The sequence below is a fragment of the Nocardia sp. NPDC056564 genome (assembly GCF_042793755.1).
Taxonomy (GTDB): domain Bacteria; phylum Actinomycetota; class Actinomycetes; order Mycobacteriales; family Mycobacteriaceae; genus Nocardia.
The window spans coordinates 766490-821520 of record NZ_JBHTUR010000002.1 but is presented as its reverse complement, the minus strand read 5'-3'; the positions used below and the strand labels follow the sequence as shown (position 1 = coordinate 821520).

Genomic DNA, 55031 nt, shown 5'->3' with positions numbered 1-55031 from the left:
CCGGACCGGCCATCGACTCCAACGCGTGACTACGGCCGCCAACGCGAACCGTCCTGTGCCCCGGGTAGGGGTCGTGACGCCACGCCCGGGTCATCGCTCCCACCCCTGATACAGACCTTGCTGGCCCGTCGGCGCTCGCAGCGTTGTCCGGGTTTCGACTGCCACCCCGATCTGCGTAAGTTCGTGGTCGAGGCGGGAAATTTCAACAGCCTTCGCCGACGCGCTCAGCACGACGTCAGGCACCCACCCAGACATGTAACCCATTGCGTAATCACGCTGTTCGGCCGTCAGCGACTGCCACGCACCCAGCGCCCGTCGCACGTGCGGATCAAGACCCTCGAACGGGTCAGTTGACGTCGGCGCACTCATCGCCGCACCCCCGGTCGGCGCATGGTGCGCCACAGGACGAACACACCCAGCACGAACAGCGTCCCCAGCAGTACGACGGGCTCCGTCACGGCGACGAAGCCGATCGACACAATTGCGACCGCGAGAACCAAGGTGCGGAAGCGCATCAGAACTCACCGCCCGCCGAAATCGGACTCAACAGCGCGATGACGTCGTCCTGGCGCACTCGAATTGCGCGCGTCCCTCGGACCTTGTACCCCTTCAGGACCCCTGCGGAAATCATCCGTCGAATCGTCCGGACATTGAGGTGAAGCTGAGCGGCAGCCACCTGCAAACTAAGTACAGGGCCGACGTCTCCATCAGTGTGATCTCTAGTCATTCGAAGTCCTCCCTTGGCCTGACTTGGCTGGAACAGCCTGAAACGAAGCTAAGGTCGGCTTCGGACTTCAACCCGGAAAAAAATTCCGGGGTACCCTCCGAAAGGCCCTTGTTGCAGGTACAATTGAATGATGCGCGGAATGACGGACGCTATGACTATCGGTGAACGAGTTTCCTGGTATCGCCGACGCCGCGGCATCTCCCAGAGAGTCCTTGCCGATCTTGTTGGGCGAACCGAAGACTGGCTGAACAAGATCGAGAACAATCGAATTCAACTCGATCGAATTTCGGTGATTCAGAATCTTGCGACGCAACTCGATATCACTTTGGGCGATTTGTTGGCGGAACCGAGCTTGGTCGACTCGTCGCAGGCTTCCGGCAAACCCACGGTTCCCGCATTGCGCGAAACTCTTCTGAGTTACAACCATCTAATGCCATTTGCTCAAAGCGAAATTCTCGCAACGCAGCCGATAGCCCAGCTCGAAGGGCGTTTACGGGCCGTATGGGATGCATATCAGTCAACGCGGTTCGCCTATGTAAGCGCCTCGTTGCCATCTTTGATTGCGGACCTCGATATCGCATCACGCAATCTGGCATCGCTCGACGCCGAACGCGCAACTCTGATGCTTGCTAGCGCCTATCATGCGGCCGCCACCGTCTTAGCTAAAGTCGGAGAGGTAGATCTCGCATGGGTAGCGGCGCAACGAGGTTTCGATATCGCTCAGCAAGTGAATGAACCCATGACATGGTTATCGCTCGCTAGATCCATAGCGCACGTAACAATGTCCACTGGCCGACATAAGGAAGCGGCGGTACTGGTTGGACAACTAGCATCACATGCGGGTCCCGTTACAAATAGCGCCTCACCCGAGTACTTGTCGATCTACGGCACACTCTTTCTTACGGGCGCGATGGCCGCCGCCCGTACTGACGATCGCAGCCTGACTAATGAATACCTGGATGAATCGGCAGCAGTCGCCGCCCGGCTAGGGCGCGATGCAAATTACGCATGGACGGCATTCGGTCCTACCAATGTCGAAATACATCGAGTATCGACCGCAATGGAACTCGGCGATGTCGAGACGGCGCTTCGAATCGGACCGCAAATAGACGCTTCCCCGCTGCCAACTGAGCGGCAAATCCGGCACTCTGTCGAAATGGCGCGCGCAAATAACGCACGGGGCCGGAAGGAGCAGGCGCTCAGTATCCTGCTGTCGGCGGAAGCCAGGGCGCCGGAACAGGTCCGACACCTCAGCCTGTGCAGAGATCTGGTGGTCCAGTGGGTTCGAGTTGGCAAGACCCAACCTTCCTCGACCCTCGCCGAACTTGCTTTGCGTATGAACCTGCTCTAAGCCCCCTACGATGGGTCGCATGAGCATCGTTGAACCTCCCCCGATGGCCACACCCCGAGTCGCCGCCGGCGCAGTCGTCCTTCGAGGAAGCGCGGTACTCATGGTGCGCCCCACCTACAAGGAGTACTGGGATATCCCTGGCGGCTACGTCGAGCCGGGCGAATCTCCAAAGGCAGCTTGCCAGCGAGAGATTCACGAAGAGCTTGGCCTAACTGTCGACAAACTCGAACTTGCGGCCATAGACTGGGCGCCAAACGAGAAGGAAGGCGACAAACTTCTATTTCTGTTTGCCGCTCCGGATTTGAATGGCATTGAGGTTGACGGTCTCAATTTTCCAGACCAGGAGCTGGACAAAGCTCAGTACATAGAGCTGTCCGAACTCGGCCGGTACACCGTTCCACGCCTAGCTCGACGACTCAGCGAAACAACGAACGCCTTACTAGCAGGCCGTGTTCCACTCTACCTTGAGCATGGCGACGACCCGAATACCGGTCACACGCACAACAGCAACGACAACCGTGGCTGATTAAGTTTTACCGACTGACGCTTGCGACCCGTAGGGCTGCTGAGTGGACCGCGTAACTCGCCGCGATCCCAGCCGCACGGCAGATTCCGGCGACGCAGGCGAAAAAGTAACCAGATGCCGCGAGTCCTAGTGCGATTGCTTCGTCGCTACCTGCCGCGGCGTGCTGGACCTCATTGCAGCTTGATCACTGGTTTGAACCCTACTTCGCTTAATAAGTGACTGCGGCCAACGCCACGGTGATCAACAGTAGACCGATGGCGACTAGCAGTAGTCGTGTCGCCCATCGAAGTCTCTTGTAGCGGTACCGGTGCAGACCCGACGCCCTCCACAATTCAACAAGCGCGCCCCGGAGTTGCTGCTCCGGGGATTGCTCTGCCATCGCTTGTCGGAACTCATCGAAGGTGGGCCAACGGTCACTGATACCGGCGTAGTTGTAGACAGCCGCCGCGGCGTCGCGAGGGCCATAGATCCGGTGGTCGACGCGGAATAGCGTAATCAGCGCCGTGGCCGCACAAGTGACCGATGCAGCGACCACGACGAGCGCACTGTACGCGGAAATCAGCACCGCCAGGTTGAGCCGCTGCGCGCTTTTCAGGGACAGTGCCAATGCGGTGCCAGCGACCACCAGTGCATTGGTACTCAGTACTGCCCCCGCTCGCGCGGTGACGGCGCCTCGAAGCTGATCTTCGCGCGCAAGATGCCAACGAATCGTCTCCAGTGTGTGCCCTCGTGCCCTGCCGGCAGGACCTCCCTCTATCACTACTTGATTGTCACTGGATGTGGTTCAAAGGAGGGGTGAATCGTCCGTCGGGTACCCCTGGACTGATCTCGCCAGTCTGTGGCGTTCTGCACTGGCCAGTCCTCGAGACTCATGACCTCCGCGACGCGTGGTGACACACCAATCTCATGAGACAGCACGCTCAGTGCGTCACGGTGCCCAGATGAGTCTCGGTTCGCGAGGCAGCAGCGATCAATTCCGGTGCCGCCTCATTGAGGGACAACGTCACGACGTGTTCTATTCCATACCGTGCATTCACTTCGTTGATGCGGTCTTGAACAGCTGTTCGCTGTCCATCAGGAGTCGTCGTCATATCGGCCCACCACAGCGCATCGCGGAGGGGCGTCTGTTCGTCCCGCCAATCCAGTTCGAGACCACGACGACGTGCCTCGACGCAAGCACAGGAGTGGTTCGCCACCAGCGCGCACAACCGCTCGTCGACGCCCTGAGCCTCCAAGAATCGCGCGCCGTCGACCGGATGAAATCCTGTGTGAACCAAGTCGGGCGCGTAGCCGACGTCATGGAGCCACGCGGCGGCAACGAGCAGGCCACCATCGTCAACGAGGTCAGCAGCGCGAGCAGCCTGCCGCGCGACACCTGCAACATGCGTCCATCGTCGCGGCAGCGACGATTCGAGCTTGGCACGAGCCAGCTCGGCCGCCCAGGTCACAAGATGGTCAGCCATGCATCCAAGTCTAAGGACGGATTACGCACTGTTGCTGCTACGAGTGGTTATCCGACCGATTCGGTTGACCGGCTGACCGCGACGACGCGGCACCTGCTGGATAGGTCGCACACTACGGCGCCTACTCACTCGATTGATTGGCTCTGGCGTCGGAGACGACGGTGGCATCGGAGACGACGGTGGCGTGACGAAGGACGAAAGACCTTGGGCAATAGCCTCATCGCTATTAGCTGCGGCGTGCTGGTACCGCATCGCTGCTTGGTGGGTGGAGTGACCGAGCCGTTCCATCAATCCAGCGAGTGTCGCACCCGTCGCCGCGGCCAACGTGGCACCGGTGTGGCGCAGGTCGTGCAGCGTGAGGTCCGTCTTGCCGACCTTGTCGTTTTCGTCTTCGTACTGCCAACGTCCGGCCGCCTGACAAGCTCGGTACCAATGCCGGTAGAACGTCGACGGCGCGAGATGTCCCCCACCTGCTGCCGGAAACAGCAACGCATCCATACCGGGCTCGACATGGTCACGAAGATGGTCTTCGAGAGCCGGGACAAGGTGCGGCGGCAACGTGACCGGTCGCTCGCCGGCTTCGGTCTTCGGCTTCTTCACCTTCCGGCGTGCAACACCCTTCGTCTTACTCTTCAGCCTGACGACTCCGTGGTTAATCCAAACCTTCCGGCGCACCAGATCGACGTTCTTTCGCCTGAGTTCAGTCAGCTCGCCGAAACGAAGTGCACACCACGCGGCGAGCAGCACCATCGCTTGAAACCGGTCAGGCATCGTCACCGTCAGAACCTCAAGTTCCGCGAGATCCGCCGGCCGAACCTTATGAGCTGCTTTGACCGAGGTCGCACCGCGAATCCGGCACGGGTTCGTCGTCAGCCCGGTCTTCCTCTTGTCATCGACTGCCGAGTTGAAGATGGTCGACGCCAGGCTGTACACGCGCGCACGGAGCGTCGGAGTGTCCGGGTTCAGCTTCTTGTACCACTTGTCGATGAGTTCGCGATCCTCGAACAGCTTCATCGGCACGTCACCGAGCGTCGGCAGGATGTGTTTGTCGAGCCAGTCTTGGTAGTCCTCGCGCGTACGGTCTGCGAGCTCCCGGTGTCGCATCCAGCCTTCCGCGTACTGCCGGAACGTCATTGGCTTCGCCCGCACTTCGCCATCCGGGCTCGGAGGCGACCACAGATTACGGTCGATCTCCCGACGGCGATCCGTCAACCACGCTTCAGCGTCGATCTTTGCTGCGAACGTCGATGGCGCCTTGTACTGGATTCCGTCCGGACCGAGATACGACGCTCCCCAGCGCTTAGATCGCCATTGCCGAATAGTGCCGAACCCTCGCTTGGTTCCCTTGCTGTTTCCCATGTCCACCCCTCCTGCCCTGCACTAGATTTGCACCAGACCAGAGTACAAACCTGTCCATCTGTGTCCATACCTGTCACGAACGAATTCGTCATAACAGCAGCTAAGAGGCAGTAAATTGCCGGTCAGCACTCACCGCCAGAATAGCAGCGATACTGGTTCAATCCCAGTATCGCGCACCACCGTAGTACCAGATCAGCCCCGGTTCACACCGGGGCTGATCTGCGTTTTGGGCCTCGCCCGTCGACCTGCGCACAGGAACTCCTCAGCGGACCGAGCCTGGTGATGACGGCGGGTGATCGCGCAGACTGGACAGATGGGGACGCCTGAGGTTGATGCCCGCCCGCGGTGGCAGGCGACCGGGGACTCGAAGTTTCCGGTGGCCGCGCTGGTGGAGGGGCGGTGGTGGGTGTTGCGGATGAATTGTTTTCCGGATCATGCGTTGTGGACGTTGTTCATCGATGGGGTGGTTCGGTTCGATATCGATGATCTGCCGGCGGGGTGGGGGCGGCCGCTGGAGGGGGCGGCGCCGGGGTTGGAATCCGGTGTTGCCCAGCAGGTTTTGCGGGCTGTGGCGGGGCTGCGGGCGTACGGGAGTGAGGTGGGGCGGGCGTGTGATGATCCGTTTTGTTGTGGGTGAGGGGTCAGACGTCGAGGAAGCGGACGTCCTTGGCGTTGTGGGTGATGAAGGTGCGGCGGGCTTCTACGTCTTCGCCCATGAGGATGCTGAAGAGTTCGTCGGCTGCGGCGGCGTCGTCGAGGGTTACCTGGCGTAGGACGCGGACGGCGGGGTCCATGGTGGTTTCCCAGAGCTCTTTGGGGTTCATCTCGCCGAGGCCTTTGTAGCGTTGGACGCCGTCGTCGCGGTTGATCTTCTTGCCTGCGGCCAGGCCCTCGGCGAGGAGGGTGTCGCGGTGGCGGTCGGAGTAGGCGAAGTCGGGGTCGCTGCGCTGCCATTTGAGTTTGTAGAGGGGCGGCTGGGCCAGGTAGACGTGCCCGTTCTCGATGAGGGGGCGCATGAATCGGAACAGCAGGGTCAGCAGCAGGGTGGCGATGTGCTGGCCGTCGACGTCGGCGTCGGCCATCAGGACGATCTTGTGGTAGCGCAGCTTGGCGATGTCGAACTCGTCGTGGATCCCGGTGCCGAAGGCGGTGATGATCGCTTGGACCTCGGCGTTCTTCAAAACCCGGTCGATGCGCGCCTTTTCGACGTTGATGATCTTTCCGCGCAGCGGCAGGATCGCCTGGAACATGGAGTCGCGGCCGGACTTGGCGGAGCCGCCGGCGGAATCGCCCTCGACGATGTAGATCTCGGACTTGCGCGGGTCCTTGGACCGGCAGTCGGCGAGTTTGCCGGGCAGGCCGCCGAGGTCGTTGACGCTCTTGCGGCGGACGAGCTCGCGGGCCTTGCGGGCGGCGGTGCGCGCCTGGGCGGACGAGACCGCCTTGGTGACAATGGTTTTGGCGTCGGCGGGGTGGGCCTCGAACCAGTGGGCGAGACGCTCGTTGCAGGTGCGCTGGACGAATGACCGGACCTCGGTGTTGCCCAATTTGATCTTGGTCTGGGCCTCGAACTGCGGTTCGGCGAGGCGCACGCTGACGATGGCGGTGAGGCCCTCGCGGATGTCGTCGCCGGTGAGGTTGCCGTCCTTGTCCTTCAGCAGTTTCTTGTCTCTGGCATATCTGTTGACCACCGAGGTCAAGGCCGCACGGAAGCCCTCTTCGTGGGTGCCGCCGTCGTGGGTGTTGATGGTGTTGGCGAAGCTGTGCACGGACTCGGAGTAGCCCGAGTTCCACTGCATGGCGACCTGGAGGTCGTGGCCGGGACCCGTGCCGGCGAACGAGACGATCGAGTCGTGGATCGGCTGTTTGGTCCGATTGAGATGGCGCACAAAGTCTTCCAAGCCACCCGGGTAGTGGAAGGTGCGTGTCCGGTCTTCGGCGGAATCCGGCGCCTCGACTCGCTCGTCGGTCAGGACGATGGTCAGCCCCTTGTTCAGGAACGCCATCTCCTGCATGCGTCGCGCGACGGTCTCCAGGTTGAACGTGGTCGTCTCGAAGATGTCCGGGTCCGGCCAGAATCGCGTGGTGTTGCCGGTTCGCTTCGTCGGCGCGCCGCGCACCAGTTCCTCGGGCTTGGCGCGCAGGTAGTTCTGGGTCCAGTGATAACCGTCGCGGTCGATCTCCAGTTCGACCCGGGTCGAGAGGGCGTTCACCACCGAAAGCCCGACACCGTGCAGCCCGCCGGCCACCGCGTAGGTCGCGGAATCGAACTTGCCGCCGGCATGCAGCCGGGTCATCACGACTTCGACGGTCGGTATCCCGATCTCGTGCATCGCGACCGGGATGCCGCGGCCGTCGTCGGCCACTTCGACGCCCCCGTCGGCCAGCAGCGTGACGTCGATCCGGGTGGCGTAACCGGCCATCGCCTCGTCGACGGAGTTGTCCACGATCTCCCGGACGAGGTGGTGCAGGCCACGCTCATTGGTGGAGCCGATGTACATGCTCGGCCGCTTGCGGACCGCCTCGAGCCCCTCGAGGACCGTGACCGACCCGGCGTCGTAGTCCTGCTCGGCCGTCTTCGCCCTCGGACCGGTCGAGGTGGAGTTTCTGGTAGCCACTGGTCGGTAGACCTCCCCGCTTGTCGATCTCCGACGCAGCGGCGATCGCACACAGAAGGCCCAGGGATGGTGTTGCCGAGAAGTACGGGTCCTCGCGCGTGCTGCGCGCTACGCGCCGAAGGGTTCGCCGCTAGTTACATTTCCATCATAGCCACAAGCGGTCCTTGGGTGTCCATTCAACATGGCTAGAGCTCTCGCAGATCCATCAGAACCTATTGATTCGATCCCCCCTACGCGGACTGCACTACCAGACGCCCTGAGGGCGCGCCAGGCATCAATCGAGAGGAATTCCGAAAACTGGCGACAATCGCGTTCCATGACACGTCCACTATCGGAAGGCCCGCCGAGAAGAACCCCTCCGACCACCCACGACCAACGAGACAAACCCACCCCGTCCCGCCGACCGCGAACCAGCGACAGCCGCACTCCCTCTCGGGATCTGCAGTCTCCCTAGTGCCCCTATAGCGAGTGCAGAACCCGAGAGGGAGTGCGGATCCTTGCGCGATGACGAGACGACGGACGGGCACCGGGCAGCAGAACGCCCCCGTGCCGATGTGGGCAGGGGGGCGAGGCCGGGGTTCAGGCGGGGGTTAGATCATGGCAGCCGGAGTGGCAGAGACGAGCCCTCCGTCGATGAGCAGGTCCTGACCGTTGATGTACGCACCCTCGTCCGAGGCGAGGAACGCGACCGCGGCGGCGACTTCCTCGGACGTTCCGATCCGCCCCGCGGCCACGGTGGCAACCGCGGCCGCCTGGATCTCCGCCGAGGCTTCGGCCTCGAACGCCGGCGTCGCCGTGTAACCCGGGCTCACCGAGTTGACTCGAATTCGCCTGGGCGCCAACTCCGCCGCCAACGTGCGCGCCAGATTCTGTACGGCCGCCTTGCTCGCGGAGTAGAGCGCCGCGCCGGGGCTCCCCCGATGCAGCGCGAACGACGCGTTGATCACGATCGCCCCACGATCGGCCAGCAGCGGCAGCGTCTGCTGAATCGTGAAGAACGCCGCCTTGAAGTTGATGTCGATCACCCGGTAGAACTCGTCCTCGGTCACCTCGGCGAGCTGCTGAAACGCCCCCACACCCGCATTGGCGAACACCACGTCCAGCCGGCCGAACCGCTCCTCGATCGCGGCCGCCAGCGCCCCGAGATCCGCGAGCTTCGCGGCGTCCCCGGCGACCGCGAGCACCCGATCCCCACCGTCCAACTCCTCGACCGCGGCATCGAGCCGAGCCTTGTCCCGCCCGGTGATGACCACCCGGCCACCCTCGTCGAGCAGGCGACGCGCGGTGGCCAACCCCATCCCGCTGGTCCCGCCGGTGATGAGGGCGATCTTGTCGTCGAATCGGGAACTGCTAGCACGCATCTGGGGCGACCTTTCAAGACAGTTGAACTGTTCAAAGACTTACGTACAGTTCGACTGTTTGTCAACAGTCGCGCTATCCTGGTCGCTGTGATGACGGCACACCCCGAGCGGGCGCAGATCCAGCTGGCGAATGTGCTCGCCGCCGTGGGAAACCCGCTGCGGCTGTGCATCGTTCGCGTCCTGGCCGACGGGTGCGAGCACACCTGCGGCTCGATCGTGGACGGCGTGCCCAAGTCGAACCTGACCCATCACTACCGCGTGCTGCGCGACGCCGGGATCATCTGGCAGCGCGTCTCCGGCCGCGAGACGCTGCAATCGCTGCGCCGCGAAGACCTCGACGCCCGGTTCCCCGGCCTGCTCGACTCCCTGATCGCCGCGGCCAGGACCGAAGCCGGGGAAGCGGTCCCCGCCAAGGCCTGAACAAATCAGGAAAAACCGGTAATCACGTGAATATCGCACCGGCGCAGCTGATTTCATATTTGCGCATGGAATCATTCACTTACACTCGCCAGTGTGACCATCCCCACAGAGCTGATCGGTAGCATTCCCCGTTCCCCGGAGTTGCAGGCCGCGATGGCGGCCCACGGCGCAGGCGAGATCGATGACGCGGCCTTCGCCGAGGTGCAGCAACGGGCTGTCAGTGACACCATTCGCCGGTTAGAGGAGACCGGGTCGCCGGTCGTCACTGACGGCGAGCAGAGCAAACCCAGTTTTGTCACGTATCCGATCGCCGGGTCGAGCCAGTTGGCGCCCGCCGGCGCGGTGATCCCGTTCGCCGACGGGCACCAGCGGCAGTTACCGGTGCTGACCGGCGGACCGTTCCGGTATCAGGCGCACGCGGCCGACTACCTGCGGGCGGCGCAGGCGCTGGCGACCGTGCCGGTGAAACAGGCGGTGATCGCGCCGTCGGCGATGAGCCTGCTGTACCCGAGCGAACCCATCGACGGATATTCGCGCGAAGCCTTCCTCGCGGATCTGATCAACGAGGCCGAGGCCGACATTCGCGGCTGCCTCGACGCCGGCGCGCACAGCGTGCAGCTCGACTTCACCGAGGGCAGGCTGTCGCTGAAGCTCGATCCGAGCGGCGGCGTGCTCGATCAGTTCATCGAGCTGAACAACCAGGTGCTCGAACGCTTCTCGGCCGAGGAGCGGGCGCGGATCGGGGTGCACACCTGCCCGGGCGGCGACCAGGACTCCACGCACAGCCTCGATGTCGACTACGCCGGGCTGCTGCCGAAGATGTTGCAGCTGAAGGCGGGCAACTTCTTCGTCCAGCTGGCCAGCGAGCCGGACCCGGAGAAGGTGCTCGCGATCATCGCCGAGTACCTGCCCGCGGACGCGCGCGTCTTCGTCGGCGTGATCGACCCGATCGACCCGCGGGTGGAGACGCCGGAAGAGGTGCGCGACCGGGTGCTGGCCGCCGCCAGGCACCTGCCGGTCGACCGGCTCGGCACCTGCGACGACTGTGGGTTCTCCCCGTTCGCCGACGACACGTCGACCTCGCGGGAGACCGCGTTCGCCAAGATCACCGCGCGGCTCGAAGGCACCCGGCTGGCCGCAGAGCAGTTAGGGGTCTGACCCGGGCGACCCTCTGGACGCGGTCGGTGCGGCGGAAATGTCGGTGGTCGGCATTAGGCTGAGCCGCACAGTAAACCGAGCCAGGGGGTCGCAGCGTGACGGTTAGCCGGGAGGTCGAAGCACCCGCCGCGGCGGACGGGACCGACCCCGAACTCCTCGATCTCCAGGACGACATCTCGTTCGAGCTCGAGGAGGTCAACGAGCTGCTGGCCGAGCTGATCGCGTTGCAGGCCGACCGCAAGGCCAAGGACGGGGAGATCCTGTCCTATCGGCTCGGCGTCACCGGCGAGCAACCGGAGACGCTGGCCAGGATCGGCGCGCGCTACGACCTGTCCAGGGACCGGATCCGGCAGCTGCACACCAAGGCCGTGAGCCAGCTGATCCGCAACGCCCAGCTGAGCGGGCACCGGGCGGCGAGCGCGTTCGCCGTGCGCTATCCGGTCGGCGCGCGCGACCAGCAGTTGGTCCGGACGTTGCTGGTGGAGACCTACGCGACCGACACCGATATCGCGGCGAACGAGTTGTCGTACGTGAAGTTGCGGCTGGCCGGCCACGCCGCCGAGGACGCGAAACGCATCGCGGGCTTCGTCACGCAACGGATCGCGGCCTGGCAGAAGAAGACGAACCGGCGGCTGGCCAAGCTGCGCGACGCCGAACCGCGCGCGACGAGTCAGCTGAATCCCTGGCTGGGACAGGTGGATTGGCCGGGATCGGGCGCCACCCCGGACGCGCTACCCCTCACCTCGGCCCGCACGGTCGACAGCGACGACGACGGACGCGGGCACTTCTACCTCGACAAGGTCGGCCGCGACGTCCCGTTCGACTCCGGCCTGGAAGCGCGCCTGCTGTGGATCCTCAACGCGAGCGACCTCGTCGACTCGTTCCAGGAGCAACCGGCCGCCGTCGGCTACGACCTGGACGGCACCGAACAGCTCGCCTACCCGAGCATCGCCGCCCGGCTGACCGACGGCCGGGTCGTGCTGATCGACGTGCAACCGCTCGGACACGTTGCCTTCCACGTCAATCGGGCCAAAGCCGCCGCTGCCCGCGCCTACGCACACGGCAGGGGCTGGGGCTGGCTCGTCTGGACCGGCAGCCTCCTCGGCCTCCCCGATCTCCTCGCCCGCCCGGTCGACCCGAGCAGCGCAGCGAAACTGAACGAGCTGGTCGAGCACGGACCGGCGCCCTGGTCCGCGATCCGGCAGGTGCGCGACGAAACCGGCCTCGAGCTGCTCGACTTCATCGCCCTGGTGCTGCGCAACGAATGGCGTTGGGACCGTGGCCCGTTCCGGCTCAGCGCACCACCATCGCGCCCGCGAGGAACGTGACGATCAGCATCATCGCGCAGCAGGTCACCAGCTGCCAGTGATTGATGGTCTGTTGCAGATGCTTGATCGTGTTGCGCAGCGAGGTGTCGACCCGGCTGTGGTCGTCGATCGTGCGGCGCGCCTGCGCGAGCGAGTCGGCCCGCTCCTGGGCTTCCTGCTCCGCGCGCTCCAGCCGGGCGGTCAGCTTGATCAGGTGCTTCTGCTTGTCCCGCACCGATTTCCGGGACAGGGCCAGCGTCGTGCGCTGGTTGACCAGCTCCTGACGCTGCCGGGCGATGATCATCGCCTGCGTTTTCGTGTGGTGCTCCCAGTCGGCCACGGTGGCCCAACCTCCTGTCATCACATCACGGTAGCCCCAGACGATGTCACCGCGGACCCAGCCCGCGATGAAGTCGCGCAGCTCCAGCGGCTGCTTGCGCGGCGACGCGACCGCGCTGTGCTCGGTGTCCAGCACACCGGTCACCGTCTGGTAATCGCAAGCGGGCGGGGCGAAATCGGCGACGCCGAGGGCGTGCAGATGATCGACCCAGTAGCCGGGCGGGCACAGCCACAGCACGTCCTCGATGCCCGCCTTGCGCAGCCGGTCCGTATGTTCCTGCGCGAGCGGACGTTCCAGCGCGCCGCTGCGCACCTCGATGACGAACTCGCGCTCGCCCTTGCGCCAGTAGATGTCGACCGGCAGCCCATCCACCCGTCGATCCACCTCGGCCACGTCGGCGCCGTTCGCCAGCAACCGGCCGCACACCCAGTATTTCAGTCGCCGCATATCCCATTGCGCCGCGTCACATTCCGGGCACTTACAGCCGTATCCGCCGGAGCGCCTGCGGGCCCTGCCCGCGCCGTCCGCTATACCCAGCTCGGCAAGCATCGCCTGGCGACCGCAGGCGATCTCCGCCCGCTGCTTCGTTCTCACGCCACCACTCCCCTGCCCAAACCACCGCAGGTCTGGCGACCTACGCCATAGATCAAGAGTGCGCCACGCGCGCCGACCTCGCCAGTCCCCTTTACCCCGCGCCCGGGTGCGCCACAGTGTCAGATTTCCGGCTGAACGCCTGGTGTAGGCTGCGCCACAAGGAAATTCGCCGTGGCAGGCGGCCCGGACGACACGTATATGTCGGTAGATTGACAGTAGCCGCCATCCTGTGACGTCGCCGCGCCACGCGCCGCCGTGTGCTGCCGCACGCTGCTCGGGCGTCACCGGCGCGCGATAACGTTTAGGCTACGACGGGGTGCGCCTCGGTTGGGTGCCAATTCGTAAGCAGATCTGTTCCGGACAAACCGGATCGTGCCGACCTCGCCTGCGTCGGTGCGGAACGGCCCGCCTACGCTGCTTCGATCAGATCCGGGGAGGCCGGTGCGTAGCCGGTTTCCGTAGGCCGCGTATTTCCAACTGGGCGGATAGAATCGTCCGGCCCCGCGCGAGCTGGGCCGATACGGGGAAGTGGGTACTGGATGGAGCACGGTCAAGAGACCGGCGAGTCGATCGGCGCGATGCTGTCGAGCATCGCGGCGGTTCTCCGTGAGGTCAGCGACAAACTGGACGCCGTGGCGGCTCGGGTCGACGGTGTGGACACCGTCGGCGCCGCCGGTACCGTCCCGGCTGACCACAGCATCGAGGCGCGACTGGCCAAGCTCGAGGCGTGGGCTTTCCGTGCCGGGCAGGACATTTCGGGCATCGACGGCCGGCTGGAGCAGGTCGAATCCGGTGCCGCGCCGGCGCCCGCCGCGACCGTGTCGCACGCCGCGCCGGAGACCGCCGAGCGGCCGCTACCGCGCGCCGCCTCGCGCCGCAACTCGGTGCCCGCCGAACAGGTCGTCCAGCGCGAATCCGCCTCCGCCACGACCACTCCCACCGCCAGGGAGAGCGTCGGCAGCTCGCACGACCTGGTCCAGCCCGCCCGCGACACCACCACGGCCAGGGAGAACGCCACCGCGACCAGGGAGAGCGTCTCCCGCCGCTACGATTCCACCCCGCGCGACACCGCGCCGGCCCGCGATTCCGCCGCGCACGAGGCGAACTCGGTGCCGCAGCGCGGCTTCAGCACCCCACGCGAACCCGTGCCGTACGAGCCGGCCCCGGCGCCCGCGCAGAACTTCACCGCGCCGACACCGCGCGAACCGAGCCCGGCCCAGTCGACGAACTTCACCGCGCCGACGCCGCGGGAACCGCTACCGGTCCGGCAGTCGAGCTTCACCGCGCCGCGCGAACCGGCCGCCTCCGCGTACCAGAACTTCACCGGCCCGCAGGAGAATTCGTACGAGAGCATGATGCCCTCGGCGCCGGACAGCGCCGACTACAGCCGCGGGACGAACGGCGCGAAACCGGAGACCAACGGCAGTTCGCTGACCGGAGCCCACCGCGCCGACGAGGACCTGATCCCGGTCGACAACACCCACGTCGACAAGTTGCAGGCCATGCTCGACGAGCTGAAGAAGACCGCGGCCGCCCCGCTCGGCCGGTCCGACGTCTTCGGACCGCCTGCGACAGACCTGAACTCGACCAGCTACGCACCGGAACGCAGCACCGAGGCACCGCGCGACTACCGACTGTCCAGCCCGCCGAAGTAGAGCCGATCGAGTGGCACCGGCGATGTGCGGCAGGGAAAACCGCTACACGGCCAGCCGCTCGCAGGGTCTGCCGATATGCGCGCAGGCCGGCGATGTTCGCGCACGGCACGCAGGCGACTACTTGTCCGGTTGCTCCGCGGAGTCCACGGGCCGGCTCAGGATCGTCGCGATCAGCTCGCGCAGCCAGCGATGCCCGCTGTCGGCGGTGTTGCGCGGGTGCCAGGCGAGGCCGATCGCGACCTCGGGCAGCGGGAGCGGAATCTCGAACGCACACAACCCGAGCGCGGGCAAGGCGGAACGGGTCAGCAACGCGGGTGCCGGGCAGATCAGATCGCTGCCGTGCACCGCGAACAACGCGGTGGTCAGGTTCGGCACCGTAGCGACCACCCGGCGGGTGCGCCCGTGCAGAGCGAGGCGGTCGTCGATCGGCCCGCGCGCCTGACCAGTCCGCGAAATGCTCAGGTGCGCGGCGGCCGCGAACCGGGCGACCGTCACCCGTTCGGTGACCAGTGGATGATCGGCCGCGGCGATGCCGATCATCCGGTCGCCGAGCACGCGCCGCACGGTCGTCTCCGGGTCACCGTGATCGAGTACGCCGATCTCGATGTCGACGCGCCCGTCCCGCAGGGCCGCCGTGCCTTCGAGGGTGTCGGGCAGGAAGCGCAACGTCACTCCGGGCGCCTCGGCCCGCACGGCGGCCAGCAGCGGCCCGGCCAGCTCGGTGAGCACCATGTCCCCCGCCTGCACCGCGAAGTTCCGCTTCAGCGCACCGGGATCGATCGCGCCCCGCGGCGTCAGCAGCGCGCGCCCCTGCGCCACCAGAGTGCCGACCTCGTAACGCAATTCCAGCGCGCGCGGCGTCGGCACCAGGTTGCGGCCTGCCCGCACCAGCAGCGGGTCGTCCAGTGCCTCGCGCAACTTGGCCAGCGTCCGGCTCATGGCGGGCGCCGAGGTGTGCAGTCGTTCGGCTGCCCGGGTGACGCTGTTCGTCTCCAGTAGCGCGTCCAATGCCACCAGCAGATTCATGTCCAGCGCCTCCACCTCTGGATTATCGCCAGCGGAAGCGGAGTTTGCCAGCATTTCGCTGGCGACAATCCCCCGGCGAGTCTCGGCGCTGTGGGCTGCGTTTACCAGTCGTCGACTCGAATTCGCCTATTTGCCTTGCGAACCGTGCAGCAGATCGCCGGGCATGCCGGTGCTCAGGTCGTGCGACGGCGGCACGCCGAGATCCGGCGGCCTGGGCGCGCCGAGGCTCGGGCCGGGTGCGGCGACGTCGGCGTGCTGGGTCACCGGGTGCGCCGGCGGCGCGGCATCGACGGACTCGTGCTTGGTGGTGAGCCCGCGGTAGGACTCCGGGCGAACCGTGCGGAACCATTGGGCCGCCCGGGTGCGCAACGGCAGCCGGAACTTCAGGTCCGCCAGCATGTCGTCGATGTTGCGAATGGAGAAGGGCGTGATCACGGTGCCGTGCGCGTGGTGGCCGCGGGTGCGCTCCTCGGTCCAGCGCAGCCGGGCGTCGATCTGCTCGGTCGTCTGCTCGCGCGGCGGCAGGTCGATCTGGCCGGCCAGCAGCGCGGCGGTCCAGTGTGCGCCGACCTCGGCGTTGAGCGTGCTGATCACCGACGAGTTGTAGCCGGCGAAGGTCAGATTCGGCACGTCGAGCGGCAGGATCTGCCGGTGCAGGCGGAAGTTGCCGTGCTCGTCGGTGAGCCTGCGCTGCACGTACGGGGTCAGGAACGGCACCCGCTGCTGGAATCCGGTGGCGCAGACGACGATGTCGGCCGGGATGACCTGACCGTTGGCCAGCTGCACGGCGGGCTGCTGACCGCCACCGCCACGCATCTCGGTGATGGTGGTGTCGCGCTGCACCACGATCCGGCCGTTCGCGACCTGCTCGTAGAAGTTCTCGGTGGCGAGGCTGACCGTGCTCTCGGCGATCTGCTCGAACCGGCCCTCCGGCACCAGGCCGAGCTCGCGCAGGTTCATGTGCTTGGTGGCGAGTTCCTGGATCAGGTCGAGATTGCTGATCCGGAACGAACTTCCGGGGCCGTCCAGGAAGCGGTCCATCCGGCCCGGCTCCATGTGGTGGAAGTGCGCCTCGCCGAGGCGGGTCAGCATCAGGCGCTCGTAATCGAGCACCTTGGCCAGCTTGCGCGGCATCTTCCACAGCAGGCGGCGCGCCACCACGGTGGTCGAACCCGCGACGTCGCTCACCGCCTCGGCGATGTCGCAGGCGGACTTGCCGTAACCGACGACGACCACGGACTTGCCGCGCACCGCCTCGACGTCCAGGAACTCCGACACGTGCCCCAGCTGACCGCCCGCGGCGCGGAACAGCTCGATGCCGCGGAAGTCCGGCATCGCGGGCTCGCTGAACACCCCGTTGGCGATGACCAGGTGATCGCAGGACGTGCGATGGACACCGTCCCGATCGCGAATCTCCAGCAGCCAGCCACTGTCCACCGGGTCCGCGGCGACGACCTCGGTGTTGAGCCGCAGGTGCTCGCGCAGGCCGAAGTGGTCGGCGTAGGCGGCCAGATACGCCTGCATCTGTTCGCCGTCGAGCACCTTCGGATAGTCCGAGGGCATCGGGAAGTCGGAGAAGTGATAGGTGTTCTTGGAATTCTGGGTTCGCAGCCCCGGGTACCTGCGGGTCGCACTCCACACGCCACCGACATCGGGCGAACGGTCGAAGATCTCGACCGGAAAACCCTTCTGGATCAGCACTTTCGCGCAGGCAAGACCTGCGATACCCGCACCAACGATCGCGATGCGGTTTCCGCTCGTCATGCGCAGGAGATTACGTCGCTTACGGGCCACAGCAAAGTCGGTTGCCCTAATCGGCGATTCGATTCAGCACCTGGGCGCGGGTCCAGCGCGCCGGGGCGCCGCTCGGACGCGCCGGATGGACCGGCAGCTCGAGCAGCCCGCGGATCAGGATGCTCTCCCGCCAGCGCAGTTCGCCCGCGTCGACGGCCAGGCGCAGGTCGGGGAACCGCGCGACCAGGCGGGTAAGGGCGACGCGGGCCTCCAGCCGGGCCAGGCCTGCGCCGAGGCAGTAGTGGATGCCGTGGCCGAAGGCGATGTGGTTGGCCGGGCGGCCCGGATCGAAGGTCGTGGGTTCGGTGAAATGACGTTCGTCACGATTGGCCGAGCCGAGTGCGACCAGCACGAGTTCGCCCGCGGGGATGTCGGTGCTGCCGAGGGTGATCGGGGCGCCGGTGTAGCGCAGGGTCGCGATGTTCACCGGGCCGTTGTGGCGCAGCACCTCTTCGATCAACGGCGTGACGGAGTCCGGGTCCTCGGCCAGCGCGCGGTAGCGCGGCGGGTCGGTCAGCAGGGTGAGCACGGTGTTGCCGATCAGGTTGACCGTCGTCTCGTGCCCGGCGACCAGGATCAGGAACGCCATCGAGATCAGTTCGTCGAGGCTGAGCCGGTCGCCGTCCTCGGCGGCGGTGAGCATGTGCGAGATCAGGTCGTCGCCGAGACCACGCGTGCGGCGCAAGGCCACCAGCTGGTCGAAGTACGCGACGAGGGCGTCGGTCGCGGTGCGCATGGCCGCCGGCTCCGACATCGAGACGTCGACCACGGCGGTGGACCAGTCGCGGAACTGCGCGCGGTCCTCGACGGGCACGCCGAGCAGTTCGCAGATCACGGTGATGGGCAGCGGAAAGGCGTACTGCTCCAACAGGTCCACCCGGGCGGCGCCCGCGGCGGCGATCCGATCGAGGAGTCCGTCCGCGATGGACACCACCCGCGACTCGAGCGCCGCCATCCTGGCCGGGGCGAACGCCGGGGCGACCAGTTTGCGCAGGCGCGCGTGCCGCGGCGGATCGGCGTTGAGCAGGTGGTAGCTCGACCGCCGATTGGCCGAGGTGACCCCGCTGGCGCCGGAGGCGGAATGCCGGGCCTCGGCGCCCGCGGCGGTGTTCGGATCCTTGCGGATATCGGGATGGCGCAGCACCTCCTTGGCCGCGTCGTAGCCGACGACCAGCCACGCGCGCACCCCGGTGGGCAAGCTGATCCGATGCACCGGACCGTCCGACCGCAGCCGGCGGTAAAACGGATACGGCGTGCTGAAGAATTCCGCTGGCAACTCTCTCATCGACGCCGACCTCCCCGTTTCGCGAATACCGCTACGCCCCTTCGATGGTGACACGCCCCCCACCCCGCACACCGCGAACGTCGCCACCCCCATCCGCCCGATCGCGAACGCCGATCGCCACTGCACCGCACCCGCACGCAGCCGCAGCCGCAGCCGCAGCCGCACACAGCCGCAGCCGCACGCAGCCGCAGCCGCACGCAGCCGCACGCCTTTGATTTCCCGCACCTGAAGTCGCATGCGAATTTCGGTGCGGGAAATCAAAAGGCGTGCGGCGTATCAGAAGGGGTGCGGCTGCGTCGCTCGGGGACCGGGGCGGGATGGTGCAGCGGTCGGGTTCTCGTGCGCGGCCGTGCGAGCGCGTCCTTGTCTAGGGCGCGTGGTGATCGCCGGTCGCGGGGCGCACCCGGTTGATTCGGCGCGCGCGGCCTCGGTTACCCCGCTACCCTGCGCAGATGAGTTCGATCGCGCCCGTCCTGCGGGGCGCCCGGATCGCGAACTCGTTCGCGTTCGGGTTGCAGGGGTTCTTCTTCGCCGTGGTGTTGACCCAGTTGCCGCAGCAGAAGGACAAGTTCGGGCTGTCGGACGGGTTGATCGTCGGGTCGGTGGTGCTGGTGTCGCTGCTGGCCGGCGGCGGGAGTGTGGCCGCGGAACGGTTGGCGTTGCGCTGGTCGAGCCGGGTGACGGTGCGGATCGGGCTGTCGCTGATCGCGATCACCGGGACCGCGGTGGCGTTCGCGCCGAATACGGCGGTCCTGATGACCGGGCTCAGTTGCTATGGGATCGCGGTCGGCATCGTCGACGCGAGCACCAATATGCAGGCGGTGTTCATTCAGCACGGGTACGGGAAGTTCGTGCTGTCGTCGTTCTACGCGGCGTGGAGTGCCGGGTCGATCATCGGTGCGCTGTTCGTGTCGGGGTGCGAGGCGCTGGAGGTGACGCTGCGCGAGTCGTTGCTCGGCGCGGCGGGGATCGTGCTCGTGATCGGATTGCTACTCGGGCCGCGGCTGCTGGGCCCGCAGGAGGCCGAGGCGGGCCCGGCCGAGGAGGTCGTCGAACCGCCGCCGGTCGCGTTGCGGGCGTATCTGGTGTTCGGCATCGCGATGGCGTTGGTGTTCGCGATCGACCTGGCCGTCGGCAACTGGTCCGCGTTGTATCTGACCGACGACCTGCTGGCCAGTTCGGCGACCGCGGCCCTCGCGCTGGCCGCGTATCAGGGCACGTCGCTCATCGCGCGGCTGACCGGCGATCTGTTCGTGCGCCGGTTCGGGCCGCGGCGCGTGGTGCGGACCGCGGCGGCGATCGGGGTGACCGGACTGGCGATCGTGATCGCCGCGCCCGGGCCGGTCGTGGCCATCGTCGGCTTCCTGATCGCGGGCATCGGCATGCCGGTGATCGCGCCGCTGTGCTTCAGCGAGGCCGGGCAGCTGACCAGTGGGCGCGGACTGGACGCGCTCATCGCCCGGCTGAATCTGTTCAACTACGCGGGCACGCTGGTCGGTGGCGGGGTGGTCGGCGCGGTCGCGGCCGGCTTCGGGCATCGGATCGGCTTCCTCATCCCGCTGCTGTTCGCGGCGGCGCTGATCGGGTTGGCGCGGGTGTTCCACACCCGGCCCGATGCGGACAAACATCCCACCTCTCCGGGTGATCATGCTCTACTGGATTCATGAGCAACATCCCAGTCACCGTCGACCGGGCCGGCCTGTGGGACGCCGAAGAACTCAGTGACGTTGCGGCGGCGACCTTTCCGCTCGCCTGCCCACCGGAGGCGACCGCCGACGACATCGACATCTTCATCACCGAGGCGTTATCCGGGGAACGGTTCGGCGAGTACCTCAGCGATCCGGCCGTGACCGTGCTGAAAGCCGTTGCGGGCGACGAGATCGTCGGCTACGCGATGCTCATCGCCGGCGATCCAGCGGATCCGGCCGTGGCCGCGGCGGTGGGGCTGCGGCCGGTGGTGGAGATCAACAAGATGTATGTGATGCCTGGGCATCACGGCACCGGGGTGTCGACCGCGTTGATGTACGCCTGCTTGGAGCGCGCCCGCGAGGGTGCGTTTGCCGGGGTGTGGCTCGGTGTCAACCAGGAGAACGCGCGGGCTGTGCGGTTCTACCGCAAACACGGGTTCGACACGGTCGGCACCAAGACGAACACCGTCGGTAGCCAACGCCACGATGACTATCTGATGCGGCTGGTTTTCCCGCTCACTTGACGAAGTCCACCAGCGCGCTGTGGAAACTCGGCGCGATCACGGCCATCAGGTGGTCACCGGGCACCACGTGCAGCGCCGCCTCGGGCAGCGCGTCGGCGAGCCGCTCGGGCTCGGCGGCGAACGGATCGTTGTCGCCGGCCAGCACCAGGGTCGGCACGGTGACCTCGGCCAGGCCGCTGATCGGCCGGGAATCGAGCCCGGTCGCCACCGCCTGAATCGCCTGCCGGTCCGCGTGCACCGCGTCCGCGAGGATCCGGAACATCATCGCGGTCGAGGGCGCGCCCGCGTTGTCGTCCCGCATCGCGGTCTGCAGATCGGTCAGCTCGACGACCCGGCGATCGACGCCGCCGCAGTCCAGCACGCCGGACCCCACCCCGCCGATGACCAGCCGCTCGACCCGCTCATCCGACGCGGCGACCAGCAGCGAGATGATCGCGCCCATCGAATACCCCACCTGCACAACCCGATCGAAGCCCAGTTCGTCGTACAGCGCGCGCACGTCCTTGGCCATGAACTCCCACGAGTACTGCGCCGCGTCGTGCGGCTTGGCCGAACGCCCGTGCCCGCGTGCGTCGAGCGACACCACGGTGCGCCCAGCCGCCTGCAAAGCGCCGACCACGCCGGTGCTCATCCAGTTCGCGTTGGTGTCCGCGACCACGCCGTGCTGCAACACGACCGGAACGCCCTCGCCCTCCCACACCCGATAGTTGAGTTCCAGGCCGTCCCACGTCGTGAACTTCGTCATGACCGGATCGTAATGCGCGGCCCCGGATTGACATGTTCTCCTTGTTCAGTATTTACTGAACACATCGTTCCTTGCAGAACAAACAGCACTCAGGAGCCGCCATGACCGCCGCGATCCGCACCGAAGGACTGACCAAGCGCTACGGCAGGCACATCGCCATCGCCGACCTCGACCTAGAGGTGCAGCCGGGCGAGGTGTTCGGTTTCCTCGGCCCCAACGGCGCGGGCAAGTCCACCACCATCCGCATTCTGCTCGATCTGATCCGGCCCACCGCGGGCCGCGTCGAGGTGCTCGGTGTCGAGCCCCGGGCAGGCGGGGCCGGGCTGCGCCAGCGGATCGGTTATCTGCCGGGCGAATTGGCGATCGAGGGACGCAACACCGCGCGCGACCTGTTGCGCTTCCTCGCCGATCAGCGCGGCACCGTGCCCGCCGGGCGGATCAACGAGCTGGCCGAGCTGCTCGACCTGGACCTGTCCCGCAAGGTCGGCGCGATGTCCAAGGGCAACAAGCAGAAGGTCGGCATCGTCGCCGCGTTCATGCACCGGCCCGAACTGCTGATCCTGGACGAACCCACCTCCGGCCTGGATCCGCTACTGCAGCAACGGTTCATGAATATGGTGCGCGAGGCCAAGGACAACGGGCAGACCGTGTTCATGTCCTCGCACGTGCTCAGCGAGGTGCAGCAGACCGCCGATCGCGCGGTCATCATGCGCGCCGGGGAGTTGCTCGGCACCGAGAACGTGGACGATCTGCGCCGCCGGTCGCCGCGCTCGGTCGAGCTGGTGTTCGGCGCGGACGTGTTCCCCGACGACTTCGCCCGGCTGCCCGGCGTGCGGGACCTGCACGTGGATGGAAAGACGGTGCGCTGCACCACCGAGGGCGAGGTCGACGAGCTGTTCAAGACCGCGGCCAAATACCAGCTGGTGAGCGTGCTCTCGACCGAGCCGGACCTCGAACAGATCTTCTTCAGCCGCTACCGCCGCTGACTCGAATCACTCATCCGCACAGGAGAACTCGTCATGACTCGCTCAATCTTCACCCAGACACTGAAGGAACAGCGGCGCGGGCTGATCGGCTGGTCGATCGGCATGGCCATCGTGCCGCTGATGTATCTGCCGTCCTACCAGACGCTCAAGGAGCAGGGCTCCCTCGACATCAAGCAGAACCGGATGTACGAGGCGATGGGTCTGAGCGACTTCGCCAGCGCCGCAGGCTATCTCAACTCGACGATCTTCTCCCTGATGGGCGTGTCGCTGCTGATCATCTTCGCGGTGACGTTCGCGACCAGGTCGGTGACCCAGGAGGAGAACGGCATGCTGGATCTGCTGCTCGCCCAGCCGATCGGCCGAATGAACCTGCTGGCCCAGCGGTTTGCCGCGCTCACCGTGCAGACCGCGGCGGTCACCGCCGTGCTCACGCTGAGCGTGCTGGCCGGGGCGAACGCGGGCAAGATGAACGTCCCCGCCGGGCACATCCTGGCCGCGAGCACCGGGCTCGGCCTGCTGGTCCTCGCCGTCGGCACCATCACGCTGCTGCTCGGCGCGATCACCGGAAAGCGGGCGCTGACACTGGGACTCGCGTCGCTGGTGGCGGTGGCGGGCTATCTGGCGAACAATCTCGGCGGCATGTTCGACGGCGGTGCGTGGTTGCGCAAGCTGTCGCCGTTCTACTACGCGAACGGTAGCTCGCCGCTGGTGAACGGGTGGAACGGTCTGCACCTGGCGGTCCTGATCGTGCTCGCCGCGGTGGCTTTCGTGCTCGCGCTCGGCGCGTTCGAACGCCGCGACCTCGCGGTGTGACCGACACGGCCCCCGCCCGGTTTGCCGTAATCCTTACTACCGAAGGGATACTCGGTCCATGAGTTCCACGGACGACATCGCCCCCACCCCGGAACAGCTGGCCTTCGTGGAGGATTTCGCGCTGGTCCTGGAACGCATGGGCCTGGTCCGGATGACCGGCCGCGCGGCGGGCTGGCTGCTCGTCGCCGAGCCGCCGGAACAGACCTTCGGCCAGATCGCCGACGCGCTGCAAGCGTCCAAGGGCTCCATCTCCGGCGCGCTCAAGGCGCTCGTCACCATGCGCTGGGTGGACAAGATCTCCAAGCCCGGCGACCGCAAGGACTACTACGCCATCCGCCCCGGCATCCTGCCCGAACTCACCCGCCAGCAGAGCGGCATGTACAACGACCTCACCACCATGACCTCCCGCGGCCTCGCCCTCTTCGACGACCCCAACGGCCCCGAAGCCGCCCGCGTCCGCGAAACGCACGAATTCTTCGTCTGGATGGGCAAGGAACTCCCCGCCCTGATCGACCGCTGGTACGCGGAGCGGCGCGCCTGAGTCAGGCGAGCAGCTTGGTCTTCAAGGCGGTGCGGTCGGCGTCGGTGAGCTTCAGGCCGTCGCGGACGTAGTTGTCGAAGCTGCCGTAGGTCTGGTTCGCCTGGTCGAAGGCGGCGTCGAGCCAGGGCTGCTGGACGCCGTTGATCGGGTCGTTCGGGTTGGCGTTGCGGTACTGGTTGGACAGCAGGTAGTCCTGGTTGACCGTGTCCCGGTCGACGCCGAGCAGGGTGAGCAGGACGGCGGCGGTCCAGCCGGTGCGGTCCTTGCCCGCGGTGCAGTGGAACAGGACCGCGCCATCGGTATCGATGATGTCGCGCAGCACCGAGGCGAACGCCTGATTGGCGCCGGGCGCGGTGATGAACGCGCGATAGAGGCTGTCACCGCCGGTCAGGGTGGTGGCCATGACCTCGGGCGGCGCCTGGCCGATGACGTCGTCCCAGTTCGCGGTCGCGCCGGCGGGCACCTTGTCCGGGCCGAGGGCGCGTTCGTAGACCGTGCGCAGGTCGTCGACGACGCGGACCTGGCGGCCGGTCAGTTCGGCGAGGTCGGCGGGGGTGGCGTTGTTCAGCTGGCCGGTGCGGTAGACCAGCCCGGTGCGGACCGTCTTGCCCGTGCCGGTCCGGTATCCGCCGAGGTCACGAGCATTCTGCACGCCCTGCAAGTTCAGCGAACGGTCGAACGCGAGCGTCGAGGCGGCCGGCGGTTCGGCCAGCGCGGCGCCGGTCACGGGCCCGAAGGCGACGGCCAACCCGGCGGCCAGCGCGATCGGGGTGCGAAGCGTGCGGGTCATGCGAGTGCTCCAATCATCGGTCCCCCGAGACCCCAGCAAACCAAATGAAACATCGCCGGTTCAAACCAGGGGGTTTACGCGGGGACCTCGAAGCGCGACAGCGCGAGCAGGCGCGAGATCGCCCGCAGATACTTCTTGCGGTACCCGCCGTCGAGCATCTCCGGGGAGAAGATCTGGTCCAGCTTGGCCCCGGACACGGTGACCGGGATGCTCGCGTCGTAGAGCCGGTCGGCCAGCACCACCACGCGCAACGCCACCGCCTGATCGGTGACCGGATGCACGTTCGCGATGAACACCGACGACACCCCGGCGATCAGCGCACCGAACTTCGACGGGTGCAGGGTGCTCAGATGCTTCAGCAACGCGTCGAAGTCGTCGAGCGTGGAACCCGGTGTGGCAGCGGCCCGTTCGGTCAGCACCGCCGACGAGGTCGGCTCCGGCGCGGGCGGCAGATCGCGGTGCCGATAGTCCGGGCCGTCGACCCGCACCGGCTCGAAGATCGAACCGAGCTTCTTGATCTCGCGCAGGAAATCCTGTGCGGCGAAACGACCTTCGCCCAGCTGACCCGGCAGCGTGTTGGAGGTCGCGGCGATCGACACGCCCTTCGCCGACAGCTCGGTCAGCAGCCGCGAGACCAGCATGGTGTCGCCGGGATCGTCGAGCTCGAACTCGTCGATGCACAGCACGCTGTTCGCCGACAACCGCTCCACCGCACTGGTGAAGCCAAGGGCGCCAACGAGATTGGTCACCTCGCCGAACGTGCCGAACGACTTCGGCGCGGGCGCGCTGTGGAAGATGGAGGCGAGCAGGTGGGTCTTGCCGACGCCGAACCCGCCGTCGAGGTAGAGCCCCGCCCCGGACACCTGCTTCTTCTTGCCGAACAGGCTCTTCTTGTTCACCGCCTGATGGATCTTGGCGACCTCGCCGGCGAACTGTTCGGCCTTGCGCACCGCCGCCGCCTGGCTCGGCTCCTTGGGGTCGGGAATGTAGGAGCCGAAGCTGACCTCGTCGAACATCGGCGGGGGCACCATCTGGGCGACGAGCTGGTCGGCCGGAACCTCAGGGTGGCGGTCGACGAGGCGTTCTTGCATGTGCAGAGCCTAATGACGTGGTGAGATCTACCTCCATGCAGCGTATCCACAATGCGATCCAGCTCACAGACCTGCGCCCGGACGAGCTCGCCCAGTTGTACGCGTACCCGGCCGAACTGCGCGAACCGTTCGTCCGCGCGAATTTCGTGTCCAGCATCGACGGCGGCGCGACCAGCGACGGTCAGTCCGAGGGGCTCGGCACGCCGGCCGACAAGGCCGTGTTCCTGATGCTGCGCGAGCTGGCCGATGTGGTGCTCGTCGGCGCGGGCACGGTGCGCTCGGAGAACTACGGCGGCGCCAGGACCGATCCGGAGTACCGGCGCGCGCTGCACCGGCGCGGCATCGGCGGGCACCCGGACGGCACCGCGCCGCCGATCGCCGTGGTCAGCGCCAGCGCGGCGATCGATCTGGGCGCCCGGCTGCTCACCGACACGACGGTCCCGCCGTTGATCATCACCACGACCACCGCCCCCGCCGATCGCAAGCGGCAACTGACCGACGCGGGCGCGGACGTGATCGAGGCGGGCGACGTCGCGGTGACCCCGAAGGCGCTGCTGCGCGTGCTCGGCGAACGCGGATTGCTGCGCGTGCTGTGCGAGGGCGGGCCCCATCTGTTCGGCGAACTGCTGGCCGCCGACGCGGTCGACGAGCTGTGCCTGACCACCGCTCCCCTGCTGGTCGGCGGCACGGCCCGGCGAATTTCGCTGTCCGCGCACGAGTTCCACCGCCGCATGTCCCGCGCGCATATCTTGCTCGACGACGACGGCACGATGCTGACCCGATGGGCCCGTGCATGAAACAACCGCCCGAACCTGGCAGGCTGTAGCGCATGCGCTGGACTCGGGCCGTCGTGCTGGCCGCGACACTCTCGATCATGATCGCCGGATGCGGGGCGGGACCCTCCGACCGTCCCGGCGTCGCCGTCGAGCGCCAACAGGCCGGCGGCATCGCCCCGACCTCGGTCGCCGCGCCCCCGCCGCCGGCCGCCGAACTGCCCAAGACGGATCTGGCGTGGAAGGACTGCACGACGCCGACGCTGGATCTGCTCGGCCTCGGCCCGGCCCCCGCCGGGCTGGTGCTCGACTGCGCGGAATACACCACCCCGATCGACGCGAGCGGCGGCGTGCTCGGCAACTTCCGCGCCGCGGCGATGCGGGCCCGGCTGCCGCAGACCCCCGCGGACGCCGCGCCGATGATCCTCACCTCCGGCACCGACCGCTCCTCCACCGCCACCCTCGCCGGGCTGGCCGCCGGGCCGGCGAGCGCGCTGCTGGCCGCCCGCCCGATCGTCGCGGTGGACCGGCGCGGCATCGGCAGCTCGCAGCCGATCGACTGCCTGCCGCCCGAGGTGCGCAAGGGTCTGGCCGACAACGCCCAATTCGGTCCCGGCGCAAACGATCCCGTCGAGGCGATGACCACGTTCAGCCAGGACGGCACCATCGCCTGCCGCGACTTCCTGCAGCCGTACGAGGGCGCGTTCGACGCTCAGCACGCCGCCGACGACATCGAACAGCTGCGCAGGCAGTGGCAGGTCGAGCACGTCGCGCTGCTCGGTTCGGGCAACGGCGCGAAGGTCGCGCTCAGTTACGCGCGCAGGTACAGCGACCATCTGGCCCGGCTCGTCGTCGACTCCCCCGAGGCGGTCGGCGCCGACTCGATCACCAGGGCCGAGCAGCAATTGGAAGGCGCGGAGGCGGCGCTGACCGCGTTCGCCCAGCGCTGCACTGCGGTCAACTGCTCGCTGGGCCCGGATCCGCGCGCCGCGATCACCGATCTGGTGACCCGCGCCGGTTCCGGTGGGCTGGGCGAGATCTCGGCCAACGCGCTGCTCACCGCGGTGTCCGGGTTCCTCGGCAGTCCGCGGGCCGACCAGGCCAACCGGGTCCGGGAACTGGCCGACGCGCTGTCCGCCGCCGGGCGCGGCGATCGCGGCGCGCTCGGCAACCTGATCCAGCGCGAGTCCGCGGCGGTCGGCGGCGACGGTCAATTCGTCAACCGCTGCACCGACACTCAGCAGCCGCCCACGCCGACCAAGGCGAAGGAACTGATGAGCACCTGGGGCGCGAAGTACCCGGTGTTCGGCAAGAACACGGCGATCGGGCTGATGGCCTGCGCGGCCTGGCCGGTGTCCACCGCGCCGCCGATGCCGGACAAGCTCGGCATTCCGGTGCTGGTGCTCGGCGGCGTCGCCGATCCGGTGGTCGGCAATGCCGGGCAGGCCTCGGTCTCCGGCGCGCTCGGCGCGGCCGGGGCGCGGCATGCCGGACTCACCTGGCAGGGCTGGGGCCATCCGGTGTCCACGCACTCGGCGTGTGCGCAGCGCGCCTTGGTCGACTATCTGAAGGACGCGAAGCTGCCCGCCGACGGGACCGCCTGCCCGGCCTGATCCGGCCGCCCGAATAGCGCCTCTAGCGGCGCGTCGAACAGGTCCGGGCAACCGCGAGAACGTGATCCGGTGTACCGTGCCCCAGTGTTACTTCGACAGCTCGAGCCCCGCACTGCTCGCACCACCGCCGAGGTGATCAAGTTCGCACTCTGGCCCTTCGCGGTCATGACCGTGTTGAACCGGGTGTTCATCAAGGCTGTCAACGGTTTCATCACCGACGACTTCCGGCCCGTGTACCAGGCCTCGCTCGATTTCCTCAACGGGCGACCGGTGTACACGGCCAACTTCGACTCGGTCGACCCGCACTACCTCTACTACCCCAGCGGCACGCTGCTCATCGCGCCGGTGGCGTGGGTGCACGACTACGAAAAGGCCCGCTGGCTGTTCATCCTGCTGAACGCGGCCGCGATCATCCTGGCCTGGTACCTGCTGCTGCGCCTGTTCCGGTTCACCGTGAATTCGGTGGTCGCGCCGGTGCTGCTGCTCGCCATGTTCATGTCGGAGACGGTCACCAACACGCTGGTCTTCACCAACGTGAACGGGTGCATCCTGCTGGCCGAGCTGCTGTTCCTGCATCTGCTGCTCAAACGCCGGGATCTCTGGGCGGGCGTGGCGCTCGGGTTGAGCATCGCGGTGAAACCGACGCTGGTGCCGTTGCTGCTGATCGCGCTGGTGCGCGGGCAGTGGAAGGTGTTCATCACCGCGCTCGGCGTGCCGATCGTGCTGACCGCCATCGCCTGGCCGATGTCGAAGGACCCGGAGAAGTTCTTCACCCACACCGCGCCCTACCTGTTCGAGACGCGCGACTACTTCAACAGCGCGATCGCGGGCAACGGCGAGTACTACGGGGTGGCGCCGTGGCTGATCTGGTTCATGCGGCTGGGCATGGGCGTGCTGGTCGCCATCTCGCTGTGGTTGCTGTGGCGCTACTACCGCGAGGACGAACTGTTCTTCGTCTGCACGTCCTCCGGCGTGCTGCTCACCGCGATGTTCCTGCTGCCCTCGCTGGGCCAGATGTACTACTCGATGATGCTGTTCCCGTTCCTGATGACGGTGGTGCTGCGCAATTCGGTGCTGCGCAATTGGCCGGCCTGGCTGGCGGTGTTCGGGTTCATGAGTTACGACAAATGGCTCTCGGATCGCTGGCAGCACATCGGCCGCGACCTCGAGTACCTGCGCATCACCTTCGGCTGGGGGCTGCTGCTGGTCGTCGTCTTCTGCGTGCTCGGCGATCGGTACCTGGCCGCCAAGCGGGAAGGGCGGCTCGAGTTCGGCATCGACCCGACCTGGATCAAGCCGGTCCCGGCCGCGGCCGATTCGGCCGGCTCGGCGAACGGTTCCGCGCCGACGGTGGCGAAACCGATTAGCGTGGAGTGATGAGTTCCGAAGCCGATACGTCCCTGCCCGCGCCGCGGATCCAGCTGACGCCCCAGGAATGGCGCCTCAAGCTGAACCCGGAGGAGTACGCGGTACTGCGCGAGGCCGCGACCGAACGTCCCTTCGTCGGCGAATACACCGACACCAAGACCGAGGGCGTCTACGCATGCCGGGCCTGCGGAGCCGAATTGTTCCGCAGCACCGAGAAATTCGACTCCCACTGCGGCTGGCCGTCATTCTTCGACCCGGCCGCCTCCGACGCGGTGATCCTCAAGCCCGACGACACCCTCGGCATGCGCCGAGTCGAGGTCCTGTGCGCCAACTGCCACAGCCACCTCGGCCACGTCTTCGAAGGCGAGGGCTACAACACCCCCACCGACAAGCGCTACTGCATCAACTCCATCTCGTTGCGGTTGCAGCCTGCTGAGGGTTCGGCCGGCTAGAACGGCAGGGTTCAATCGCCCGCAGGCACCGGGTGAGGATTTCGAGGTCGGGCAGGCGCTGGAACTCCTCGCGGTAACGACGCTTGAGCTCTTCCCTTGACGCGAAGTGTTCGAATCCGCTGCCGCCCTTCCACCACAACTTTCCGGGCTGGTCGCCGAACGCCGGTTCCTGCCAACGCGCGCGCAGGACACCTGGCCACAGAGCACCTCTAGCCGAGTCGAGCAGATCGTGTGGGACGGTGGGTTCTGCGGGTTCGAAGCGGTAAACGGTGCCTGTCCGATCGCCTACGTAGCGGCGGCCGCATCGACGGACGGGTCCGGCTCGACCACGGCTCCGGGCAAACTGTCAGCGACCACGTTGGCACCTTCGTGCTCATGCAGGACGACAAAGGAACCTGGGAGGTCTGCACAGCGTTTGTGCTGAGCACCACGGGCGTAGCCTGAGCCGCACGGCGGCTCGAGCAAACGAAAAGAGCCGGGCAATGTCCGAGCGCACCCCGCGCGGTCTCGTCACGAAGTACCGCTGGTGGTCGCTGCTCGCGCTCATCGCGTTAGCCGCCCTCACCTATCCGCTCTACGGTCACTCGGTTGCCGACTTCGGCCAGTCACTGGCCGATTCAGGTCGGGCGGACGGCGGGTTCCTCGGTGTGCTCGAGATCGTCGCCGCCTACGCCATTCTCCCCGCGGTCCTCGTCCTGGGGGCGATCGCCGGTGTGCTCACCGGCCTCGGCAAGCTGATCCTGGTGTTCGTCGTGGTCGGGCTCAGCGGCGCGGTGTTCGTGCTGGTGCGCCGCCGCCGGCCACGACGCGGCACCACCGATCAATCACCCCGGCGCGACCCGCACCGCGACTAGTACCGCCCGGAATCTCCATCGGCCAGAACGATATACATCGCCGAGACCAACGCGCCCGCCTTTCGCCCGGAAGGGCCGGCGATCTCGGCGCTCGACTCGGCATGTGCGCACGTTCAGCGGAGCGGCGTCCCCGAAATACGCTGCTGGACAACTGATCACGAGGAACTGGCGTAGGTGACTTCTCGACGGATGCCTACACCAGTTCTCGTGATCAATCGACCAGCAACCGCGCCGAACGCCGATTCGGACCAGCGACAAACCAAGATGCCTGTGGGTCGAGCGATCATTGTCGGTGGGCGGGTGCCGGCCTCACTGCGACGAGCATCCCGCTGATGTGACTCTGACCATATCCACCGCGTCGGCTTTACTATTGCTTTACCCTAAGAAGGCAGGCAGATTACATCGATCGAAGGATGCTCCCAATGAACGATCTGATCAAGACCCTCGCGCAGGACGCCAACTGGGACAGGTGGGTGGCCGTCAACTCCGAATCCGGAAGCAAGGACGGCTGCATCTCCAAGGCGGGTTGTATTTCCAAGGCGGGCTGCATCTCCTAGTCGCGGTCGCGGGGCCGAGCAGGCTTCCGGCTCGGCCTCGTCCGGCTCAGGACCACCATGACCGATACCGCCGCGACCCGTCCCTTGCCCGCCGCCTTCGTCGAGGCGACCCGCGACATCCCGTTCTATCGGGACTACGCGGCCGCGAACGCCTACCCGATCATCACCAAAGCCGATCTGGCCGAAACGTTTCCGGATTCCTTCATGACCCCCCGGGTCACCGAAGCGCTGACCTCCGGTGCCGCGCAATACGTCTGGTCCACCGGCACCAATCATGCCCGGATGCCGCTCATCCGGCCGCCGCTGTTCCTGCTGAAGTCCTATTACACGGTGTGGCGCGATCATCCGGAGATCGGCGACACCTTCGCCGCCGGCGCGCCCCGCGTGTCGGTCACCACGCGACTGGCCACCGATCACGTGGCCCGGGTCAACGAGGCCAAGGGCGGCGACCCGGGCGATCTCGCGCGCCGCAGGCTCGATGACCGGACCGTCTACGTCAACCGCCACCTGGATCCCGCGCTCTGGTCATCGGACGCCGTCACCACCATGCTCGCCGAGATCGCCGCCGTGCAGAACGAAACCGATTACCGCCGTTACCATCTCGATTGCTCGTCCTACCACGCCGCCCATCTGCTGCTGGCCGCGGGGCGACGATTCCCGCAGCCGGTCAGCGCGATTCACGGCTACGAGTTCACCCCGCGCAACGTGCGCCGCTTCCTCACCGAGCGGCTCGACTGCCCCGTCGTCGAACTGTTCGGCAGCACCGAGCTCGGCTATCTGTACTACGGCGATCGGCACGGCCGCTACCACCCGCACCTGGATGAGATGACGGTCGAACTCGAACCGATACCGGGCACCCGGGGCATCCACAGCCTCGTCGTCTCCAGTATCCGGAACCCGTACATGCCGTTGCTGCGCTACAACACCGGCGACTGCGTGCACACCAGCGACGGTTCGGCCGACCCGAGCGGCATCGTGCGCTTCTGCGGGCGCGAGAAGGAACTGCTGGTCACCGACACCGCGATCACCTCGCAGGCCGAACTCGACGACGTGATCGCGACGATCAGCCACGAGGTATTCGTCTATCAGCTCTCGGTGGAACACGCGTCCGCCGAACTCGCCTACACGACCTTCGACGGCGCGCCGCTCGACCGGCAGGCGTCCGCCGAACTCGCCGCCGCCACAACACGATTGACCGGCACGCCGGTCACCGTTCGGCACCGCCAGCACATACCGATCGGCAAGTCGGGCAAGTACGCCTGGCTGGTCCGCGGAAGGAGCACGCGATGAACGATCACGACGTCCTCGGCGATCTGTACGAAGAAACGGTCCGTTACGTGCGCGACCACAACCAGGTGGACGAGCCTACCGCCCGCATCCAGATACGCGAGGCGGTGCGCTATCTGATCCTGGTCTCCGCGCATCGCGAGGAACTCACCGGGCTGTTCCTGCCCGTCGAGCAGGCGATCGACGAGGTATGGCACTACCTCATCCTGCAGACCCGCGAGTACGCCGAGCTATGCGAGAACCGTTTGCCCGGTGGGCATTTCATCCATCATCGGTCCATCTCCTACGACGCCTACGGGCAGCGGCAGCCGTCCCGCGAGGCGATGATCGAACAGTTCCTGCGCTGGATTCCGTTGTACTGCGCCCGCTTCGGTGAGTTCGACGCCGAGGGCGGCCGGTGGTGGACCATGGTGCGGTTCCTGCACGAGGAAATGGGTCACAGCCTCGCCGAGATCTCCGCGCTAGCGCCCGCCGACGCGTCGAGCTGACCGGACCGCCGCGGCGATCACCAGTATCGCCAGTCCGATCTGCACGATCAGCACCGTCACCAGGCCGGCCGGTTCACCGGACGTGCGGACCACGACACCGAACACCGTCCCCAGCACAGCCGCGCCCGTCGCGATCGACACCTGCTGCGCGGTGAGCAGCACGCCACCCCCGACGCCGGCGAACCCCGGGGGCACCAGCGACAGCATGTGCGCGTTCATCGTGCCCAGCGTGATCCCCTGCCCGGTGCCGATCAACAGCATCGCCACGCACATCAGCAGGATGGACGCGCCGTGCACGCCGACCGCCATGCTCGCCAGGCCGACGCCCTGGATCGACGCGCCGAGCGCGATGGCGCCGACCCCCAGCCTGCCGCGGATGCGCGGCACCGCGAACGAGGAGAACAGGAAGCCCACCGCCATCGGCGCGGTCAGCAGGCCGGCGATCAGCGGCGCATGGCCGAGGCCCTCCTGCAAGGTCTGCGGTAGCGCGTAGAGGAATCCGCCCGCGCCCGCGAAGAAGGGCAGCATCAGTGCCAATGCCCACCGCAGCTCGGGGTCGGCGAACATCCCCGGCGGAATCACGGTGGGCTTTCCCGTTGCGGCACAGCGCCGTTGGTGCGCCACCCAGGCCAGACCGACGGCGACGGTGAGTACCGCGAGGGCGATGGTGAACGGGCCGAGAACCGTCGACATCGCCGTGGTCAGCAAGAACGCGAGCACGGTGAGCGACAGCAGTACACCGCCGCGACCGTCGATGTACTGGTCGATGTTCGGCTCGGTGTCGGGCACCAGCCGCGGCAGCAGAATCAGCCCGAGGACGCCGACCGGGATGTTGATCAGGAACAGCCACCGCCACGCGTCCGGTCCGCCGACCAGATCGAGCAGCGCGCTGCCACCGATGAGACCGACCAGTGCCGATACCCCGCTCATCGAGGAATACCAGCTGATCGCTCGGTCGCGGCGCGCCCCCGCGTGCGCGGTGACCAGCCCGAGCACCTGCGGCATCACGAACCCCGCGGCGAGGCCCTGCACCATGCGCCCGCCGACCAGCACCTCGAAAACCGGTGCCGCGGCACAGATTCCCGACGCGGCCACGAATCCCGCCGCCGCCCAGGACAGGACCCGCCGCCGCCCGAACCGGTCACCGACCCGCCCGCCGACGATCAGCAGCGAACCGAAACCCGCGAGATAAGCCACCAGCACCAGACTCAGCAGGGCGGAGCCCTGCTCGATGCCGAAGTCGCGCCGGATGCCCGGCAGCGCGACGCCGGCGATGAACGTGTCCATCATCGGAACGAACGCGCACGCCAGGATCAGCACGATCCCCGGCACGCGCAACGAAAGGTCGCTGCTGGACGAGAAGCTCCGTCGCGTGATCATCGTCGCCCGGCACGCGCCTCGGTCGCGGTCGCCACGATGTGATGGGCCGCGCCCGGGAGCTGCTCGAGCCAGGCGCACCAACCGGTCACTTGCCCGACTCTACCGCGCGGCCGGCCGGGGTCGCCGATCAGTCGGTGTGCGGCTCGCCGGGTTCGTCGGCGGGTTGGCTGTCCGGCTCTGCCGGGCGGCGTAGGTGGTCGGTGAGGGCGTGCAGTAGTCGGAAGTTCGGAATCAGTTCCAGGGCAGCGCCGTTCAGGGGCCGCCAGGCTTCGTCGACCGTGACGCCCAATCGACCGGCCTGGGCTCGTACCTCCTCGATGTCGGGCCAGGCGAGGGGCGGGCCGTCGGTGGCGATGCCGAGGGCGGAGAGGTGGACCGGGCCGAAGGTGAGGGTCTGGCCGGTGACCAGTGCCGCTGCGGCGGAGCCGAAGCAGGCTTTCAGGATGCCGTCCTGGATTGCCGGCGCCCACAGCTGCGGATCCCGATATCCGCCGCGTTGCCAGAATTCGGATTCGACGTCTGCGTCGAGCGAAAAGCGTTGCCCCGCAATGTCGGTGAGGGCGCAGCGGTAGCCGATTGGTCCGGGGCCGCGCCGGACGAAGTTGGCCGGATACACCAAGGCGTGTACATAGGCGAGGGTCGTGTCATAGCGGGCGACTCGGACGGCGCCGTCCGCACCCCTCGCCACCAGGCCGTGCGAGTAGAGCGTCAACCGCGCGTTCGGATCGATGGACCGTGACCGGCGGCGAAGCCAGAGCGGCAAACCCAGGACAAGCAGCAGCAGCGGTCCCGACAGCACGGCCGCGTCGAAGCCGATGAGGTACACCCACGCTCCGCAAACGAGAACCGTGATGGTGCCCAGGATCACGTAGCCGCGCCAAGGAATCGACGGCCCCCGCCACCGATAGGTCGCGACCGGTTCCCCGAGATCCGCTCCGGCAGCCACCGTTTCGAGCTCCGACGCCGCCTGCCGCGCGGCATCCCCACCGTTCGATTCGGGCACGACTCCTCCTCCCCGTCGTGCCAGTCGACGCTACCCCCGCGCACCGCGCGATGCGGCGGATCGACCCACCGGCTGACGCACCGGCGGTCGGTCCGCGACCACCCCTTCAGTAATGTGGATCGTTCACCGGCGAGCACTGGTGTCGGCCGGACGAGAGAACTGACTGGACATGAGCGACGAGCAACACATCCTCACTCCTGGCGAAACCTGCTGGCAGATCGCCCAGGCCGATCGGCTGGCGTGCATCATCGACGCCGCGGACTACTTCCGCCACGCCAAGTCCGCGATGTTGCAGGCACGCAAGCGGATCGTATTGATCGGCTGGGACTTCGACACCCGGATCAAGTTCGAACCGCAGGACAAGACCCTCGACGGGCCGAATCGGCTGGGCAAGTTCCTGTCCTGGCTGCCCAAACAGCGACCGGATCTCGACATCTATCTGCTGAAGTGGAATATCGGCGCGCTCGCGGCGATCGGCCGGGGGATGACGCCGATCTTCGTGGTCAATTGGATGACCGATCGACGCCTGCATTTCGAGATGGACGGCGCGCATCCGATCGGTTCGGCACACCATCAGAAGATCGTGGTGATCGACGACGCGCTCGCGTTCTGCGGTGGCATCGACATGACCGTCGACCGGTGGGACACCAGCGACCATCGCGACGACAACCACTACCGCACCGAGCCCAACGGCCACCGGTACGGGCCATGGCACGACGCGACCACCGCCGTCGACGGCGACGCGGCGAAGGCGATCGGCGAATTGGCCAGGGCCCGGTGGAAGGCGGCGACCGGACAGCAACTGGAGCCGGTCGAGGAGATCGCCGGGGACACACCATGGCCCGAAGGCCTGGCGCCGACGATGCGGTCGGTGGATGTCGGAATCGCGCGGACCTTCCCCGAACTCGCCGCCCGGGCCGAGGTCAGGGAGATCGAGGCGCTGTATCTGGCGGCGATCGCGGGTGCCACGAAGTCGCTGTACATCGAAAGCCAGTACCTGGCCTCGCGCACCCTGGCCGAGGCGATCGCGACCCGGCTGCGCGAGCCGGGCGGACCGGAGATCGTGCTGGTGCTGCCGCGGCACGCCGACGGCTGGCTCGAGCAGCAGGCGATGGACGGAGCGCGCCGCCGACTACTGCACCTGCTGTGGAAGGCCGACACCGAGAACCGGCTCGGCGTCTACTACCCCGTCACCGAGGCCGGCGCGCCGATCTACGTGCACGCCAAGGTGCTGGTGATGGACGATCGCCTGCTGCGGGTCGGTTCGTCGAACCTCAACAACCGCTCCATGGGCTTCGACACCGAATGCGATCTGGCCGTCGAGGTCACCCCCGCCACCGCGGACGGCGACCTGCTGCGCGAAACCATCCTCGGCATCCGGCGCCGGCTGATCTGCGAGCACCTCGACGCCGACCCCGCGAAGTTCGACGCCACCCTCACCGAGACGTCCTCGCTGCTGCGCACCGTCGAGGCCCTGCGCGGCGACGGCCGGACCCTGGTGCGGTTCGAGCCGGCCACCGTCGAGGACGAGGACAGCCCGCTGGCCGAGAACGAGCTGATGGATCCCGAACGAACCCCGCCGAGCCTGTGGGACTTTCCCCTGCTGAACCGGGGTATTCGCAGACTGAAGACCGCGGGTGCGGCGCGTTGAGACCCGCGCGCCAAGACCTTCGCGTCGACCGCCGAGAACGGACTCTCCCTGCGCCAGCACCCCTCGGACAGCGCAGCGGAGCAATCCACGATGAACACTGGACCGAAGGGTACGTTTCCCCGGCCCGACCCGCACGCCCCGAAATCCTAGGGCATGCCGATCGGTTGCTAGCCGAGGCGGGAGTCGGCGGGGTAGACCTGGATGTCGCGGGTGGCGAGCATCGGGATCACCTGGGCGAGGCCGATGTCGCGGAAGTGTGCGGTTTCCCGGTGGGCGGCGAAAGCGTCGGCGTCGGCGTACTTTTCGACGCTGACGAATCGCTCCGGGTTCTCCGACGAACGGAACACCTCGTATTCGAGGCAGCCCGGTTCGGTTTTGCTGGCGTCGGAGAGCAGGCGCAGGCGGCGCTCCAGTTCGTCGGCGTCTTCGGGGGTCGCCGATACGTGCGCGACTACGACAAGGTTGGTCATCGATCTGCTTTCGGTGTCGCTCAGGGCAGGGCGTTGATGAGCTTGTCCAGCTCGACGCGGGGGCCGGTGAAGAAGGGGACCTCTTCGCGGACGTGCAGGCGGGCCTCGGTGGCGCGCAGGTCGCGCATGAGGTCGACGATGCGGTGCAGTTCGGGGGCCTCGAAGGCGAGGATCCATTCGTAGTCGCCGAGGGCGAACGAGCTGACCGTGTTCGCGCGCACGTCCGGGTAGCCGCGGGCGGCCTTGCCGTGATCGACGAGCATCTTGCGCCGCTCCTCGTCGGGCAGCAGGTACCACTCGTACGAGCGGACGAACGGGTACACGCAGATGTAGTTGCCCGGGTCCTCGCCGGCCAGGAACGCGGGGACGTGGCTCTTGTTGAACTCCGCGGGCCGGTGCAGCGCCACGTTGCTCCACACCGGGGCGCTCGCCCGGCCCAGCTCGGTGGTGCGCCGGAAGTCCGCGTAGGCGGCCTGCAGGTCTTCGACCCGTTCGGCATGCGTCCAGATCATGAAGTCGGCGTCGGCGCGCATCCCCGCCACGTCGTACACGCCGCGAACCACCACGTCACGATCCGCGAGCCCCTCGAAGAACGCCCGCGCCTCCTTGATCGCCGCCGCCCGGTCCTCACCCAGCACCCCCGGCTGCACCTGGAACACCGAGAACATCAGGTAGCGAATGGTCGAGTTGAGTTCCTGATAATCGAGTCGCGCCATGCGTCCTATCGTGCCACTCGGGAGAAGGGGAATGCCTCGCGGTGTGGGTGGCGTGCATCTCCCCGGACGATCGAGGTCGTCGCCCACCGAGCACGCAGCGGCCGACGCGCGCCAAGCACATCCCACCCGTGCCCGCGAGGCTCGGCGAATCAGGTTGCGGCAGTGGCGATGTGGTGGGCGGCGGTATCGGCGGAGGCGACGCAGGCGGGGACTCCGACGCCGTGCAGGTAGGCGCCGGCGAGGGCCAGACCGTCCAGCGGAGCGACGGCCTGTTCGATGGCCGCGACGCGGCCGGTATGGCCGGGCGCGTATTGCGCCAGGCCGCCGCGCCAGCGCTGGACGACGGCGGAGATCGGGTCGATCGGGACGCCGGTGACGGTGGACAGATCCTCGGCCGCGGCGGCGATCAGGTCGGCGTCGGACCAGGACAGGGTGGAGTCGTCGCCGAACTTGCCGAATGACGCACGGACCAAGGCGGTTTCGCGTTCGGCGAGATGGGTCCACTTGCGACTGGACAGGGTGAACGCCTTGGCGCGCAAAGGTTCTCCGGTTGCTACCAGGATGCCCGAGTTCTGCGGAAGCGCGGTATCGCGCGGAAGGGCAAGCGCGACAACGACGGACGAGGACAACTCGATTCCGGCCAGGGCCGCCGCGGCGTCCGGAGCCACCGTGCCGAGCAGCCGGGCGGTCACCGGCGCCGGCGTCGCGAGCACCACCGCGTCGACGGCGCCGATCGGGTCGACGACCCAGCCGCGCAACCCGCGGGCGAGGCGGGTGGCCGGGGTCGCGGTGACGAACTTCGCACCGGAGCGCGCGGCCAGCACCTCCAGCAGCACCCGATATCCGTCCCGGAGCCCGCCGAATACCGGCGCGCCGGACGGCGGCGGCAGCGCGACGGACACCGCGTGCGTGAGGCTTGGCGCACCATCGTCCAACGCGGCGGCCAGCGTCGGCAGCGCCGCGCGCACCCCGATCGAGCGCGAACTTCCCGCGTACACCCCGCCGAGCAACGGATCCACACTCCGCTCGGCGACCTGCGCCCCGAACCGGTCCGCGACGAGCCGATACACGTCGATATCCGCGCCGGGTTCCCAGGCCAGCGGCCGCCGCGACTCCCCCGCGATCCGCTCGACCGTCTCCGCGTCGACCAGCCCGCGCATCGACTCGGCATCCGTCGGAATCCCCATCAGGGTCCGCTCGGGCAACGCGTGCGCCACCCCACCCGACCACACCAGTGGCCGCAACCCCGCCGGCGTCACCAACTGCGGCTCGAGCCCCACCTCCCGCAGCAGCTGCGGCACCTCGGGCCGCCGTCCCACGAACGCCTCCGCCCCGAGATCCAAAGGCTCCCCGGCGACTTCACCGGTATAGAGAATCCCACCCACCCGCTCGGCCCGGTCCAACACCAGAATGTCCGCCGCGGACCCCAGCAACACCCGCAACCGATACGCGGCAACCAGCCCGCTGATCCCACCACCGACCACCGCGATCCTCATGCCGTCGACGGTATCCCCCACCCCTGCCCAGCCCACGACCGGTCCGATGGTCGGACCGAAACTGGCCACCGGAGCCGGTGCCGAGCCAGTCTGGGAAAGCGCAGTTCGGCAGCGCGGTCTCCACAATCAATACGAGGGGAATGATCGACATGGGGAACATCAACGCGGATTCGACCGTAACCGGCGTACCGGCCGTGGTCGGCACGCACAAGGCCGCCGGTGTCGGTGTGCAGGGCACCAGCGACACCGGTTTCGGTGTGCGCGGTGACGGCCAGGGGCCGGGCGCCGCCGTCGTCGGGGTGAACAATTCACCGGCGCCGGGCGGCAACGGTGGTTGGTTCGAAAGCGCTGAGGGCGAGGGTGTTCGGGGGTGGTCGAAGAATCCGAACCACGGTGGTGTGGTCGGGGTGAACACCGGCGGCGGCAATGCGGGCTACTTCGAGAGCGCGGACGGCGAGGGCGTGCGCGGTCTGTCGAAGAATCCGAATCACGGTGGTGTGGTCGGTATCAACACCGGTGGTGGCGCTTCGGTCTACGGTCTGTCCAACGCGGGTAACAGCATCGTCGGGGAGAGCCAGGGTGGGGGCGCCGGAGTCGTCGGCATCAACAACTCGGCGGCCCCGGGCGGGAACGGCGGCTGGTTCGAAAGCGCGCAGGGCGAGGGCGTGCGCGGCACCTCGAAGAACCCGAATCACGGTGCCGTGGTGGGGGTCAACACCGGCGGCGGTACGGCCGGATTCTTCGAGAGCGCGGACGGCGAGGGCGTGCGCGGCTGGTCCAAGAACCCCAACCACGGTGCCGTGGTCGGGGTGAACACCGGCGGCGGCGACGCCGGATACTTCGAGGGCAACGTCTACGTCACCGGAAACATCACGGTGCGCGGCGATCTGCTGCTCGAGGGCGCGGACTACGCGGAGGCGTTGAGCACGACCGATCCCGCCGTCGAGGCCGGACTGGTCGTGGTGCTCGGCGCCGACGGCGAGGTGCATCCGTGCACCAGCGACTACGACACCGCGGTGGCGGGCATCGTGTCCGGCGCGGGCGGGGTGAAACCGGCCATCGTGCTGGACCGGCAGGACAACAGCGCGCACATCGCCCTGATGGGCAAGGTGTGGTGTGCCGCCGACGCGGACGCGGCGCCGATCCGGCCCGGCGATCTGCTCACCACCTCGGCGACCTCCGGTCACTGCCGCAGGGTCACCGAGCCCGAACGCGCTTTCGGCGCGGTGATCGGCAAGGCCATGACACCGCTGACCAGTGGCCGCGGTTACGTCCGTGTCCTCGTCAGCCCGCGCTGACCGGCGGCCGCGATGCTGAGCACCAGAGCTTTCACGAGAACTCGTCATGTCGGCGGCCCGCTGCGGCGTCCGATGCGCGACGCCCGTCAGTCGAGGCTGCGCGACTGGCTGCGGACCGACGCCGCCGCGTCCACCGTCCCGTGGATCGGCGACTCGATGACCACGCTGTTCCAGCACGGTCCGCTGGGCGCCAAGATCACCGTCGTGGTGGTCGGCGACGGGTTCGGCCCACGGGATCAGGAAGCGTACAACCAGGCGGTCGACAACCTGCTGACGAACGGTCTGTTCGCGCAGGACTTCTTCAAGGCCAACAAGTCCGCGTTCAATCTGCTGCGGATCAACCTGGTCTCGGTGGATTCCGGCATCAGCACCAAGACCTACGATGCGAGCGGAGCCGTTGTCGCACAGGTGAATCACAACACCGCCCTCGGTGCGTTCTACAACGGCGACTGGGCGCACTGCTGGGTCGAGGACGGGGCGCAGACCGGCGATCGGTTGGCGCGCGCCCTCTCGATCTGGGTCTCCGACCATCGCCTCGTGGTCCTGTTGCTGAACAATCCGGGGTTCGGCGGGTGCGGTGGCAGCGGCCGTGCGACCTTGCCGCTGGGGGTGTCGTGGTCGACCATCGCCCACGAATTCGGCCATGCCCTAGGCGGACTCGGCGACGAGTACCACCAGACGAACAACCAGTACACGGGCGGCGAACCCGGAGAGCCGAATCTGACGATCAACACCGACCGCGCCACGGTGAAATGGGCAGGCGACATCGACCAGAACACGCCGATTCCCACCGGCGGCGACGATTACCGGCCACCCAAGCCGGCCGGCTGGGACGACAACAAGGGCGTGGGGCTGTTCGAGGGCGGCGCGGGCAGTTTCGATCGCGGCGTCTTCCGTCCGGTCGTGGACTGCCGGATGCGCAGCAATTCGCCCGCCTTCTGCCCGGTGTGCGAGCGAGCGATGGCGGCGCAGACCGCGCCGCGCCTACCGGTCAGCGCACTTGCCGAGGAGAGCGAAAACGCCATGGGCGCAGAGAGTTATGTGCGGCTGCTGGTCCATGTAGACAACGGCGAGCTGAGCATCGTCGAGGCACGGGAGGTCGAGGGGCCGCTGGTGCAACCCGGCACCCTCACCGCGGGCCTGGCGCACGAGCTGTTCCTCGGCGACCGTCGAGTGTCGGTCGGGTCGCACCCCGATGCCGGCATCAGCCGGTCGTTCAGCGAGATCGGACCCGATGGCCCGCGTGCGCATCACACCTACGCGCCCGAGGCGTTCGACTTCGTCGTCCGCGTGCCCACGGGTGAGCTCCGCGCCGCGGCGTCCGCGAATCTGACCCTCAACCTGGTCTCACTCGACGCGCCCACGACCCTCGCGGCAGGCACGGCGGCGATGGCCGAGGGCTCGGAGGCTAATACCGCGCTGGTCGCCACCACCGGGAACCTGACGGTCGCCGAGCTGCCACAGTCGCTACGCCGGTTCATCGAGGCCGAATAGACCCACCTGCCTTGACGGCAGCGACCTTTCGGCACTAGGTCACGCGCGAGCCCTACAGTTCGTGCACCAATTGGACCAGTGCGGTCAGCACGCCGGGGTCGGTGTCCGGCAGCACGCCATGGCCCAGGTTGAAGATATGTCCCTTGGCGCCCAACGTGATTGCCTCGTCGGCCTCGGCGGCGATCCGCCGCGCTTCGGCCTCGACCGCGGCCGGGCCGGCGAAGAGCACGGCGGGATCGAGATTGCCCTGCAACGCTTTTCCCGGTCCGACCCGGCGCACGGCATCGGTGAGCGGCACCCGCCAGTCCACGCCGACCACGTCGGCGCCTGCCTCGCCCATCGCGCCGAGCAGTTCGCCGGTGCCGACCCCGAAGTGGATGCGCGGCACGCCGGCCGCGGCGACCTCGGCGAAGACGCGTTCGGAGTGCGGCAGCACGAATCGCCGGTAGTCGGCGAGGGACAGCGCGCCGGCCCACGAGTCGAACAGCTGCACGGCGTCGACACCGGCGTCGAGCTGCGCCTGCAGGAACGCGATGGTGATGTCGGTGAGCGCGCCGAGCAACGCGTGCCAGGTCTGCGGATCGGCGTACATCATCGCCTTGGTGCGCTCGTGGTTCTTGCTCGGTCCGCCCTCGACCAGGTACGACGCGAGGGTGAACGGCGCGCCCGCGAACCCGATCAGCGGCGTCTCCCCGAGCGCGTCGACCAGCAACCGCACCCCGTCGGTGACCGCGCCCACTTCCTCCGGCCGCAGCCGCGGCAGCGCGCGCACATCGTCGACCGTGCGCACCGGCGACGCGATGACCGGCCCGACGCCGGGCACGATATCGAGGTCGATCCCCGCCGCCTTCAACGGAACGACGATGTCGGAGAACAGGATCGCCGCGTCCACCCCGTGCCTGCGGATCGGCTGCAGCGTGATCTCGCACACCAGCTCCGGATCGAAGCACGACTCCAGCATGCCCACGCCCTTGCGCAGCTCGCGGTACTCGGGCAACGACCGTCCGGCCTGCCGCATGAACCACACCGGACGCCGGCTCGGCGTCGCGCCGGTGGCGGCGGCCAGGAACGGGGCATCAGTCAGGCGGCGGCGAGTATTTGTGCTCATCGCTGCCCATCGTAAAGGGACCGCCACCCAGTCCCCACCAGGCCGCCCACCCGAACGCTCGACCGTCCGGGCCGAGCCGACGCCGGGTGCTCGGCTCGGCCGCAGGACACCGGCTTCGTACGGCCGCGCTCCGTGGTCGACGCGGTGTCAAGCCTCTGGATCGGTGGGTTGCTTGGCGTTGCGACTCGTTCGCTCTATCGGTCGATGGCCCAGTTGGTCCGTCCGGACCACTCCGCAACCCGTGGGCCTGCACACAGTCCCGATTCGCCGCCCCTGACCGACCGCCGGAGAGCGCGACACGCCGATGTGCGCAACGCGCGCAATATTGCGAAGGCCCGCAGACGCGGCCGCAATACAGCGGCGCGCCTCCGACTGTGCCGGGTGCACAAGGTCTACCGTCCCCTTCGTGACACCGCTCGACTTCCGCGACGGCGCCGCAGCGACCGAGGGACCCCATGGCGAGCCAGCTCAATTTCGCGCCGCGGTCGAGGCGATGGGCACCGCAACCGTGCACCCTCGGATCGAGCTGGCCCCGATCCGGCCGCCGCAACGTCTGGCGCCCTACTCTTACGCACTCGGTGCCGAGGTACAGCACCCGGAAACCGGTGTCGTGCCGGTCGATTCGGAAGGCGACGCGTTCGGCAGGTTGATCCTGCTGCACGACCCCGACGGTGACGACGCCTGGCATGGCACCCTGCGGCTGGTCGCCTACATCCAGGCCGACATCGATGCCGCACTGGCCACCGACCCGCTGCTACCGGAGGTGGCGTGGAGCTGGCTGGTCGACGCGCTGGAGTCGCGGTCGGAGCCGTTCACCGCGCTCGGCGGGACTGTGACCTCGACCAGTTCGGTGCGCTACGGCGACATCGCCGGCCCGCCGCGCGCCCACCAGCTCGAATTACGCGCGTCCTGGACCGCGATAACCGACGACATGCGCCCGCACGTGGAGGGTTTCTGCGAGGTCCTCGCCTACGCGGCGGGTCTCCCACCGGCCGGTATCACCGAATTGCAGCGGCGCCCGGACCTGTCGAACGATCAGCGATAGCCGGATCGGCGGTCGCGGGAAGACCGGCGGGCGATACGGCGTTCCACCCAACGAGAGCATCCGTCGATTCCGCGGTTGTTCCGCCGCCCGACACACGGAAGCCCGATAGGACGACGACCGCCCCGGCACTGCACGTAAAGTTCAACAACATGTCCGTACCCGACGAATCCGAACCCCCCGGCGCGCCACCCCTGCTCGCGCCCGTGGATGGCGTGCCTCCGGTACTGGACACCGCCGCTCAAATCGCCGCGGCCGCCGCTCGAATCGCCGCGGGCACCGGCCCGCTCGCCGTCGACGCCGAACGCGCCTCGGGTTTCCGGTATTCGGCGCGCGCCTATCTGATTCAGCTGCGCCGCAACGGAGCGGGCACCTTCCTGATCGATCCGATTCCAGTCGCGGACGCGCTCGAGCCACTGGCCGAGGCGATCAACGAGCTCGAGTGGGTATTGCATTCGGCGGACCAGGATCTGCCGGGTCTGGCCGAGGTCGGGCTACGTCCGAAGCGTCTGTTCGATACCGAATTAGGCGGCCGGCTGGCCGGTTTCGAACGCGTCGGCCTGGCCGCGATGGTGGAGAATCTGCTCGGTCACGCGCTACGCAAGGGGCACGGCGCGGCCGACTGGTCGACCCGTCCGTTGCCCGACGAATGGCTGAATTACGCGGCGCTGGATGTCGAATTGCTGCTGGAGCTGCGCGACGCGGTCGCCGCCGAGCTCGAGGCGCAAGGCAAAACCGATTGGGCCGCACAGGAATTCGAGCACGTCCGGACGGCCGAGCCGGCCGCGCCGAAAGCGGACCGGTGGCGGCGCACCTCCGGCATCCACAATCTACGCCGGACCAGGCAGCTAGCCGTGGTTCGCGAGCTATGGACCACCCGCGACTCCCTGGCCCGTGCCCGCGATGTCGCGCCCGCGCGGATTCTGCCGGACGCCGCGATCATCGCGGCCGTGACCGCCGATCCGAAGACCATCGCGCAGTTGCGCGCCCTGCCGGTGTTCGGCGGACCTCGCCAGCGCCGCTACTCGCGGGAATGGCTGGCCGCCGTCGACCGCGGCCGCACCCTGCCGGACAGCGACCTGCCCCCGCTGACCCAGCCGTTCGACGGACCGCCCCCGGTGAACCGCTGGGAACGCCGCGACCCGGCCGCGGCCGCCCGGTTGACTCGCGCGCGGACCGCGATGGGTGAGCTGTCCAAAGAGCATTCGATCCCCGTCGAGAACCTGCTCTCCCCCGATCTGGTCCGCCGCCTGTGCTGGGACGGACTGCCGGATTACGACCGCATCCCCGACTCCCCCGACGACCTGGCCGCCGCGATCGATGGCTTCCTGAAGTCGGGCGGCGCCAGGCCTTGGCAGCGTGAACTGGCCGTGCCGCGGCTGACCGTGGCGCTCACGCCGACGCCCGCCGAGTAGCTCAGGCCACCGCGCCTTCCTGCGTCTGCTTGAAGGTGCGCAGACCCTCGTCCATGCCCGCGCCGAACGCGTCCGCGAGTTCCGCGGGCAGCACGTCGTGGATCCAGACGAAACGGCTGTGCCCGTCGCCGTGCGGGTAGACCTGCATGGTGGCGTTGTTGTGCTCGGGGGTCACGCTGCCGCCGATGATCGAGTAGACGAAGCGGCGTTCGTCGTCGTCGATCGTGACGAGTCGTTCGCGCAGCGTCGATCCGTTGGCGAACTCGACCACCCGGATGCCCGGGGCGACCAGGCCGCTCGCGATGGCGTAGCCGGGGGCCATGCGCACCGGGCCCGCCTCGAAATCGCGGATGATCGCCCAGATGCGCTCGACGGGAACCTCGACGATGAGTTCTTTCTTGACCGTTGCCATCAGAAGGCTCCTTGTGCGGGTGGGATGCAGCCGGATCTGGCTAACTAGTGTGAGCTGAACGATAGTTAGCTAACTATCCATCGTCAATAGACAGTTATTATGGTGCGGTGGTTGGTAACACCGATTTGCAGCGCATCGTGGACTTCGTCAACACGCGGCGCGCCGACGGGGACGAGCTGGGCACCCCCGACCAGCTGACGAGCTGGCTGCACACGCACGACCTGCTCCCCGATCTCGCGCACGCCGACGCCGAGGATCGCGAACGCGCCGTCTGGTTGCGGGAAGGCCTGCGCGCGCTGCTCGCCGAGAACAACGCCGAGCCCGTCACCAGCCCGCGCCCGGACGGGCTCGACCCCACCGCGCGAACGCGACTCGCGACACTGACCGCCGCGCTACCGCTGCGCCTCGACGTCGGCGGCGTCGCGCCGCGCCTGGTCCCCCAGTCGCGCGAGCCGATCGAGCACGCACTGGCGACATTGCTCGCCGACGTCGCGACCGCCGTCGCCGCGGGCACCTGGCCGCGCCTCAAAGCCTGCCGAGAACCGAGCTGCCGCTGGGCTTTCCACGATCAGTCGCGCAACCACGGTCGCACCTGGTGCTCGATGAACGTGTGCGGCAATCGGGTGAAAGTCCGTGCCTCGCAACGGAGACGGACCGCGCGCTAGTCGAAGTTGCTCGGCGGACGGTACTTTCGCCCTACTTCGTCTCTTTGACGCCGAAGTCGTAGGCGGCCTCGAGCCAGCCCTCGTTCACCACGTGCTCGATGACCGACTCGTCCAGTACCCGGATCTGATGCGTCCACTTGCCCGGATAGGTTTCCTGCACACCGAGGATCAGCGGGTCCGCCAACGGTTTACGCAGGTCGAGGGTGAGCATGAGGACGTCTTCCGGGACCCGCTCGGCCCGCGGAGTCGGCCATAGCCAGGCGAACTTCCGGTCCGCGCCGAAGGAGACCTGACTGGTGGTGACCGCGGTGGTGACCGCGCCGAGGGCCTCGATCCGCGGTGCCAGACGCCGGAACAGGCGCAGCGCCTCCGGTCGTTCGGCGAACAGATTCTCGACCGTGTGCTCGTCCATCCTTGCCATTATTGCCACGAACGGGACACGGCAGAGCCTGATATCGCGTTATGCCTCCACCATGTCCCGCTGATTCACGGCGGAATTCAGCGTGACGCGAGCCAACCACCGATCCGCCGGGCGATATCCGGCGCGGTCAGCCCGAGTTCGCTGTGCACCGCGCCGCGCGACGCGTGATCCAGGAACTGCTGTGGCACACCGAGATCGCGGGTCGGGATGTCGAGTCCGGAGTTACGCAGCCGAGCGGACACGGTCGAACCGATGCCGCCGTGCAGTCCGCCGTCTTCCAGGGTCACTACGAGCCGGTAGTTCTCGGCCAGCTTGACCAAGGTGTCGGACACCGGAAGCACCCAGCGGGGATCGATCACGGTGACCGAAACCCCTTCGGCCTCCAGCAGATCCGCGGCCTGCAGGGCGACCTCGGCGAACGAGCCGACGGCGACCAGCAGCACGTCACCGCGCACCGCCTGCACCGAACCGCCGCCGTCCAGCGCCAGATCCGCACCGGCGCTCGCGGCCAGCCGCAGCACATCTACCCCGTCGAGCCGCTCGACCGCCGAAATGTCGTCGGCGACACTGCCTTTGGGGAACCTGATCGCGGTCGGCCCGTCGTTGACGGCAAGCGCCTCCGCCAGTTCCTCCCGCAACGTCGCCGCATCCCGGGGCGCCGCCACCCGGATCCCGGGAATGATCCCGAGCACGGACAGATCCCACATGCCGTTGTGGCTGGCACCGTCCGGCCCGGTGATGCCGGAGCGATCCAGCACCACGGTCACCGGCTGCTTCAGCAGCGCGACATCCATCAGCAACTGATCGAACGCCCGATTGAGGAACGTCGAGTAGATCGCGACCACCGGATGCATCCCGCCGAGCGCGAGCCCGGCCGCCGACGTCATCGCGTGCTGCTCGGCGATCCCGACATCGAACATGCGCTCCGGAAACCGCTCCCCGAAGGCAGCCAGCCCGGTCGGTCCCGGCATGGCCGCGGTAATCGCGACGATGTCGTCCCGCTTCTCGGCCTGCGCGATCAACTCCTGGGAGAACACCGAGGTCCACCCGAGCGCCTTCGGGCCGCCGACGGGCACGCCGGTGAGCGGATCGATCGGATCGCAGGCATGCATCTGGTCGGCGATGTGGTTCTCCGCCGGCGCGTACCCGTGGCCCTTCTGCGTCACCGCGTGCACCACGACCGGGCCGCCGAAGTCCTTGGCCCGGCGCAGCGCCGATTCCAGCGCGGCGATGTCGTGCCCGTCGACCGGGCCGACGTACTTCATGCCGAGGTCGCTGAACAGCTCCTGCGGGCTCACCGCGTCCTTTATCCCGGCCTTCACCGCGTGCATCATCGAGTAGGCCGACTCGCCCACCCGCGGGATGCTCTTCAGGATCCGCTTCCCGGCGTCGAGCGCGTGCTCGTAGGCGGGCTGGGTGCGCAGCGCGGTCAACCGGTCGGCCAGGCCGCCGATGGTCGGCGCGTAGGAGCGGCCGTTGTCGTTGACCACGATCACCACCGGCCGGTCCGGGGCGCCCGCGATGTTGTTGAGCGCCTCCCAGCACATGCCGCCGGTGAGCGCGCCGTCGCCGACCACCGCGACCACGTGCCGGTCCTGGCCGGTGAGCGCGAACGCCTTGGCCAGCCCGTCGGCGTAGGACAGCGACGCGGAGGCGTGCGAGGACTCCACCCAGTCGTGCGCGCTCTCGGCGCGGCTCGGGTAGCCGGACAGGCCACCCTGCCTGCGTAGCGTGTCGAACTCGTCCTTACGGCCGGTCAGGATCTTGTGCACGTAGGCCTGGTGGCCGGTGTCGAAGATCAACGGGTCGGCCGGCGAGTCGAAGATCCGGTGCAGGGCGATGGTCAGCTCGACCACGCCGAGATTCGGGCCGAGGTGCCCGCCGGTCACGGCGACCTTCTGCACGAGGAATTCGCGGATCTCGTCCGCCAGCTCACGCAGCTGCCGCGCGGTGAGCGGTCGAAGATCTTCGGGCGTGTCGACCCGGGAAAGCACTCCCACCTGAACTCGCTCCCTCCGGATAGCGCATCTGATCCGATCAGTCTACGGAGCGGCGGTCAGTGCCTACGAACGAGAACCGAACTGCCGCACCTGGCAATGACCGCCACCAGCCGACATCAAGCCGAAATGTGAGCCTCGGCATACGGTACTCGGCCTAGAGTGATCGTGTGGCCCAGGCCGGAGAGGCGATCGAGCGGACAATCGAATCGGGCGTCGTGTCCAGGATCGTCAACGACGTCTACCAGCTGTGCCTGCCGGATGATTCCGGTACACTGGCCGACTACATTCCGGAACTCGCTGCGGCGCAACCGGATTCATTCGCCCTGTGCCTGGCGACCGCGGACGGGCGGAGCTACGGCACCGGCGACCTGGACGTCTCGTTCACCATCCAGTCGATCTCCAAGCCGTTCACCTACGCGCTCGCGCTCGCCGATCGCGGCACCGAGTTCGTGGACGCGCGCATCGATGTGGAGCCCTCCGGCGAGGCGTTCAACGAGATCAGCCTGGATCCGGTGACCGAGCGACCGCGCAACCCGATGATCAACGCGGGCGCGATCACGGCGGCCTCACTGATCACCGGCCGCGATCCGCTCGAGCGATTCGAGCGCATCCGACGCTGCTATTCGCGCTTCGCCGGGCGCGAACTGAGCATGAACGAGGCGGTGTACGCGTCCGAGGCGCGCACCGGGTTCCGCAATCGCGCCATCGGCTACATGCTGCGCTCGTTCGGCATCATCGACTCCGACCCGGACGAGGCGGTCGACCGCTACTTCCGGCAGTGCTCGCTCGACGTGACCTGCCGCGACCTCGCGCTGATGGCGGCGACCCTGGCCAACAACGGCCGCAACCCGGTGACCGGGGAACGCGCGCTGTCGACGGCCCTGACCGAGCGGGTGCTCAGCGTGATGACCACCTGCGGCATGTACAACGCGGCAGGCGACTGGGTGACCAGCGTCGGGCTGCCCGCGAAGAGCGGTGTCGGCGGCGGCATCGTCGCGGTGCTGCCCGGGCAGATCGGCATCGCGGTCTACTCCCCCCGGCTGGACGCGCACGGCAACAGCGTGCGCGGCGTCGCGGCCTGCCGCGAGCTGTCGCAGCGGCTGGAGCTGCACTTCCTGCACGTCACGCGGGCCGCGCGGACGGCGATCCGGGCCGGGTACTCGGTGGCCGAGGTGCCGTCGCGGTTGCGCCGGACGACCGACGAGATCGCGGTGCTTGCCGAGCACGGGCATCGGGCACGGGTCTACGAACTGCACGGTGACCTGCTGTTCGCCGGCGCGGAGAGCGCGGTGCGGACCATCGAGGCACAGGCCGGCGAGTTGGATGCGCTGGTGGTCGATCTGCGCCGGGTCGGCGAGGTGAGCGCGATCGCGGTGCGGATGATCGATGACTTGCAGACCGAGCTCGCGGCGATCGGCGTGCGGGTGGCGCTCGTCGATCCCGATGCCAAGCTCGGGCACCTGGTTTCCAGCCTGGATCCGGACGATCCGCGCGGGCGGGTGTTCATCGACCGCGACACCGCGACCGAGTGGTGTGAGGACATCGTGCTCGACCGGCATCGGCCCGATGACGAGCCGGTGTGCACGTCGATCGCGATCGAGGATCATCCGGCGCTCGCCGCGCTCGAGGACGGTGATCGGGTCGCGTTGGCCAAGGAGTTCGAAGTGCGCACGTTCGCGCGCGGCGAGGTGATCGCGCGGCGCGGGAGTGCGCGTTCGGGGTTGTACCTGATCCTCGAGGGCCGGGTGCGAATCACCTTCGAGGGCAGTGACAGTCGGACGCATCGGCTGGTGAGTTTGTCCTCTGGGATGTCGTTCGGGGAGATTCCGATGCTGGTGGGGACGCCGTTCGTGAACGAGGCGCGGGCGGAGTCCGGGGTGCGGGTGGCGGTGTTGAAACCTGCGCGTTTCGATCAGCTGACGTCGCAGGCGCCGCAGTTGAAACTGGCGTTGCTCGAGCGATTGGCGGCGGGAGCGTACGCGCAGATGGACGCGGCGGTACGCGCGATCGCGGTGCGCGGGGGTGATTACTGAGCGGCCCGCCACTCGCGGGGACGATTCCGCGATCTCCACCGTTGACCTCATGACGCGAGACTCACCGCCGACAGATCAGAGGAGCATCCCGTGAACGAGAAGTCCGAGTCCGCTGCCGCGGGCACCGTCACCATTTTCGGCAGCGGTACCGCGCGGGCCACGCCGGATCTGATGCGCGTCACGATCTCGGTCGAATGCCGGGCGGGGAAGGTCGCGCTGGCCTACAGCAAGGCCGGGGAGCGGGTTGCCGCCGTCACTCGTTCGCTGCGCTCCGACGGGGTCGCGGGGAAGGATATCGCCACCAGCGGATTGTCCGTCCATACCGAAACCGTGTGGACCGAAGGTCAGGGCAATCGGATCACCGGATACCTCGCGAGCACGTCGCTGACCATCGCGTTGCGGAACCTCGCCGACGACGCGGATCCGGGGCCCGCGACGATCATCGCGAACGCCGTCGACGCGGGTGGTGACGATGTTCGGCTCGGTGGGTTGAATCTCACCTTCGCCGACCAGGAGTCGCTGCTCGTCCAGGCGCGGGATGCGGCGTGGGAGAACGCCGTCGCCAAGGCGGAGCAGTTCGCTGCGCGGGCCGGGCGCACGCTCGGGGCGGTGTTGGAGATCACCGAGAACACCGCCAGCGCACCGCCTTCGGTTCCGCGGGTGAAGGCGATGTCGATCGCGATGGACGCGTACGGGGCCGCGCCGGTTCCGGTCGAGCTGGGCGAGAGTGAGATCTCGGCGGGGATCCGGGTTACCTGGCAGATGGATTAGGCGAGAACTTTCGGCCCCGAGGGAACCGGAGGGGCACGTCCTGCGTCCGAATAGGTAAGGCAGCACGCCGTCCTAAGGATGTCGGATGATCGCTCGTCGCAACGATTTCGTTCTGTTCCTGTTCGTCGCGGTCGCCGCGGCCTGGGTGCTCGCGTCGGGGCCGTGGATCGACGGGGAGGGTTTGCAGTCCGCTCTGTGGCTGCACACGGGGGCCGCGTTGATGATGTTCTCCCCTGCGCTCGGGGTGCTGGCGGTGTGGCGGTATCGGCGACTATCGTGGTCGGCGCTGTTGGCGCAGAACGGGTTACGGCTCGGTGCGCGACCTCGGCAGACCGTGTGGTTCATGGTGGTCGCCTGGGTGGGGACGCCGCTGGTCCTGTGGCTGGCGTTCGGGTTGAGTGTGGTGTTCGGCGTGTATGTCTTCGAGTTCCAGAGTGCGGAGACCGTGGCGGCGGTCATCGTCGACGCGGTCACCGTGGCCACCCTCGGCACCCTGCCGTTCGCGCTCGGTGAGGAGCTCGGGTGGCGTGGCTGGTTGCTGCCGCAGCTCAACCATCGGCTCGGGATTGCCGGCGGAATCGTTGCCACCGGGGTGATCTGGGGTTTGTGGCATGCGCCGCTGACGTTGCTCGGGTACAACTATCCGAATCTCGGGGCCTGGGCGGCCGTGGCGTTCATCGGGTTCTGTGTACCGTTCGGGGCGATCCTCGGATGGTTACGGATGTACACCGGGAGCGTATGGCCGTGTGCCGTCGCGCATGCCGCGTTCAATGGGAGCGCGATGCTGTTCGGCCTGTTCAACTCGGCTGAGCACGAGGCGAATCCGCTCTACGCCGGGTACGGGTTCGTCGGCTGGGGCGTGTTCGCCGTCGTCGCCGCGTTGCTGTTCACCTGGTTCCCGGTCCGCCGGATGCGGGCCAAGACGGAATCATTTGTCCCACCGGCACACTCGTGGCCATCGTTCGGCTAACTCGCCGCAAGCCGTTGTGGGCGGGGCGATCTCGCCGTGCTCAGGACCGAGCCGATGACATCGGCTGGCACCTCGAGTTCTCCGTCGGTTGGTCATTCGCGGCTCGGCTCTGCGGTCAGTCCCGGCTGTGGCTGCCGCCTGCCGACCGGTCGGAACTCTCGGTGCGTCAGCGGATCGTCGGCATACGCTGGCGATCAGCTGGCTGTCCCCGATGGGCCAGAGCGATGAGATGCGCCGATCGGTCAGAGCGACGAGATGCACCGGTCGGCGGAGATGTCCGAGGCAGGAACCGCACGATGCGGAAGCGGGGAACGTGGCCCGCGCAGACCCCATTTCGTGATCCGGGGAATGCTGCCCGCCCGGCACCTCAATCGCGATCGGACGAGTGTGGCTCGCGCAGTAGTCAACCCACGATGCGGCGAGCGTGGGCCGCCATGCACTCGAACGCGACTCGATCAACACCGCCCGCCCTTCGATACCGTCGAGTGGGTGCTGCGCCGAGTGGAATCGGCGCCTAGCTGGGCTGATTCGGATACGGGAACGCCGCACGCCCGGCACGTCGATCACGACCGGGCGACCCGCCCGGCACCTCAACCGCGATCGGTCAAGTGTGGCTCGCGCAGTAGCCAACCCACGATGCGGCGAGCGTGGGCCGCCAAGCACTCGAACGCGACTCGATCAACACCGCCCGCCCTTCGATACCGTCGAGTGGGTGCTGCGCCGAGTGGAATCGGCGCCTAGCTCGGCTGATTCGGATACGGGAACGCCGCACGCCCGGCACGTCGATCACGATCGGGCGACCCGCCCGGCACCTCAACCGCGATCGGTCAAGTGTGGCTCGCGCAGTAGCCAACCCACGACGCGGCGAGCGCGGGCCGCCGAGTACTCGAAACGAGGCTCGATCAACACCGCCCGCCCATCGATATCGTCAAGGAATCGATGCGCCGAGTGAAATATCCACCCAGCTGGGCCAATTCGGATACCGGAACGCCGCACGCCCGCCACATCGATCACGACCGGGCGACGGCGACCCACCCGGCCCCTCAACCGCGATGGACAAGCGCAGGCCGCCGAGCACTCGAAACGCGACTCAACCGACACCGCCCGACCGCCGATATCGTCAAGGGATCGG

General features: G+C 67.6%; 53 protein-coding genes (1 of these 53 cut by a window edge). 28 read left to right on the top strand and 25 right to left on the bottom strand.

The genetic code is table 11. The features are described from left to right. The 4 genes from ACFQ9K_RS07950 to ACFQ9K_RS07935 all read right to left on the bottom strand — a co-directional run. Positions 1–13, bottom strand: the start of a protein-coding gene (locus ACFQ9K_RS07950; RefSeq protein WP_378723081.1) for a hypothetical protein. 245 nt of this gene lie to the left of the window's left edge; 13 of the gene's 258 nt are visible here — the first part of the coding sequence; the start codon lies at positions 11–13; its stop codon lies off the left edge, out of view. 77 nt (positions 14–90) lie between these two features. Then, positions 91–369, bottom strand: coding sequence for a hypothetical protein (locus tag ACFQ9K_RS07945; protein ID WP_378723080.1), 279 nt, complete (start codon positions 367–369; stop codon positions 91–93). Continuing rightward, positions 366–515, bottom strand: coding sequence for a hypothetical protein (locus ACFQ9K_RS07940; protein ID WP_378723078.1), 150 nt, complete (start codon positions 513–515; stop codon positions 366–368). Before ACFQ9K_RS07940 ends, ACFQ9K_RS07945 begins: the two co-directional genes overlap by 4 nt. Next, positions 515–727, bottom strand: a complete 213-nt coding sequence (locus tag ACFQ9K_RS07935; RefSeq protein WP_378723077.1) for a helix-turn-helix domain-containing protein — start codon at positions 725–727, stop codon at positions 515–517. Before ACFQ9K_RS07935 ends, ACFQ9K_RS07940 begins: the two co-directional genes overlap by 1 nt. A gap of 130 nt (positions 728–857) precedes the next feature. Here ACFQ9K_RS07935 and ACFQ9K_RS07930 point away from each other — a divergent pair, with 130 nt between their 5' ends. Next, entirely contained in the window at positions 858–2078 is a 1221-nt protein-coding gene (locus tag ACFQ9K_RS07930) for a helix-turn-helix domain-containing protein (protein WP_378982929.1), read from the top strand. A 19-nt stretch (positions 2079–2097) separates the two neighbouring features. Continuing rightward, positions 2098–2604 (top strand): NUDIX domain-containing protein, encoded by a 507-nt coding sequence (locus ACFQ9K_RS07925; protein ID WP_378723075.1) that lies wholly within the window; start codon positions 2098–2100, stop codon positions 2602–2604. A 208-nt stretch (positions 2605–2812) separates the two neighbouring features. Here ACFQ9K_RS07925 and ACFQ9K_RS07920 read toward each other — a convergent pair whose 3' ends face one another. From ACFQ9K_RS07920 to ACFQ9K_RS07900, 5 genes are all read right to left on the bottom strand, one after another. Then, the gene (locus ACFQ9K_RS07920; RefSeq protein ID WP_378723074.1) at positions 2813–3229 is read right to left on the bottom strand and encodes a hypothetical protein; all 417 of its coding nucleotides are present in this window, start codon (positions 3227–3229) and stop codon (positions 2813–2815) included. Positions 3230–3524: 295 nt separating this feature from the next. Then, complete coding sequence (locus ACFQ9K_RS07915) at positions 3525–4067, bottom strand: HD domain-containing protein (protein ID WP_378723072.1); 543 nt, start codon at positions 4065–4067, stop codon at positions 3525–3527. Between the two features lie 21 nt (positions 4068–4088). After that, complete coding sequence (locus tag ACFQ9K_RS07910; RefSeq protein WP_378723071.1) at positions 4089–5426, bottom strand: tyrosine-type recombinase/integrase; 1338 nt, start codon at positions 5424–5426, stop codon at positions 4089–4091. 641 nt (positions 5427–6067) lie between these two features. Continuing rightward, positions 6068–8044: a DNA topoisomerase (ATP-hydrolyzing) subunit B gene (gyrB, locus tag ACFQ9K_RS07905; RefSeq protein WP_378723069.1), complete on the bottom strand. Its 1977-nt coding sequence runs from the start codon at positions 8042–8044 to the stop codon at positions 6068–6070. 590 nt (positions 8045–8634) lie between these two features. Beyond that, the gene (locus tag ACFQ9K_RS07900; RefSeq protein WP_378723068.1) at positions 8635–9405 is read right to left on the bottom strand and encodes a glucose 1-dehydrogenase; all 771 of its coding nucleotides are present in this window, start codon (positions 9403–9405) and stop codon (positions 8635–8637) included. 90 nt (positions 9406–9495) lie between these two features. Between ACFQ9K_RS07900 and ACFQ9K_RS07895 the strand changes: the two genes are divergently transcribed. From ACFQ9K_RS07895 to ACFQ9K_RS07885, 3 genes are all read left to right on the top strand, one after another. Next, positions 9496–9825, top strand: coding sequence for an ArsR/SmtB family transcription factor (locus ACFQ9K_RS07895; protein WP_378723101.1), 330 nt, complete (start codon positions 9496–9498; stop codon positions 9823–9825). Between the two features lie 93 nt (positions 9826–9918). After that, entirely contained in the window at positions 9919–10983 is a 1065-nt protein-coding gene (locus ACFQ9K_RS07890; protein ID WP_378982926.1) for a cobalamin-independent methionine synthase II family protein, read from the top strand. A 95-nt stretch (positions 10984–11078) separates the two neighbouring features. After that, on the top strand, positions 11079–12311 hold the full coding sequence (locus ACFQ9K_RS07885; RefSeq protein ID WP_378726036.1) for a sigma factor-like helix-turn-helix DNA-binding protein: 1233 nt from the start codon (positions 11079–11081) through the stop codon (positions 12309–12311). On the opposite strand, the gene ACFQ9K_RS07880 is transcribed toward ACFQ9K_RS07885, so the two are convergent. After that, on the bottom strand, positions 12277–13224 hold the full coding sequence (locus ACFQ9K_RS07880) for a hypothetical protein (RefSeq protein ID WP_378726034.1): 948 nt from the start codon (positions 13222–13224) through the stop codon (positions 12277–12279). The two genes, ACFQ9K_RS07885 and ACFQ9K_RS07880, sit on opposite strands and share 35 nt — an antisense overlap. A gap of 539 nt (positions 13225–13763) precedes the next feature. Between ACFQ9K_RS07880 and ACFQ9K_RS07875 the strand changes: the two genes are divergently transcribed. Further along, complete coding sequence (locus tag ACFQ9K_RS07875; RefSeq protein WP_378726032.1) at positions 13764–14879, top strand: hypothetical protein; 1116 nt, start codon at positions 13764–13766, stop codon at positions 14877–14879. 117 nt (positions 14880–14996) lie between these two features. On the opposite strand, the gene ACFQ9K_RS07870 is transcribed toward ACFQ9K_RS07875, so the two are convergent. The 3 genes from ACFQ9K_RS07870 to ACFQ9K_RS07860 all read right to left on the bottom strand — a co-directional run bounded on the left by ACFQ9K_RS07870 (position 14997) and on the right by ACFQ9K_RS07860 (position 18984). Further along, positions 14997–15911: a LysR family transcriptional regulator gene (locus tag ACFQ9K_RS07870; protein WP_378726040.1), complete on the bottom strand. Its 915-nt coding sequence runs from the start codon at positions 15909–15911 to the stop codon at positions 14997–14999. Between the two features lie 120 nt (positions 15912–16031). Beyond that, positions 16032–17669 (bottom strand): flavin-containing monooxygenase, encoded by a 1638-nt coding sequence (locus tag ACFQ9K_RS07865; protein WP_378726031.1) that lies wholly within the window; start codon positions 17667–17669, stop codon positions 16032–16034. 46 nt (positions 17670–17715) lie between these two features. Continuing rightward, a complete protein-coding gene (locus tag ACFQ9K_RS07860; protein WP_378726029.1) occupies positions 17716–18984 on the bottom strand; it encodes a cytochrome P450 in 1269 nt (422 codons plus the stop codon). Between the two features lie 452 nt (positions 18985–19436). Here ACFQ9K_RS07860 and ACFQ9K_RS07855 point away from each other — a divergent pair, with 452 nt between their 5' ends. Further along, positions 19437–20651, top strand: a complete 1215-nt coding sequence (locus ACFQ9K_RS07855; protein WP_378714931.1) for an MFS transporter — start codon at positions 19437–19439, stop codon at positions 20649–20651. Further along, a complete protein-coding gene (locus ACFQ9K_RS07850) occupies positions 20648–21196 on the top strand; it encodes a GNAT family N-acetyltransferase (RefSeq protein WP_378714933.1) in 549 nt (182 codons plus the stop codon). Before ACFQ9K_RS07855 ends, ACFQ9K_RS07850 begins: the two co-directional genes overlap by 4 nt. Here the strand turns inward: ACFQ9K_RS07850 and ACFQ9K_RS07845 are convergent. Continuing rightward, the gene (locus ACFQ9K_RS07845) at positions 21189–21941 is read right to left on the bottom strand and encodes an alpha/beta fold hydrolase (protein ID WP_378714934.1); all 753 of its coding nucleotides are present in this window, start codon (positions 21939–21941) and stop codon (positions 21189–21191) included. The two genes, ACFQ9K_RS07850 and ACFQ9K_RS07845, sit on opposite strands and share 8 nt — an antisense overlap. Positions 21942–22042: 101 nt before the next feature. On the opposite strand from ACFQ9K_RS07845, the gene ACFQ9K_RS07840 reads away from it, so the two are divergent. Genes ACFQ9K_RS07840 through ACFQ9K_RS07830 form a run of 3 tightly spaced genes read left to right on the top strand, consistent with a single transcriptional unit; the run spans position 22043 to position 24281 of the window. Next, complete coding sequence (locus tag ACFQ9K_RS07840; RefSeq protein ID WP_378714935.1) at positions 22043–22927, top strand: ABC transporter ATP-binding protein; 885 nt, start codon at positions 22043–22045, stop codon at positions 22925–22927. Between the two features lie 33 nt (positions 22928–22960). Then, complete coding sequence (locus ACFQ9K_RS07835) at positions 22961–23740, top strand: ABC transporter permease subunit (RefSeq protein ID WP_378714936.1); 780 nt, start codon at positions 22961–22963, stop codon at positions 23738–23740. 58 nt (positions 23741–23798) lie between these two features. Next, positions 23799–24281, top strand: coding sequence for a GbsR/MarR family transcriptional regulator (locus ACFQ9K_RS07830; protein WP_378714937.1), 483 nt, complete (start codon positions 23799–23801; stop codon positions 24279–24281). Between the two features lies 1 nt (position 24282). Here ACFQ9K_RS07830 and ACFQ9K_RS07825 read toward each other — a convergent pair whose 3' ends face one another. Together ACFQ9K_RS07825 and zapE are read right to left on the bottom strand one after the other, a co-directional pair. Further along, positions 24283–25071, bottom strand: coding sequence for a tyrosine-protein phosphatase (locus ACFQ9K_RS07825; RefSeq protein WP_378714939.1), 789 nt, complete (start codon positions 25069–25071; stop codon positions 24283–24285). A gap of 74 nt (positions 25072–25145) precedes the next feature. Further along, the gene (gene zapE / locus ACFQ9K_RS07820; RefSeq protein ID WP_378714940.1) at positions 25146–26162 is read right to left on the bottom strand and encodes a cell division protein ZapE; all 1017 of its coding nucleotides are present in this window, start codon (positions 26160–26162) and stop codon (positions 25146–25148) included. Positions 26163–26197: 35 nt separating this feature from the next. On the opposite strand from zapE, the gene ACFQ9K_RS07815 reads away from it, so the two are divergent. From ACFQ9K_RS07815 to ACFQ9K_RS07780, 8 genes are all read left to right on the top strand, one after another. After that, positions 26198–26959, top strand: coding sequence for a pyrimidine reductase family protein (locus ACFQ9K_RS07815; RefSeq protein WP_378715081.1), 762 nt, complete (start codon positions 26198–26200; stop codon positions 26957–26959). Positions 26960–26991: 32 nt separating this feature from the next. Then, positions 26992–28548, top strand: a complete 1557-nt coding sequence (locus ACFQ9K_RS07810) for an alpha/beta hydrolase (protein ID WP_378714942.1) — start codon at positions 26992–26994, stop codon at positions 28546–28548. A gap of 84 nt (positions 28549–28632) precedes the next feature. Further along, positions 28633–29925, top strand: coding sequence for a glycosyltransferase family 87 protein (locus tag ACFQ9K_RS07805; protein ID WP_378714944.1), 1293 nt, complete (start codon positions 28633–28635; stop codon positions 29923–29925). Further along, a complete protein-coding gene (msrB, locus tag ACFQ9K_RS07800; protein WP_378714945.1) occupies positions 29925–30368 on the top strand; it encodes a peptide-methionine (R)-S-oxide reductase MsrB in 444 nt (147 codons plus the stop codon). The genes ACFQ9K_RS07805 and msrB overlap by 1 nt, the downstream gene beginning before the upstream one ends. A gap of 482 nt (positions 30369–30850) precedes the next feature. After that, a complete protein-coding gene (locus tag ACFQ9K_RS07795; RefSeq protein ID WP_378714947.1) occupies positions 30851–31222 on the top strand; it encodes a hypothetical protein in 372 nt (123 codons plus the stop codon). A gap of 422 nt (positions 31223–31644) precedes the next feature. Beyond that, positions 31645–31779: a hypothetical protein gene (locus ACFQ9K_RS07790; RefSeq protein ID WP_378714948.1), complete on the top strand. Its 135-nt coding sequence runs from the start codon at positions 31645–31647 to the stop codon at positions 31777–31779. A gap of 57 nt (positions 31780–31836) precedes the next feature. Continuing rightward, complete coding sequence (locus ACFQ9K_RS07785; protein WP_378714950.1) at positions 31837–33069, top strand: hypothetical protein; 1233 nt, start codon at positions 31837–31839, stop codon at positions 33067–33069. Next, complete coding sequence (locus tag ACFQ9K_RS07780; protein ID WP_378714952.1) at positions 33066–33554, top strand: hypothetical protein; 489 nt, start codon at positions 33066–33068, stop codon at positions 33552–33554. Before ACFQ9K_RS07785 ends, ACFQ9K_RS07780 begins: the two co-directional genes overlap by 4 nt. Here the strand turns inward: ACFQ9K_RS07780 and ACFQ9K_RS07775 are convergent. Further along, entirely contained in the window at positions 33528–34934 is a 1407-nt protein-coding gene (locus ACFQ9K_RS07775; RefSeq protein WP_378714954.1) for an MFS transporter, read from the bottom strand. The genes ACFQ9K_RS07780 and ACFQ9K_RS07775 overlap by 27 nt on opposite strands. A gap of 127 nt (positions 34935–35061) precedes the next feature. Continuing rightward, positions 35062–35937 (bottom strand): DUF6585 family protein, encoded by an 876-nt coding sequence (locus ACFQ9K_RS07770; RefSeq protein ID WP_378714956.1) that lies wholly within the window; start codon positions 35935–35937, stop codon positions 35062–35064. Positions 35938–36106: 169 nt separating this feature from the next. Here ACFQ9K_RS07770 and ACFQ9K_RS07765 point away from each other — a divergent pair, with 169 nt between their 5' ends. Next, entirely contained in the window at positions 36107–37588 is a 1482-nt protein-coding gene (locus ACFQ9K_RS07765; RefSeq protein WP_378714958.1) for a phospholipase D-like domain-containing protein, read from the top strand. A gap of 167 nt (positions 37589–37755) precedes the next feature. Here ACFQ9K_RS07765 and ACFQ9K_RS07760 read toward each other — a convergent pair whose 3' ends face one another. The 3 genes from ACFQ9K_RS07760 to ACFQ9K_RS07750 form a co-directional block, all read right to left on the bottom strand. Continuing rightward, positions 37756–38058 carry a putative quinol monooxygenase gene (locus tag ACFQ9K_RS07760; protein WP_378714960.1) on the bottom strand — a complete coding sequence of 101 codons (303 nt, stop codon included), beginning with the start codon at positions 38056–38058 and terminating at the stop codon, positions 37756–37758. Between the two features lie 20 nt (positions 38059–38078). Then, positions 38079–38774 (bottom strand): hydrogen peroxide-dependent heme synthase, encoded by a 696-nt coding sequence (gene hemQ, locus ACFQ9K_RS07755; protein ID WP_378714962.1) that lies wholly within the window; start codon positions 38772–38774, stop codon positions 38079–38081. 149 nt (positions 38775–38923) lie between these two features. Beyond that, entirely contained in the window at positions 38924–40270 is a 1347-nt protein-coding gene (locus ACFQ9K_RS07750; protein ID WP_378714963.1) for a protoporphyrinogen oxidase, read from the bottom strand. Between the two features lie 149 nt (positions 40271–40419). On the opposite strand from ACFQ9K_RS07750, the gene ACFQ9K_RS07745 reads away from it, so the two are divergent. Beyond that, the gene (locus tag ACFQ9K_RS07745) at positions 40420–41568 is read left to right on the top strand and encodes a hypothetical protein (RefSeq protein WP_378714965.1); all 1149 of its coding nucleotides are present in this window, start codon (positions 40420–40422) and stop codon (positions 41566–41568) included. A 72-nt stretch (positions 41569–41640) separates the two neighbouring features. Further along, positions 41641–43062: a M64 family metallopeptidase gene (locus ACFQ9K_RS07740; RefSeq protein WP_378714967.1), complete on the top strand. Its 1422-nt coding sequence runs from the start codon at positions 41641–41643 to the stop codon at positions 43060–43062. 52 nt (positions 43063–43114) lie between these two features. Here ACFQ9K_RS07740 and hemE read toward each other — a convergent pair whose 3' ends face one another. Further along, positions 43115–44170, bottom strand: coding sequence for a uroporphyrinogen decarboxylase (hemE, locus tag ACFQ9K_RS07735; RefSeq protein WP_378714968.1), 1056 nt, complete (start codon positions 44168–44170; stop codon positions 43115–43117). A 406-nt stretch (positions 44171–44576) separates the two neighbouring features. On the opposite strand from hemE, the gene ACFQ9K_RS07730 reads away from it, so the two are divergent. Beyond that, positions 44577–45215 carry a DUF3000 domain-containing protein gene (locus ACFQ9K_RS07730; protein ID WP_378714969.1) on the top strand — a complete coding sequence of 213 codons (639 nt, stop codon included), beginning with the start codon at positions 44577–44579 and terminating at the stop codon, positions 45213–45215. Positions 45216–45364: 149 nt separating this feature from the next. Continuing rightward, positions 45365–46627, top strand: a complete 1263-nt coding sequence (locus ACFQ9K_RS07725; RefSeq protein ID WP_378714971.1) for an HRDC domain-containing protein — start codon at positions 45365–45367, stop codon at positions 46625–46627. 1 nt (position 46628) lies between these two features. Here the strand turns inward: ACFQ9K_RS07725 and ACFQ9K_RS07720 are convergent, their stop codons facing one another. Further along, positions 46629–47039, bottom strand: coding sequence for an SRPBCC family protein (locus ACFQ9K_RS07720; RefSeq protein ID WP_378714973.1), 411 nt, complete (start codon positions 47037–47039; stop codon positions 46629–46631). A 107-nt stretch (positions 47040–47146) separates the two neighbouring features. On the opposite strand from ACFQ9K_RS07720, the gene ACFQ9K_RS07715 reads away from it, so the two are divergent. Beyond that, positions 47147–47704, top strand: a complete 558-nt coding sequence (locus tag ACFQ9K_RS07715) for a CGNR zinc finger domain-containing protein (protein ID WP_378714975.1) — start codon at positions 47147–47149, stop codon at positions 47702–47704. 31 nt (positions 47705–47735) lie between these two features. Here the strand turns inward: ACFQ9K_RS07715 and ACFQ9K_RS07710 are convergent, their stop codons facing one another. Together ACFQ9K_RS07710 and dxs are read right to left on the bottom strand one after the other, a co-directional pair. Next, positions 47736–48116, bottom strand: a complete 381-nt coding sequence (locus ACFQ9K_RS07710; protein WP_378714976.1) for a DUF5655 domain-containing protein — start codon at positions 48114–48116, stop codon at positions 47736–47738. A gap of 86 nt (positions 48117–48202) precedes the next feature. Continuing rightward, a complete protein-coding gene (gene dxs / locus ACFQ9K_RS07705) occupies positions 48203–50125 on the bottom strand; it encodes a 1-deoxy-D-xylulose-5-phosphate synthase (RefSeq protein WP_378714977.1) in 1923 nt (640 codons plus the stop codon). A 167-nt stretch (positions 50126–50292) separates the two neighbouring features. On the opposite strand from dxs, the gene glsA reads away from it, so the two are divergent. From glsA to ACFQ9K_RS07690, 3 genes are all read left to right on the top strand, one after another. Then, positions 50293–52158 (top strand): glutaminase A, encoded by a 1866-nt coding sequence (gene glsA, locus ACFQ9K_RS07700; RefSeq protein WP_378714979.1) that lies wholly within the window; start codon positions 50293–50295, stop codon positions 52156–52158. A gap of 90 nt (positions 52159–52248) precedes the next feature. Beyond that, positions 52249–52929 (top strand): SIMPL domain-containing protein, encoded by a 681-nt coding sequence (locus ACFQ9K_RS07695; protein ID WP_378714981.1) that lies wholly within the window; start codon positions 52249–52251, stop codon positions 52927–52929. A gap of 85 nt (positions 52930–53014) precedes the next feature. Further along, positions 53015–53899 carry a CPBP family intramembrane glutamic endopeptidase gene (locus tag ACFQ9K_RS07690; protein ID WP_378714983.1) on the top strand — a complete coding sequence of 295 codons (885 nt, stop codon included), beginning with the start codon at positions 53015–53017 and terminating at the stop codon, positions 53897–53899. Positions 53900–55031: the final 1132 nt, after the last annotated feature.

Excerpts from the sequence above, each read along its gene's own strand:
- ACFQ9K_RS07895 (WP_378723101.1), top strand. The coding sequence starts at position 9,496 with ATGACGGCACACCCCGAGCGGGCGCAGATCCAGCTGGCGAATGTGCTC.
- ACFQ9K_RS07910 (WP_378723071.1), bottom strand. The coding sequence starts at position 5,426 with ATGGGAAACAGCAAGGGAACCAAGCGAGGGTTCGGCACTATTCGGCAA.
- ACFQ9K_RS07840 (WP_378714935.1), top strand. The coding sequence starts at position 22,043 with ATGACCGCCGCGATCCGCACCGAAGGACTGACCAAGCGCTACGGCAGG.
- ACFQ9K_RS07810 (WP_378714942.1), top strand. The coding sequence starts at position 26,992 with ATGCGCTGGACTCGGGCCGTCGTGCTGGCCGCGACACTCTCGATCATG.
- ACFQ9K_RS07825 (WP_378714939.1), bottom strand. The coding sequence starts at position 25,071 with ATGACCCGCACGCTTCGCACCCCGATCGCGCTGGCCGCCGGGTTGGCC.
- ACFQ9K_RS07945 (WP_378723080.1), bottom strand. The coding sequence starts at position 369 with ATGAGTGCGCCGACGTCAACTGACCCGTTCGAGGGTCTTGATCCGCAC.
- ACFQ9K_RS07710 (WP_378714976.1), bottom strand. The coding sequence starts at position 48,116 with ATGGACGAGCACACGGTCGAGAATCTGTTCGCCGAACGACCGGAGGCG.
- ACFQ9K_RS07725 (WP_378714971.1), top strand. The coding sequence starts at position 45,365 with ATGTCCGTACCCGACGAATCCGAACCCCCCGGCGCGCCACCCCTGCTC.
- ACFQ9K_RS07690 (WP_378714983.1), top strand. The coding sequence starts at position 53,015 with ATGATCGCTCGTCGCAACGATTTCGTTCTGTTCCTGTTCGTCGCGGTC.
- ACFQ9K_RS07835 (WP_378714936.1), top strand. The coding sequence starts at position 22,961 with ATGACTCGCTCAATCTTCACCCAGACACTGAAGGAACAGCGGCGCGGG.
- ACFQ9K_RS07860 (WP_378726029.1), bottom strand. The coding sequence starts at position 18,984 with ATGAGAGAGTTGCCAGCGGAATTCTTCAGCACGCCGTATCCGTTTTAC.
- ACFQ9K_RS07790 (WP_378714948.1), top strand. The coding sequence starts at position 31,645 with ATGAACGATCTGATCAAGACCCTCGCGCAGGACGCCAACTGGGACAGG.
- ACFQ9K_RS07935 (WP_378723077.1), bottom strand. The coding sequence starts at position 727 with ATGACTAGAGATCACACTGATGGAGACGTCGGCCCTGTACTTAGTTTG.
- ACFQ9K_RS07915 (WP_378723072.1), bottom strand. The coding sequence starts at position 4,067 with ATGGCTGACCATCTTGTGACCTGGGCGGCCGAGCTGGCTCGTGCCAAG.
- ACFQ9K_RS07940 (WP_378723078.1), bottom strand. The coding sequence starts at position 515 with ATGCGCTTCCGCACCTTGGTTCTCGCGGTCGCAATTGTGTCGATCGGC.
- ACFQ9K_RS07785 (WP_378714950.1), top strand. The coding sequence starts at position 31,837 with ATGACCGATACCGCCGCGACCCGTCCCTTGCCCGCCGCCTTCGTCGAG.
- ACFQ9K_RS07765 (WP_378714958.1), top strand. The coding sequence starts at position 36,107 with ATGAGCGACGAGCAACACATCCTCACTCCTGGCGAAACCTGCTGGCAG.
- ACFQ9K_RS07740 (WP_378714967.1), top strand. The coding sequence starts at position 41,641 with ATGCGCGACGCCCGTCAGTCGAGGCTGCGCGACTGGCTGCGGACCGAC.
- hemQ (WP_378714962.1), bottom strand. The coding sequence starts at position 38,774 with ATGGCGCGACTCGATTATCAGGAACTCAACTCGACCATTCGCTACCTG.
- ACFQ9K_RS07875 (WP_378726032.1), top strand. The coding sequence starts at position 13,764 with ATGGAGCACGGTCAAGAGACCGGCGAGTCGATCGGCGCGATGCTGTCG.
- ACFQ9K_RS07865 (WP_378726031.1), bottom strand. The coding sequence starts at position 17,669 with ATGACGAGCGGAAACCGCATCGCGATCGTTGGTGCGGGTATCGCAGGT.
- ACFQ9K_RS07795 (WP_378714947.1), top strand. The coding sequence starts at position 30,851 with ATGTCCGAGCGCACCCCGCGCGGTCTCGTCACGAAGTACCGCTGGTGG.
- ACFQ9K_RS07775 (WP_378714954.1), bottom strand. The coding sequence starts at position 34,934 with ATGATCACGCGACGGAGCTTCTCGTCCAGCAGCGACCTTTCGTTGCGC.
- ACFQ9K_RS07815 (WP_378715081.1), top strand. The coding sequence starts at position 26,198 with ATGCAGCGTATCCACAATGCGATCCAGCTCACAGACCTGCGCCCGGAC.
- ACFQ9K_RS07760 (WP_378714960.1), bottom strand. The coding sequence starts at position 38,058 with ATGACCAACCTTGTCGTAGTCGCGCACGTATCGGCGACCCCCGAAGAC.
- ACFQ9K_RS07720 (WP_378714973.1), bottom strand. The coding sequence starts at position 47,039 with ATGGCAACGGTCAAGAAAGAACTCATCGTCGAGGTTCCCGTCGAGCGC.
- ACFQ9K_RS07850 (WP_378714933.1), top strand. The coding sequence starts at position 20,648 with ATGAGCAACATCCCAGTCACCGTCGACCGGGCCGGCCTGTGGGACGCC.
- ACFQ9K_RS07745 (WP_378714965.1), top strand. The coding sequence starts at position 40,420 with ATGGGGAACATCAACGCGGATTCGACCGTAACCGGCGTACCGGCCGTG.
- ACFQ9K_RS07930 (WP_378982929.1), top strand. The coding sequence starts at position 858 with ATGCGCGGAATGACGGACGCTATGACTATCGGTGAACGAGTTTCCTGG.
- ACFQ9K_RS07780 (WP_378714952.1), top strand. The coding sequence starts at position 33,066 with ATGAACGATCACGACGTCCTCGGCGATCTGTACGAAGAAACGGTCCGT.
- ACFQ9K_RS07855 (WP_378714931.1), top strand. The coding sequence starts at position 19,437 with ATGAGTTCGATCGCGCCCGTCCTGCGGGGCGCCCGGATCGCGAACTCG.
- ACFQ9K_RS07750 (WP_378714963.1), bottom strand. The coding sequence starts at position 40,270 with ATGAGGATCGCGGTGGTCGGTGGTGGGATCAGCGGGCTGGTTGCCGCG.
- ACFQ9K_RS07900 (WP_378723068.1), bottom strand. The coding sequence starts at position 9,405 with ATGCGTGCTAGCAGTTCCCGATTCGACGACAAGATCGCCCTCATCACC.
- msrB (WP_378714945.1), top strand. The coding sequence starts at position 29,925 with ATGAGTTCCGAAGCCGATACGTCCCTGCCCGCGCCGCGGATCCAGCTG.
- ACFQ9K_RS07925 (WP_378723075.1), top strand. The coding sequence starts at position 2,098 with ATGAGCATCGTTGAACCTCCCCCGATGGCCACACCCCGAGTCGCCGCC.
- ACFQ9K_RS07830 (WP_378714937.1), top strand. The coding sequence starts at position 23,799 with ATGAGTTCCACGGACGACATCGCCCCCACCCCGGAACAGCTGGCCTTC.
- hemE (WP_378714968.1), bottom strand. The coding sequence starts at position 44,170 with ATGAGCACAAATACTCGCCGCCGCCTGACTGATGCCCCGTTCCTGGCC.
- ACFQ9K_RS07845 (WP_378714934.1), bottom strand. The coding sequence starts at position 21,941 with ATGACGAAGTTCACGACGTGGGACGGCCTGGAACTCAACTATCGGGTG.
- zapE (WP_378714940.1), bottom strand. The coding sequence starts at position 26,162 with ATGCAAGAACGCCTCGTCGACCGCCACCCTGAGGTTCCGGCCGACCAG.